Here is a 57,671-nt window from a genome sequence, read left to right as displayed (position 1 = left end):
GTGAACTTCTCTAGAATAATGTCCGAAATCGCTTTCACATCTTCGACCGAACCCTGGGTCTGGTAATTCATTCCGATAACAATAAACAAAATCAAGGTAATGGTAATTGACGGAACAGTCGTTTTTGCCATGTGGCGAATATGGGTAAATAGGTCGGTACCTGCCATAGCGGGTGCCAAATTAGTCGTATCCGAAAGTGGAGACATTTTATCCCCGAAATAAGCACCTGAAATAATTGCTCCTGCAATAATCCCTTCTTCAAAGCCCAAGGCTTTTCCGATACCCAAAAGGGCAATTCCCACGGTTGCTACAGTAGTCCAGGAACTTCCCGTAGCCACAGACACAATAGCACATACCAAACAGGCGGCCACCAGAAATATCGCTGGACTGAGGATCTGCAACCCGTAATAAATCATTGCCGGAACGATCCCACTGATCATCCAAGTCCCCGCAAGCGCTCCAATTAGAAACAAAATTAAAATACTTGACATGGCCGAACTGATACTTTTGACCATGCCTTCCTGAAGCGTTTCCCATCGGTAACCTAAGCGAAACACTGCCACCAACGCCGCCACCCCGGCCGATAAAATCAAGACGATTTGATTGGAACCAGAAAGTCCATCTGTGCCAAAAATTTGAATATTTAAAACCAGGAGGACGATCAAAAAAACTAAGGGAATTAAGGCTTCCCCAACACTGGGCACTCGGGTTTTTTCTTCCATGAATCAACTTTAATCAAATGAAGTTTTGAATCTAAACAAAAAAAATTAATTCCCCTTTCTGAGCACCTCGCTAAGTTCCTTTCCGACTTGCCAACCGATGGCCACACCCATCCCCCCCAAACGCGCACCCACCACCGATTTGGGACTTATTCGTTTAATAATTGGAAGCTTCTTACTCCCGAAGGCCATCACCCCGGTCCACTCCATTTCCCAACTTATCTTTTTCCCGGGAAAAATAACTTCTTCTGCCATTTGACTCAACTAGGCTTTGATTTTGGGATTTACTTGAGCTTCCAGTGTTTTCTCACCTTCAAAATCGCTATTCCTAGCTCCACCAAGAAGCAATCGATTCCCCACTTTCCTAAAATAAACATACCCTTTATCTAAGTGAAAGGTCCCCTTCCATGGAATTTTAAAGTCCAATTCCTTCGAAGTCATCACCAAACCACGCCCAGGTTCTAAGTCCAGATCAGGCAGGAGTTTTTTGGAAAACGCATTGGTGCAAATTGCCACTTGATTGGCTTGGAATTCAATGAGCGAATCAGAAAATGTATTTCTGGCAAAAACTGCTCCCGATTCCTGATCAATCCGCTCAACCGGAGTTCCAGTCAATATTTTGATTCCCCTTTTCCCCGCTTCCCTCCATAGTTCCTGGAGGTATTGAGCGGGATCAAGTTCCCCTTCATAGTCATTTTGAACAATTGCCTTGATTTGCTCGGAAAAACCAAAGCTTTTTTTCTTCTTCACTAAGGAAAATACCGGCTTTTTGAAAACTGGTTTTAAAAAGCGATTGATTTCATCCATCCGGTCTAAACAGGTCAGCTGTTCTTCGGCCAACAATTCAAATCCTTTGTTCGGTCGATAGGCAATGGGTTGATCCCCAAATTCCTTTCGGATCTTTTGTAATCCCTGGTATCGTTTGTTCACCAATTCCAGGACCTCTTCCGAGGTCATGTGCCAAAAATCGTCCAACAGCTCGGTGAGACTGCCAAAGCAGGCAAAGCCTGCATTCTTGGTACTGGCCCCACTGGGAAAAACCCCCTGCTCCAAAATTAGTATCTTGGATTTTGGATGCTTCCTGCTAAAATGAATGGCGGTAGAAAGTCCCACAAAACCTGCTCCAACGACGAGTACATCGTATTTTAAAAAATTTTTCTTCTCCCAATAGCTAAACATTTTAAACTCAGATTGAAATATTAAAATCAAGAATTAGTAATTTGATAGCAATCTAACCACTAATTCCCCAAAATACCATGAGAAAAATTGATGCATTGCTTTACGAATATGGGTTGAGTCATCAAAATCACACCAATAAACTCATCCATTGGTTCTGTGTTCCTGCCATATTTTTCAGTGTAGTGGGCTTGATTTACAGCATCCCTCCCGGCCCCCTCCCTGAACTCCTCCCATTTCTGGAGAACTTTGCCAATTGGGCCACCCTTGTCTTACTAGTGGTTCTGATTTATTACCTAACCCTTTCAGTTCCTTTGGCATTTGGAATGCTCCTGTTTTCAGCACTTTGTTTAGCGCTGGCCAATTTCCTCAACTTGATGCTTCCCAACAAACTATGGGCGGTCAGCCTGGGAATATTTTTTGTGGCCTGGATCGTTCAGTTTTACGGCCATAAGATCGAAGGTAAAAAACCCTCTTTCTTTAAAGATCTCCAGTTTCTGATGATCGGCCCGGCCTGGTTGATGCATTTTATTTACAAAAAGTTCGGCTTTGCCTATTAATTGTACCCCGGCATCTTGCTGCTTTTTCGCGCGTTGACATTAATTTGAAACTACTCCTCAAAAATTTCCCGTAGTTTGGCAAGAGCTTCTTGATTTTGTGGGGTGTAAATACTCATCAAAATGGACTTTTTTTCTCTTGCGGTAAGCCGCCAATTCAGGGAAGCCCGCTGCATGGTCTCCTGGGTGGAAGTCAGTTCTCCGGACTGTACTTTTTCAGGTGCATATTCAAACTCGATTTTCTCCAAAGGAAAAGGCATGGACTCCGCCATGTAATTGAACAGGACTTCATTTTGGATGGTTTGTACATTATCCCAATTGGAATAGATATGTTTCAAGGGGTTGAATACTTTCTCAAAAATTCGTGGAAAAGGATGAACTGGAATTTCCTCAACTTTTTCTGAATCACGAATCGTAATCAGGCAAACCCCAGAGGTATTTTCTTTTATCCAATCCTGAAAAACATAGGTGAAACGGAGCGCATCCTGGATTCCAAAATTATCCGAAAGACCCGTATCCATGGTTTCCATTACCGGTTCGGAGGGCAATTGAACATTTGGGGTAATAAATGGGAAAGTGGCACTCATACGCAAAGCAGTTAAAAAACGAAGGTTCTCGCTTTCCTGGCGGTGAAAAAAACGAAGAAAATCCACGCTCTGCTTTTTTTCCAAGGCACCTGTTTTTCCCACTAGTGAGGTACCCAAAAAAGACATCGAGTGAGGGGAAATAATCAACTTACGCCCATCATTGGTGATCAGACTGGTCACAGGAAGCAAGGGAATCTCTCCAAAAAACTCCGGTTCTTGGTAGGCTTTCAAAGGCTTGTCCAATATCCCTTTGGTATTGATGTTCAGCTGATTTTCAAAGGCAAAGCCTCGATCTTTTAAATGTCGATACCCGCGGTATTCGAAATATTGATTTCGAATAAGCAGATCATTGACCAACAGGGTAAAAATAATCGGATTGAGGTTGTCTGCTGAAAGTTGATCCCGGTAAATTGTGTCGGAGGGGTTAATCTGGGGATTTTCCAGGGATTGGAGATAAAGTTCACGAAACATGGCAGCCCCCAAAACTCCTCCTGATGCCCCTGTCATCAACTCGGTTTGTTTGAGGACTTTTCCATCCGCAATTCCATAAATCGTTTGGAGTACATGCAAGGTCCAAAGTGCTGCTCGCTGTCCTCCCCCACTGGAGGCGATCATCACCAATTTTGGAAGGGAATCCTGTTGGTTGGCTTTCCAATTAGTTAAAATTTGGATGATATTCTTACGGTCTTTCTTGACCGTATCCGGATGCAATAGCTCATCCAACTGTGCAATGGTATAGGATGCCGGCTCAGTTTGATAGTTGAGACCAAAAGCTTCATGGGGACGATTTAGAAAGTCAAAGTTGGAGAAATAATTAATGAGCAAAATCCCAAAAAACACGGTCACAGTAGACCAGCTTCGCAGCCAAAAACTTGTAGCCCCCACCAGCATCACCAAAATGGAGAGCAAAATCGTAGCACTCATCGCAGCAGGCAATTGCAAGATGGGCTCTTCCTTAAACACCCCCAAAAAAAGTACTAATCCGACCAAAAAGACTTGAATCAGCAGTAAATTCAAGTGATTTTGATCAAAAACCCGAAGCAACTTGGCCTGCTCAAATCTTGAAATATCAGGTCTTACCGGCTGAATTTTCAGCTTGAGATCAAGGTAGTGGTGCACTTGAGCTTTTCGGTTTTTAGCCTCCCGAAATCGACTTAAGGCATTGGCTTGTGTGAGTTTTACTTTTCGTAATCTCCGATCCAGATTTCCGGCAAAAAGCACAAAGAAATCCTTGTTGGCCAGCGCAAAATAACCAAAAATCACGCCATAGGAAAGTAAGCTCCCTAAGGTAAATCCACCAAAATATCCTGCTATTTGCCAGCCAGACTCCAAGTCATTCTGCCATTGAAAAGCCACAAAACGAAAACTGTAACAGAGGTAAAAAATCAGAGGAATAATCGAATTATTGATACAGAAATGGATGAAAGGTTTTTGGATTACGGCCAAGAATGAAAACTGACGCCCATCCATAATGTAGGTGGTCATGTGAAAAGCCATTGTGAAGGCCGCAAAACCAATGCCCATGAGCATAAAGCTGACCCAAGACACTTGGTGTAAATACTCCGGATCCAAGAAAAGAAACGGAATGCCCAAAACCACTCCAAATGATTCGAAAATAACGGCAAGCAGCAGGACCCAAATCAGTACAAGGGCCAGGTTTTTACGCAAATGCAGGAGCAAAAGCTGAATCGGGAAACTATACCAAATCTTACTTGCCATAATGGAGTATTCGCTAAAATATACTTCTTTTTTGAGCAGAAGAAAATTCAAATTCACAGATTTCTGATAGTCAAACCCTTAAAATATCAGCCCAAGATCTACCTAGATTTTTCAAGCCTTCTACGGTGAACAATCCCCTGAGAATTTTTACCTTCATCGCTTAAATAAAAAATAGTATGAGAATCTGGTTTTTGTGCAAAGTCAAATATGCCAAAGAGAATGAGCAAGGCTTGTTAAAGAGTATTTCGGAGCAATACCTGGTGGATGCCGTTTCGTTTACTGAAGCCGAGGCCATTCTTTATGATCGTTTAGGTTCGCAGATACGAGGTGATTTCCAAGTTACGGGTATCAGCAAAAGTAATATCGTAGACGTTTTCTTTTTTGAAGATGCAGACATTTGGCACAAGTGTAAGATCACCTACCTGGTCGCAGACGGAGACAGTGGCAAGGAAAAGAAAGTGACTCAATATATGATCGTGACTGCAGAAGATGTAAAGCAAGCCTATGACCGCATTCAGGAAAGCCTAAATAACATGTTGGTCAGTTTCCGTGTGCCCGATATTACAGAAAGTCCCATTGTAGAGGTATTTCCCTATGACAGCGAGCTCGAAAAACCCGATTTACCTCCCGGTAATTTCAAACCCCTTGAAAACGGAGAAGAAGAACAAGAATAAAAATCAGGCCGCCATTAGCGGCCTTTTCTTTTTTCATAGAAGTGCATTGGCCTGATGATCGATCACAAAACGAATCAAATCCTCCATCCCTATTCCGGCTCTTTGGGAGGCATCCACAAGATCTTCTCGACTTACTTGAGCAGCAAAGGTTTTATCCTTTAACCGTTTTTTCACTCCTTTTACTTCCATGCCTTCATAGCCATTGGGTCGCATTAAGGAATAGGCATGGACAAAACCACTCAGCTCATCAAAAGCATAAAGCATTTTATCCATCTGACTTACTGGCTCCACCCCAAAATATCGAGGGCTATGCGAGGCAATTGCCCGGATGATTTCCGGATCCAGGGAACGGTTTTCCAACTCCTCGATGATTTTTCGACAATGGGTTTCCGGCCATTTTTCCCAGTCTGCATCGTGAAGGAATCCGGCCAAAAACCAGCGATATTGGTCTTGTTCAGACAACCCTACCGAGGCGGCATACTGCCGCATCAGGTGACCTACCTGCCGCATATGAACGATTAACTTTTCATTTTTGACCCAATCCTCCACCAATTCAAAAGCCTCTCTTTCAGGAATAACATTCCCTGTATTGGCAGGCTGACCAAATTCGGTTCGATGTAATTTCATGGATTCACTATTCATTACACATTATTTTTTTTGTATTTTAAATAATTATTAATGCTTTTTAAATAAATTGAGGTTCTAATCTATTATTTTTACCCCATGGTAGATAAAAAGTCTCTAGAAGTTTTGGCACAGATGGCCATCAATTCAGAATACTTTATGCAAGTCACGCTGGATAGAGAAGGCAAAGTTTTGTCTTCCGATTCCGGAATTGGCCCGGTTCCTTCCCTATTTGATACCCATACTCAAGCGATCTATTTTTCGGATTGCTTTACCGCTTCGGATTGGGGAAAATATGAAAATAACCGATTAAAAGCATGGAACAATCACCAGCAGTCGTTTATGGTCCATCTCCGGAAAATTAATTATTCCAGCGGAACTTCGATCCCTACCAAGTGGGAATTTTATTTCATTTCAGAGGATTTTGGTACCTGCCTTGGGATAGGACATCCCCTTGAATCCAAAAAACCCTACGATATCGGACTTGGAGAAATATTGGAGCAAGGTGACAATTCCAATGAATTATTAGAAAGTCTTCTTGATCATAAACTCATTGGTTTTTGGGATTTTGACCCCTTTGGGAAAAAGAATTCCATGAGTCCAAGTTTGGCTCAAGCCTTGGGTTATTCGGAAAAAGAAGCGGATTCAACCGGCGAAATCTCCTGGCAAAAACACATTCATCCTGAGGATTATCACTTGTTGACCGTAGATATGGTCAGACATTTTAAAAACTCACCCAACCTGCCCTTCAAGCGGGAGTTTCGCATGATTACCAAACAACAGCAAACCATTTGGGTGATCGGCTTTGGAAAAACCATAACCGCTACATCTGAAGGAAAGCCGCTTCGTGTTCTGGGCTTGGTCATTGATATCTCAGAACGAAAAAAACAGGAACTTTGGTTGAAAGAACATCATTTTTTCCTCAAAGAATTAGCCTTCAAACAATCCCATACCCTCCGGGCACGCGTGGCCAATATTCTTGGCTTATTGGAGGTTTTGGATATAGAGGCCCAATCAGTCGAATCAAAACGAATCGTTACCATCATCAAAAACGAAACAAAGGAGCTGGATTTAGCCTTGAAAAAAAGCATCAAAGAATCCGTTCAGCACCATCAGTCCCTGGAAAAAGAATCAGATCTCGACCCGGGTTCGCATAGCCTTTCAGTCAACGATTCCTAATCTTCCACTTCGCTTTTAGATAGCCCCAAATCAGCTTGGGGCTCAAACTTTTTTTCCTCTACTCGCTTCAAGCATATCCCACATTTCTTGCGGAACCTGATCCAAATTATTGAATTCTCCGGCACCTTTTAGCCATTCTCCGCCATCGATGGTAATCACTTCGCCATTCACAAAAGAAGAGTAATCAGAAACTAAATAGGCTGCAATATTAGCCAACTCTTGATGCTCTCCTACACGACCCACGGGCACTTTCTTTGCCGGATCAAACTTTTTAACCAAATCTCCGGGAAGTAATCGACTCCAGGCCCCATCCGTAGGAAAGGGTCCCGGTGCAATGGCATTGGAGCGAATGCCGTACTTAGCCCACTCCACGGCCAAGCTCCGAGTCATCGCCAAAACTCCCGCTTTGGCAGCGGCAGAAGGGACCACATAGCCAGAACCTGTCCAAGCATAGGTGGTCACAATATTCAAAAAAGTCCCCTTTTGCTTTTGGGCAATCCAGTCTTTGCCCGCCGTCAAAGTCACTTGTGAAGTTCCTTTCAGGACAATATCCAAAATGGTATTGAAGGCATGGGTGGAAAGCCGCTCAGTTGGGCTGATGAAATTTCCGGCGGCATTATTGAGCACCACGTCAATGTGGCCAAACCTCCCCTTAGCATCTTCCCACATGCGCTCCACCTCTTCAATAGACCTGACATCGCAGGATAGCGGAAGAACCTGCCCCCCCATTTCATCCATCATTTCTTGGGCGGATTGCTCCAGCACATCCAGTTTCCTGGAGGTAATGACCAAATTTGCCCCCAATTCTAAAAAATATCGTCCCATTGATTTCCCCAAACCGGTCCCCCCTCCGGTGATGAGAATATTTTTTCCTGTTAATGAGCCTGCTTTGAGCATGCCTTCCGCTAAAATCATATTATTTTTGAGTTGACTTGTGACAAGATAAGGATACGGCCTGGTAATTGAAAGCCAATAAAGCCATCCATTTGCCGTTTCTAACTACCCTATGAAACCTTACTCGATTTACTATACCCTAATTCTACTGGTTTTTGCTTCTGCCTGCCAAGATGATACCGACAGAATCATTCAGACCAGCTTGCCAACCGAAGCCACCCAGCTTTTTACGATTTCCCGAACTTTAGCCGAGAGCTCCACTCTTTTCACCTACAGTTTCAGGGATTTTGGAGTACTGGATTCGACCAGCCTTCCGGGTTCCCCAAAAATTGAAATTGACTCAGCCTTACGACAGGTTACCTTGGATTATGATCAAGCCTACCAAACGCCCGAGGATCCCGTCAATGAACGAAGGGGTAGCATTACCATTTCCTTTGTAAACGTCTCCACGGTCCCGTATCGTATCGTGAAGTATGAAAACTATCGGCTTGGGGATATTCAACTTTCGGGAACTCGTAATTTCAAACAACGCTCGCTCTCTGAATTCACCGAAAGTTTTGATGATTTGATTTTAATTTCAAAGAATGATCTGACCTATCAAATTTCCGGGGAATTTTCACATGCGATTGAACGAAGTGCATTTCGAGTTCAATCTTTTTCTACTTTGGGAAGTCTTACCGGGAGAAATGCAGTGGGAAGAAGGCTAAATCTCACCCTATCCAGTCCCAAAATAGTTTCCATTGACTGTTTTAAAAGTGATCAAATTTTACCTCTGGCAGGCACGGAAACCTGGCAAGTGGGTCGAGGGGAGAATGAGCAGGTCGGGTATACGCTGACTTTCGAAAATGAATTGGACTGCAAGGTGATTGCTTTTGCCCAATTGCCAGATGGAAGAAGGCTGCAGTTGACCAATTAGCCAACCCTGAAAAACTAAAAAAAGCCCCGAAAACACTCCGGGGCTTTGGCTTTTTATTCCAAAACGGATTTTAGTATCGATAATACTCCGGCTTAAATGGTCCTTGGACTTCTACACCGATGTATTTTGCCTGATCCTGGGAAAGAGTCTCCAGCTCCACACCCAATTTGGCCAGGTGAAGTGCAGCTACTTTTTCGTCAAGATTTTTGGGGAGTACATAGACTCCTGGCTGGTATTCCTCATGCTTTTCCCAAAGTTCCAACTGAGCCAAAGTCTGATTGGTAAAGGAATTTGACATGACAAACGATGGGTGTCCAGTCGCACATCCCAAATTCACCAATCTGCCTTCTGCCAAAATAATTAACTCCTTCCCATCTAAGTCATACAAATCTACTTGGGGCTTGATCACGTTTTTGGTATGTCCGTAGTTTTTGTTCAACCAAGCCATATCGATTTCATTATCAAAGTGGCCAATATTACACACGATGGTTTTATCTTTCATCGCTAAGAAATGCTCACCGGTAATGATGTCTTTATTTCCAGTAGCTGTCACGACGATATCCGCTTCTTTGACAGCATCCACCATTTTTTTCACCGCAAACCCATCCATGGCAGCCTGAAGGGCACAGATCGGATCGATTTCAGTGACAATCACTCGGGCACCTGCACCTCGCAAAGAAGCCGCAGATCCTTTCCCCACATCCCCATATCCTGCTACGACAGCGACTTTTCCGGCCATCATCACATCGGTAGCTCTTCGAATGGCATCGACCAAAGATTCCTTGCACCCATACTTATTGTCAAATTTGGATTTGGTTACCGAATCATTCACATTGATAGCCGGCATCGGAAGAGTGCCATTTTTCATGCGCTCATACAGCCGATGCACACCGGTAGTCGTCTCCTCAGACAAACCTCGTATTCCGGCAACCAATTCCGGGTAATTATCCAAGACCATATTGGTTAAATCTCCCCCATCGTCCAAAATCATATTGAGGGGATGTCTTTCTTCGCCGAAAAACAAGGTCTGCTCAATGCACCAGTCAAACTCTTCGGCAGTCATCCCTTTCCAGGCATAAACTGAAATTCCTGCGGCCGCTATCGCCGCCGCTGCGTGATCCTGGGTGGAAAAAATATTACAGGAAGACCAAGTCACCTCCGCTCCCAAGGCTACCAACGTTTCAATCAAAACGGCAGTCTGAATGGTCATGTGCAAACAACCTGCAATCCGCGCTCCTTTCAAAGGTTGAGAAGCACCATACTCCTCTCTTAAAGCCATTAATCCGGGCATTTCTGCCTCGGCGAGTTTGATCTCTTTTCTTCCCCAGTCCGCCAGTGAGATATCTTTTACTTTAAACGGAATAAATTTTTCAGATTTAATTTCTGACATATGAATTGTGTTAATTGTTAAAATCTTTTTCAAAAACTCGTGCAAAGGTACCGCTTAAATCTTGGAATTTAAAATCAAATTCCAATGCTTGGAAAGCGAATCTCCTTAAAATCAAAGAATTGAATCTCACCATTTTCCAGTGTCAATTCAAGTTTTCCCAGGGGATTGATCCCTGAGATTTTCCCATTTACCGTCCCGTATTTTGTGTCAAAGGATTGCCATGAGTCCCAGAGAAACAGGTAGCGTAAGTACTCCTGTTTGATGGGCAGTAAGGCATGTTGCCTTAATCGGATATAATTCTGCTCGATCTGAATAATCAAAAGACGGAATATCTCCTCCAAATCAAATTCCGAGCCCGTTAACTTTTTAAGCGAGGTTGCCTGACCGGCTGAAAATACCTCCTGATTGATATTTAACCCAATACCTACTACAGCATACTCCCAGCCTTTGGTGCCCAGAATATTCTCGATTAATATGCCACCAATTTTCCCAAACCCAGGCACCACCAGATCATTGGGCCATTTCACTTGAATATCGGAAACATATTCTTCGAAAATCTTTCGTATGGCATTTGAAATAGCCATATTGAGGTAAAATTGTTCCGTCAGATCCAAAAAATCTGGCTTCAATACCAGGGAAAAGGTTAAATTTTTCCCGGCTTGGGTTTCCCATGCATTACCCCGCTGTCCCTTTCCCCGGATTTGATCAGCGCAAACGACAATGGTTCCTTCCATAGCCTGTTTTTCCCTGACTAATCGGAGCGCAATGTCATTGCTTGAGTGACAGACTGGCAGGAAATGTATATCTTTTCCTAAAAAAATGGTGTTGGCAAGAATTTTATACATAACTATTGAGTTTGCCTAATAGCGAATAGTTTATTTAGGCTTTGCAAAATTAAACGAATAATATGACAGCAGAAGAGCTGAGCAAAATCATTGTAAAAGGAATGGAGGAAAAAAAAGCCTCCGATATTGTAGTCATGGACTTAAGAAAGATCAAAAATTCAGTAGCTGATTTTTTTGTAATTTGTTCTGGAAACTCAGACACCCAAATGGAATCTATCTCAGATTCAATAGAAGAGCAAGTAGTAAAAGCCGGGGAATCCCTCCCCTATAGAAAAGAAGGAAAAAGCGGCAAACAATGGATACTCATGGACTATGTCGATGTGGTTGCCCATATTTTTCTTAAGGAGAAAAGACACTATTACGGTTTGGAAGAACTCTGGGGCGATGCAAAAATGGTCCAAGTCAATTAATTTCCACAAACTTTCAGGCCACCTGGCCGTTTGAACATAAGTTTATAGAATTATCAAAAATAGATGAGCGAGAACACGAATAATAAAGGCAAAAAATTTGTCCCAAAACCACCGCAAAAGCCAGGCTTCCAATTTTGGCTAATTATAGCGGCCATCTTGGTTTTGATTGGACTTACTTGGATTCAGCAGCGGGGATCCATGGTAGACATTACTCAGAGGCGATTTGAAGACATGTATCGCTCAGGCGATATCGCCAAAGTCATGATTGTAAAAAACATGGACCGGGTCGATGTCACCCTCAAGCCCTCAGCACTTTCTAAAGAAAAATATAGAGCCGAGTTGGAAGCAAATTCCAGTTTCTTCAATCCCAATGGGCCACATTATTCCCTACAGGTGGCTTCCTCGGATAAGTTTGCCACCGATTTTGATGCTTTGGAAGAACAGGTGGAAGCAGATCAACGGATAGGCTACTCAGTCACAACCGAAGAGAATTGGAGCAGTTGGTTTGGTAGCTTTGGCTTCTTGATCTTGCTTTTTGTATTCTTCTGGTTTATGATGCGAAGAATGGCAGGGCCTTCTGGACCCGGTGGTCAAATATTCAATGTAGGCAAATCCAAAGCGCAGCTTTTTGATGCTGAAAATAAGGTGAAAATCACCTTTGACAATGTGGCTGGATTAGATGAAGCCAAGGAGGAAATTCAAGAGATTGTTGAATTTTTAAAAAATCCTTCCAAATTCACAAAGCTTGGGGGTAAAATCCCTAAAGGTGCCTTATTGGTAGGACCTCCGGGAACCGGTAAAACCCTATTGGCAAAAGCAGTGGCTGGAGAGGCAGGCGTCCCTTTCTTTACGTTATCCGGTTCGGATTTCGTTGAAATGTTTGTCGGTGTGGGAGCAGCACGAGTTCGAGATTTGTTTAAGCAAGCCAAAGAAAAAGCACCCTGTATCATCTTTATTGACGAGATAGACGCCATTGGTAGATCTAGAGGAAAAGGCCAAATGCCCGGCTCGAACGACGAACGGGAAAATACGCTAAATTCGCTTTTGGTGGAGATGGATGGCTTCGGCACAGACACCGGGGTGATTGTTCTTGCCGCAACCAACCGACCCGATGTGTTGGACAGCGCCTTGTTGAGACCCGGTCGATTTGATCGTCAGATATCCATCGACAAGCCGGATATCGTGGGCAGAGAAGCCATTTTCAAAGTTCACCTCAAGCCGATTAAAATCAGTGAGGATGTTGATCCCAAAAAATTAGCAGCCCAGACTCCGGGATTTGCAGGTGCCGAGATTGCAAACGTCTGTAATGAGGCTGCATTAATTGCTGCGCGTAGAAACAAAACTGCAGTCGATATGCAGGATTTCCAGGATGCAGTCGATCGGGTGATCGGTGGATTGGAAAAGAAGAATAAAATCATCTCTCCTGAGGAGAAGAAAATTGTAGCGTATCATGAGGCAGGTCATGCGGTAGCCGGTTGGTTCCTGGAGCACGCAGATCCTTTGGTCAAAGTAAGTATTGTACCGCGTGGAGTGGCTGCTTTAGGCTATGCTCAATACCTTCCTAAGGAACAATTCCTCTATCAAACCGAACAGCTCATCGATGAAATGTGCATGACCTTAGGCGGTAGAGCGGCCGAAGAAATCATCTTTGGAAAAATTTCTACCGGAGCGCTTTCCGATTTGGAGCGCATTACCAAACTGGCCTATTCCATCGTATCGGTTTACGGGATGAATGAAAAGCTGGGGAACATCTCTTTTTACGAGAGTAAAAGCGATGGATACAAGATGACCAAACCTTACTCAGAGGCTACTGCCGAACTGATCGATCAAGAGGTTCATAAGTTAATTGAGTTTGCCTACAAGCGAACCCTTGACCTGCTGAAAGACAAAAGAGAGGAATTGGAGATCTTGGCCAAAGAGTTATTGGAAAAGGAAATCTTATTCCAGTCTGACTTGGAAAAGTTAATAGGGAAAAGACCTTTTGAAAAAGAGACCACCTACCAAGCCTTTACCAATAAGAAAGATAAAGTTAAGCCCAACTTGGAACCGGAAGCGACTCTTCCTGCTCCCGATTCCCGAGACAAAGAAAGCTCAAAGCCGGATGCGGAGGTTCAAGAGGAATCCATTTCGGCGATAGACCCTGAGCCCAAAACAGAAAAATAGCAATAAAAAGCCTCGAAGATTCGGGGCTTTTTTATTTTTGTAGCGTCCCTTATCTTTCAGCATGCCAACCGATCCCCATAATTTCTCATTGAACGGAAAAAAACTGTTTTTTGCCTCTGACTTTCACCTGGGAGCGCCTGATCGTTCGGAAAGCAAAATTAGAGAACAAAAAATCATCCGTTGGCTTGATGAAATTCAGCAGGAAGCCGCCGCCATTTTTCTAGTCGGAGATATTTTTGATTTTTGGTTTGAATACCGGGAAGTCATCCCCAAAGGTTTTATCCCCTTTATATCAAAAATTCACGAACTCAGAACCAAACAAATCCCTATTTTATTTTTCACGGGGAATCATGATCTCTGGATGAAAGACTATTTTACCCAAGAATTGGACATCCCCATTTACCACCATCCCATTGAGTTGATGGTTGAAAACAAACGAATTTTAGTCGGTCACGGCGATGGTTTGGGCCCTGGGGATTCGATGTATAAAGTATTGAAAAAAGTCTTTACCAATCCGCTCGCACAGTGGGTTTTTCGATGGGTTCATCCCGACTTGGGCATTCGCTTGGCTAAAGCCTGGTCCGGTAAAAGCCGCATTACCAATCTCAAAAAGGGCGAGGATCATTTTTTGGGAGAAGATGAATGGCTTTGGCAATATTGCAAAGAGCTAGAGGAAAAAAAACACCATGACTATTACATTTTTGGCCATCGGCATCTGCCTTTGCAAATCCCCATCCATCCCCATTCGGTCTATTTCAATTTGGGGGAATGGGTGAATCAATGTACTTTCCTGGAGTTTGACGGAAAGCAGGCTAAACTTAAACCCTTCCGAGGATGAGCTTGCTAAGAATTCTCCCGGTACTCCTTTTGGGCTATTGGGAATCTTCGGCCCAATCCACCTTGGAATCCTCCCCCATTGCCACCCTAAGCATTCCGGATTTTGACCTGCTTTCCTTTGACAATCGAGATCAATTATACCTCTCGACCCTGCAAGGAGATTTATATCTGTTTGATGAAAATGGAAATCAAACCAATTATTTTTCGCCTCCACAGCAAGGCAAATTACAACAACTCGAAGCAGCATGGACCGTCACTATTTTTAGCTTTTCAGAAGTTCGGCAGGAATTTCGAATCTTAGACCGGTTTTTAAACCCACTATCCGAAGGCCGATATCCTTTTCCTCAAATCAATCTAGCCAAAGCTTCTACTCTGGGAAATGGAACCATTATTTGGGTCTGGGATGAATCCGATTTTAGTCTAAAGCGGATGGATTACCGAAGAAAGGTTGTCCTGGATCAACAGCCTCTTAACTTGATTTTGACTACCGAAAACCTGGAAATCAAAGAGATCCGTGAAATCAAAAATCGGCTCTTTGTCAATACGGAAAGCAGCGGGGTTTTTGTCTTTGACAATCAAGCCAATTTTTTGGAAAAAATCCCTGTCCCCAGTTTTGACCGGATTTGTTACTATCAGGACCAATTGCTTTGGGTCGAAGACCAAACGATTCAATCCTATCATATTCCCAGCCGGCAAACCAGGACCTTGCTGAGTTTGGATCAAACCGAAGTTCGGCAAGTCCAATTTGGTCAAGAAAGAATGGCACTGATCTTCCAGGACCGAATCGAACTTTATGCCATTCCCCATGCCATACAAAATAGGTACTAAAAAACCCGATCTGAATTCAATCTCCAGAACGGGTTTCGAAGAATTTGATCAAAAATCTTAACCGATTTTGACCAGCTCAATGTCAAAAATCAGATCTTTCCCTGCCAACTGATGATTGGCATCCAAGGTAATTTTTTCCTCGTCCATATTGGTCACCGTCACAGGCATCGGTTGGCCGTTTCCACCTTGAAGGGTAAGTTGCATTCCGATTTCTGGGGTAATATTCTCAGGTACCTGAGTTAAAGGGACATCAATCATCATATCATCTCTTCGCTCACCATACGCTTCTGCAGCAGGAATGGTCACTGTTTTTTTATCGCCAACAGCCATACCGTGTACTGCTGTATCAAAGCCTTGAATCATTTGTCCCCCACCCAAGGTAAATCCGAGTGGTTCGCGCTGAATAGAGGAGTCAAATACGCTTCCGTCTTCCAATTTTCCCGTGTAGTGTACTTGTACGTTATCACCTTTTTTTGCTTGCATGATAATTATTCTTTTTTGATTAAAGAACAAAGATACAAATTATATACGGGGCAGGAAAATCAACAAAATGTCCGATATAATGTCCGATATTGATGTAATTACGTACAAAATCGGACAGTCAATTCCTCAAAATGCCCTAATTATCGTAAATTGGCGCTTGGCATCATTTTTCACATAACCAAGACTGAACAAGACCATCATGGAAAACCAAGATTTAGGAAAAATCCTCATCATTGACGACAACGAAGATTTGCTTTTTGCAGCAAAAATGCTTCTAAAAAAGCACGCCAAGGAAGTGATGATTGAAAAGGACCCCCGTAGAATCCCTTTTTTGATCAATAACAATAATTACGATGTGATCCTTTTGGACATGAATTTTCGGGAAGACACGACCTCGGGCAAAGAAGGTTTTTACTGGCTTAATCAAATCAAAGAAATCGATCCCAAAGCAGTCGTTATTTTGATCACTGCCTTTGGAGATGTGGAAATGGCCGTACAGGCACTCAAAGAAGGAGCAACAGATTTTATCCTCAAACCCTGGCAAAATGAAAAGCTTATCGCTACGCTTTCAGCTGCCATCAAGCTGAAGGAAAGCTACAATGAGGTGGACAAACTGCAAAAGAAACAAAAACAGCTTCAGTCCGACTTGAAAAAACCTTACACCGATATTATCGGGAATTCCGCTTCGATGAAGAATATTTTTTCCATTATTGATAAAGTTGCTCAGACCGATGCGAATATCCTGATCCTTGGAGAAAACGGGACGGGAAAAGAACTTATCGCCCGAGCGATACACGAGCGATCCCTTCGTAAAGATGAAATCTTTGTAGGGGTGGATATGGGATCAATTACAGAGACCTTATTTGAGTCGGAGCTATTCGGGCATAAGCGGGGTGCGTTTACCGATGCCAAAGATGACCGTGCCGGACGATTTGAAATTGCCGACAAGGGAACACTTTTTTTAGATGAAATTGGAAATCTTTCCATGCCGCTGCAATCCAAACTTCTGACGGTCCTCCAAAAACGGGAGGTTACCCGGATCGGTACCAATAAAGCTATTCCGGTTGATATCCGCTTAATCTGCGCAACCAACATGCACGTGCATGAGATGGTAATGGAAAACACCTTCCGACAGGATTTGCTTTATCGAATCAATACCGTAGAAATATTCCTTCCCCCACTCCGGGAGCGGCAAGATGACATCCCGACCTTGGCCAATCACTTTTTGAAGCAATACTCCCAAAAATATCGCAAAAATTTCATTGGGTTTCGCCCGGCGGCTATGGACCTTTTGCAACGCTACACTTGGCCTGGAAATATTCGAGAGCTGCAGCATGCCATTGAGCGGGCAATCATCATGGCAGATGGTGATGAATTAGATTCAAGAGATTTCTTTTTTCTTTCGGCCAAGCCAGCCTCTGAAAAAGCACCTGCATCCAATACCTTGAATCTCGATGATATGGAGCGAAGTACCATTCAGCGGGCCATTGACAAAAACGGGGGAAATATTTCCAAAGCTGCCAAAGAACTTGGATTGACAAGAGCTTCGCTTTATCGAAGATTGGAAAAATATGGACTATAAAGTTGGGCTATTGGGACGAATCGTCCTGCTTGCCGTCTCACTTTTCTTTTTATCCTACACTATGATTGATGATTGGGGAGTCTTTATGACTTCCCTTTTCATCATTTTGGTGATTTTTCAAGTGATTTTATTGGTTCGCTATTCGGAAAGTTCCTTCAAAAAAGTCCGAACTTTTCTTGATAACATCAAACAGGATAAATATTCCCAAGTCTATCCCGTCAAATTTGATGGGACAGAAACGGATGATCTCCATATCGAATTCAATGCTATACTGGCAAAACTAAAAGAAGATCAAGCTGAAAAAGAGGCCAACTACCAATATTTTCGATCGGTATTTAAGCATCTCAGCATTGGCTTGTTGACCTATGGAGAAAACGGGGATATCCAGATTTTTAATGTGGCAGCCAAGCGGATTCTCAATGTGGATGAGCTGAAGAATATTTCAGAAATCGAAAACATCAATAAAGAGCTGCACTTAGCCATCCAAAATTTGAGAACGGGCGGAAGTGAATTGATAAAAATCGCCCATCCCGATGGCATTATGCAGCTTTCGGTTTATGTCATCGAGCTGGTGATGCGGGGAGAAAAATTCAAACTGGTTTCCCTCCAAAATATTCAGTCCGAACTCGAGGAGAAAGAGATGGAGGCTTGGCAAAATTTGGTCAAAATCCTGACCCACGAAATCATGAATTCCATCGCTCCAATTTCTTCATTGGCCGGCACGCTCAAGGGTGAACTGGAGGACCGAATGGAAAACAACCAAGCGCTGAGTCCCTCTGACATGGAAGACTGCATGATGGGAATCAGCACGATCGAAAAGCGAAGTGAGGGCCTGATTAGCTTTGTTTCCGATTTCCGGAGTCTGGCACATATTCCGGCCCCCAAATTTAGTAGTATTCGGATCTCAGGACTCTTTGAGCAATTGGAAATCCTACTCCATAATCAAATTGATGCGGGCCATATCAAAGTGATCAAAGAGCTCGAACCAGAAGAGTTAATTCTGTTTGGGGATCAAACTCAAATAGAACAGGTTTTGATCAACCTAACCCAAAATGCCATTCAGGCCTTGGAAGATTCGGATCAAAAAATCATCCGTCTTCGAGCCTACATTGATGAGGCAGGAAAAATAATCATCGAAGTCTGTGATACAGGAAAAGGCATCGAAGAAGAAGCCCTCAGCAAGATTTTTATTCCGTTTTTTACCACCAAGAAAAAAGGCTCCGGAATCGGACTCAGCTTATCCAAGCAAATCATGCGTCGTCACAAAGGGAATATTCAAGTAAAATCAATTCAAGGAGAAGGAACGACTTTTAAACTAATCTTTAATGGATAAGAACCCCCGGTACAAGGAATAGCCTGAAATTTTGGACTTTCTATTTTTGCTCTACCAGGCTTTAGGTCCATTTTCTTTCCAGAAAGAATATTTCCTTTTCTTGGCACCCGGTCGGTGTTGGTTCAACTTGTTTTTTTTCGTACTCTAAAAAACGCCTTCCTGGCCGACTGATCCCGATTATTGGGTCTACCCAGCTTTCTGACCAGTTAGATTCCAAATGCATTCGATCTTATCCTGAGCGTTACCTACCCCCAGCAGTTCGCTATATTGGACTGGGGTTGGGCTCGGGCTACTGGAACAGGTTTTTAATTTTCTTCTATTGGAAACTCCGATCAGGGAAACTCATGCTTAACCTGAAGGGCATTCCTGGAAGGATTCCGATGGGTAGGCTAAAGAAATTTTAACAGGAAAACTGATTCCAAAGATCAAATAGCGCTAATTTAACCCATCCATCGCATCCATTCTTGCGTTAAAAACCTGAATATCCTATCTAACCTGATCCACCTATGAAGTTTCTATTTAGCGTTCTGGTGTTGACTTTTGGAGTAATCCTATTCGGTTTTTCTCAAGAACCGGAAAAACAAAAACTGAGTATCCAAGATTTGAAAAAATTCAAACCCCGACAAAAGGATAGTATCAGGGCTTTAGATTTGAGCAAAAAGGGCTCTTTTTTAATAGATTCGGCAGCTAACCTTAGCCCTAAACGTCTTTTTCTGGATCGAGAAATGGATGCTACACCCTGGCCAAGCCCAAAAGCTGAAATGCCCATTTACCGATTTCCGGATACTCAACCAACCCTGCCGATCAAGAGATTTGAGGATTCTATCCAGTATACTCTTCGAATAAAAGAATTCAACTAGCTGGATCTTGCTTGGTTTGCCTTGAGCTCATCCACTGAGATGGACAGGGAAATCTCTTTGCTATTCGCCTTATTAAGAAAAAAAACCTTTAATTCCGGAAAATCCAGAATCAAAGGTTTTACATCTTGTTCTCCTCCTGATTCGAGTGCCCCCTATTTGTCCTGAGGTTTATCCCTCATCATCTCTATCATATCTACCGGTGGTGGGGTATGGTCTCCCAAAAGATGACGAACGAAATAATCGCCCATTTTCCAGAAGAAATACTCGGCCATCGGACCATATCCATGGCGCTGTCCGGGCAATAGCACAAATTCAAATCGCTTTCCTGCTTGAATCAATGCTTCTGCCATTCGGATGGTACCCGCCGGATGCACATTATTGTCCACATCACCAGTGGAAAGCATCAGGTGCCCTTTCAGGTTTTTGGCCAAATCTGGATTTTTCTCGATTTGATAGACGAATGTGGTATCCCCCTTGGGAGTAATGCGCTCCTGAACCCCGTGATGCTTCTCAGACCACCAGCGGTTGTAGATGTTGTTTTCATGATTTCCGGCAGAGGAAACAGCAACTTTAAACACCTCAGGGTAAACCAGCAGGGCAGCTGTAGACATAAACCCTCCACCAGAATGTCCGTGAATCCCGACTTTATTTCGATCAATGAAATCGTAGCGATCGGCCAATTGATCCACCGCAGCTTTTTTATCCGCTAACCCGTAATCTCTCAAATCTCCATAACCATAGTTGTGGTACCATTTGGAACGGGCGGGATGCCCACCCCGGTTCCCCAAGGTCACCACCACAAATCCAAACTGAGCCAAGCGGTCTGTCCGGTCAAAGGATCGGCCAAAGGACTTGTTTACCGCTTCTGTTTGGGGACCAGGATAGACGTATTGGATCAGTGGATAGGTTCGTGTAGAGTCAAAATCAAAAGGCTTATACATGACCCCATACAAATCTGTAATTCCATCATCGGCCTTGAATTTGAACGGCTCAGGAAATTGATAGCCTGCGGCAAAAAGCTGACTCAAATCCGCCGTTTCCAAATCCATGACCTTGGTTCCATTTCTATCCCGAAGCACAGAAACCGGAGTCGTATTTACCCGGGAATACGTGTCCACAAAGTAGGAAGCCTTGTCATTGATATCGATGTCATGATTGAAATCACCGGCATTGAGCAAGCTCACTGCCCCCCCATCCAGACTGACGCTGTATAAATGTTCGTAGTAGGGATCTTCGTCTTTTTCTCGCCCATTGGCAACAAAATAGACCTTACGATTCCGCTCATCCACGCGTGCCACCCCACCCACATGAAAAGGTCCAGAGGTAAGCTGTCGCTTTATGGAGCCATCTTTTCCGTAGAGGTAAAGGTGTCCCCAGCCATCTCGTTCAGACCACCAGATCAATTCATCGTCGAGAAGTTCCAGTTTGGTAAATTCGATGTAAGTATTGGATCGCTCCTGGATTACCACCTCTTTTTCTTGGGTGGTAATATTCCATCGAACCACATCCACTCGCTTCAGGTCTCGGCTGGTAATGGCAAAATAAAATTCATCTAAATCGCCTAGCCAGGTAGCTGGACGAAAATCATCATCTCGGGTACTTGCCGCCGGAGTCGTGGACCAAAGGGAAACGGTTTGATCCTTAAATGTGGCGATCGGTAATTTAGTTAACTCCATCTGGTCAAAAGAAAAATGCAACAACTCGGTTTGTGGCTGCTCTTTTTCTCCAGGCATGGCGTATTTGTAAGTTTCCAAAGTGGGACGCGGATCACGCGTATGATGAATTACCCAAAGGTCTTTTACTGCGCGCTGATCCGTGCGCGTGAACACAAATTGTTTGGAATCTGAACTCCAAAGTACCCCCACTCGCTTTCGATCGTCTTTCTCCTTTTCTTCTTCAACATTGTCATTTCCTCTACCTCCCCATCCATATTCGTAATCTTTTTCACCATCCTGGGTCAATTGGTTTTCCACGATTGTAGAATCCTTTTCATCCGCTACTGCTTTCAAAAAGTTCTCTTTGTCCATCCAGTAGAGGTTGTAGTTTTTGGCATAGACTACTTTGGAGGAATCTGGGGAAATGTTTGCCCAAGAAAGCCGCTTGGGATCCTTCTCGGTTTCGATTTCGGTTAAGGTTTGAGTAGAAATATTCCATAGGAAGGTATGAACCTTTTTTTCTAAGGAATCCTTTGCGTTTTTATTCTTCTCCTTGATTTCTTCCCAGTCTGATTTTAGGACATCGGCCGTACTTTTTACCTTGAAGCGAATGGTGTTTTCATCATCCATCAGTTTCAAGTCATCCAGTTTCAAATGCTGTCCATCAAATGGATCTTTGACGGCCTTGGTAATTTCTGCGGCAAGTTTATCCCGATCAAAAAGCTCAGTTTTCGTCTTTCGAACCGGATCGACTACATACCAATTTTTCCCATTACTGGTTTCGTATTCATACCAAAAACGATCAGATTTTTTCATCCAATGCGGATTCACACTGGTCGAAAAGATCATTTTGCGCACTTTCTCAGGCGAAAATCTCGCCGCCAACTCATAATTTCCTTTGTACACCGGCTCTTGCGCTTGCACTTGGGCCAAGGTAAAAAAGAGGGCAATTACACCAATTATTCTCTGCATATTCTTAGGAGTTTATATTCAGGCTTCTAAACTAAAGCCCAGGCCAAAATGTAGCTTTACCGCTTGCGTAAAATTCCAACATCGGCAATTTTCGGATTATTTTTTTTTGATCGGTGGGATTTTTCATCCCCCCTTAACACCAGCTTCACAATCACCAAAGTTTATTTGGAAAACATAGCAAATAATTAACAAACTAAACATCACATATTTAAATAGCCCATCTAACTTTCGAGCAAAACAAAAATAGGTTGAAAACACATTTCAAAACTATCATCGTCTCTGACATCCATTTGGGAACTAAAGGGTCCAAGTCCAAAGAAATCGTTCGCTTTCTCAAACAATATCGTTGTGAAAACCTGATCTTAAACGGGGATATCATCGATGGCTGGCAACTGAAAAAATCCGGAACATGGAAGCGTAAGCATACCCGCTTTTTCAATCGGGTGATCAAAATGATCGATAATCAAAAGACTAAGGTCTATTACCTGAGAGGAAATCACGATGATTTTTTGGATCAAATTCTTCCGCTTCAAATCGGTAATCTTTCCATTCAAACCGATATGATTTATGAAAGTGCCGGAAAAAAATATTTTATTACACATGGTGATGTTTTTGACAGCATCACTACCAATCTGCGCTGGATTGCCTACTTAGGAGACGTAGGTTATACCTTTTTACTCTGGCTCAACCGGATAGTCAACCATTATCGGTTCAAGCAGGGGTTGCCTTATTTTTCACTTTCCCAATACGTCAAAAGCAAAGTCAAGTCGGCCGTATCCTATGTCGATCAATATGAAACTGAACTAGCAAAAATGGCAAAAGCCAAAGGTTGCGATGGGATTATCTGCGGCCATATTCATAAAGCTGAAAAACGAATCATCGATGGGGTAGAATACATGAATTCTGGGGACTGGGTTGAAACCATGTCTGCTTTGGCAGAAGATCATGAGGGAAATTGGCAATTGATTTATTACAGTGAAATTGATTTTAAATCGATCCGAGACCATCAGATAGGAAGCTTTTTTACAGGAGAAGACAATACCGTCATCCCCATCCGACAGGTTTCCTTTACGCCCCCCTCTGAGGACTTGAACCCTCCATCTTTTCGATAATCATGCGGTTTTTATTCATCGTACAAGGCGAAGGCCGAGGGCATATGACCCAGGCGATTTCCTTTGCTCAGCTGCTGAGCTCTCAGGGACATGATTTGGTAGCGGTAATGGTAGGTAAAAGTAAGCGGAGGGAAATCCCTGCTTTTTTTGAGCGCGAAATCAAGGCTCCCATCCGTTTAGTGGAAAGCCCTAACTTTGAATGTGATGGCTCTGAGAAAACCATTTTACTGGGAAAGACTCTCCGGAAAAATTTCCTCCGGGTAGGTACATTCCGAAAGAGCCTCCAAACCATCCATCAACTTGTTACTGAAACCCAGCCGGATGTCATTTTAAATTTCTATGATTTGCTGGGAGGCCTGTATAATTTTTTCTTTCGCCCCAAAGCACAATTCTGGGTCATTGGCCACCAATACATGATTTGGCATCCTGATTTTCGGTTTGCACCCCATCGAAGGTTGGAGAAAATTCTTTTTCAACTCAATACCAAACTGACCGGCTTGGGTGCCGATGAGGTTTTGGGACTTTCATTTTTACGCCCAGAAAAATACGCCTCCCGCGTTCGGGTTGTTCCTCCACTCTTGAGAGCCGAGGTAAAAAAGCTACCTGTCAGTGAAGGTGACTTTTACCTAGCCTACATGGTCAATCCAGGATATGGTAAGGAAATTATCGACTACGCCAAATCCCATCCCAACACTAAAATCAAGGCCTACTGGGACAAAAAGGATGCTGCAGATCGCGAAAGCCCCTTACCTAATTTGACGTTTTATCGGGTCAATGACAAAGGTTTTTTAGAAGACATGGCTGCTTGTCGGGGCTTAATTTGTACCGCGGGATTTGAATCGGTCTGCGAAGCCCTGTATCTGGGCAAGCGGATTCTAGTCATCCCTGTGGCCGGTCAATACGAACAGGCTTGCAATGCGCTGGAGGTTTTACATGCACACATCGGTAAAACAGCCCATCACTTTGATTTTTTCCAATTGGAATCTTCAGACCTTCAACAGAAAGATCTATCACTGGATTTTCGAAATTGGGCCAACGCATGGCATCCTATCCTGGAGAATTTACTTACCCCCACACTGAATCAAAAAGCTACGCCAACTTCTCAATGGAGTTTGACCTAAGGAGTTGATCCAGCCGCGCAAGAAAATCAACATTCGGCTAAGCCCTTAGCGGTTCGAGAGGGAATCGAAGGAGAAGACGGGGCTTTTACTCGCTTCTTCTGGGCAAAATCCAATGCCCAATAGGCATTTTGAACTCGGGTATATTCTTCCAAAAAAGAGGCTCTTTTCGGGGAGTTTTCGATCAAACTGTGCTGCAATTCATTTTTTTTGAACTCATAGCTGAGCAGCATCTTTTGATAAATATCCAAGAGTCCGGCGGTGGTTTGATCTTGAGCTTTTAAAGCCTTATGGGCGGGAGGAGCGGGAGGCAATTGCTTTTTTTCCTCCTCTGTCAGATCCTCTTTTCGCTTGAAATAATACGTCTCCCCCTTTTTCAATCGGATAAATGGCGCAAAAGGATGCTCAGGCCGGGTGGTAAGCTTTTTGTCCTCTGCCTGCAAACGGAAAAACTTCCCGCCCAAATCCAAAAACAGCTCCATCAGCTCCTCTTGCTCCGAACTTGTCTTATCGATGAAATGAACCCCTGCGCTTAATTTTTCTTGATACGCTTTGAGTTCCTTTTGATACAGGGAAACGGGATTTGTATTGACTGAGAAACTTTGATTTTCAGGTTTATCCACCGGGAGGGTTACCGTTCCGCGAAGAGGCTTGGTTTTCCAGTCTGAAAAATCGCCGAAAGCTTGTTCAAAACCTGCTAGGGTATACAAATGCACTTGATGATTTTGGGGAAAGCGCTCCGAACGGGCATTGTCATGGACAAAACTGGAAAAGTAATGCACAATTTTATCTCGAGAAATTTCATTCAGTTTTGAATTTTCGATCACCGCACCATCCAGCCAAAGAGCAAATTCACCCCCATCTTTCCAGCTTTCCAATAGGTCCGCCGTTGGGGCTTTCGGTTCGATTTTCCCGGGAGCCTCGGGTAATTTTTCTTGGAGCTTTTCAGGAAGCTCATCGTAACTCATTTCTTCCAATTCCCCATCAGGGTATTTGAGAATGAATTTGGTTTGGCTATAATAAATCGACTTGGTCATTTTTTGAAGATTCGGACCATAAACGAGCTGGGAACTTAGGGAGGAATTCTTTTCGCGCGTTTCTCTCTTTGAATCATCCATTAGTCGAATTCTTCGGATTTCATGATTTACGAAAATAGCCTGGGCTTTTGCCACATTCCCGGTGGAGTTGCCCTTCAAGACCACCATCTTTATCTTCACTTCCCGGTCAGGGAGCCGGTCCAGCCATTGATCTAATGCTGAAAGTTCCTGACCCTGCTGAGGTTCTTGCCCCGGTCGATAAATCTTTCCAGTTGGATCCAAATAAAACGTTAAATCATAGGCTTGCTCAGTCTCCTCATTGCCAGAGGAAAAAATGTGTACCTCACTCGTTCTTTTATCGGATTGGGCAATTACCTTTTCACTAAATCCATAATAAATCAAAGCCAAAATTGGAACTAAAGCGATAAGTTTCCAGGCCACCTGAAGGGGTTTACTTTTCTTAGTCATCATTTGAATGCGTTTTTTGGTAAGGGAATAATTTAGGGTACTGACCAAGGCGGAAGGAGTCCCAGACTGGGCCAAGCGGATTAATTCATAGGGATACTCGGTATTTTGGGTTCGTTGAATGGCGGAGCGATCGGCAATAAATTCATGATTGAGCCGAATGGCATGTCGGAGCCAATACAATCCGGGATGAAACCAAAATGGGATCAACAGCAGCTCGACAAAAATTAAATCCCAACTGTGTTTCTCCCTTACATGAACCCGTTCATGCTCAAAGACCGCATCTGATATCCCCTCACGTTCAAAGGCTTCTTTTGAAACAAAAATGTACTTCAAAAAGGAATAGGGAAGCGTGTTTTCCGGAAGTAAAATCAGGGTCTGTCCCCGGTAATTGACTTGAATGTGAGCATGGATTTTAGAAATAAGCAACCGAATATTTCGCAAGAATCGAATGCCAAAAATGATCGCGACAACTACATAAATTCCAAAAACCAGCTTGGCCCCTTCCCAGGGGGAAGAGACTTCGGCTTTACTGCTTCGACTAATTTCTGTGGGTGAATCGACTTTAGGAACCGGCAAATTTTCAGTTTGGAAAAACTCCTGCTCAGCAGGTTGGGCGGGCAAAGGGGAAGACACCTCGATTTGATTGAGTGGAACCAAAAAAGACAAGAGCACGGCAGCCAAAAGGTAAAACCGATTAAAGCGATGCAAAACTTCCTGCTGTAAAAAGAGGCGATGAACCCCTAAAAACAGCACCAGGCAAGCGATAGATTTGAGCAGGTATTCCATTATTTATTTTTTAATTGTTCATCAATTAGCGCCTTAAGTGCCTTTAGTTCCTGTGCTGACATTTCTGTTCTTTTGGTGAAAAAAGAAGCAAACTGCGCAGGGGAATCGTCAAAAAAGTTTTTGATCAAGCCTTTTAGATGCGTGGAGAAATACTGCTCTTTGCTGACCAAAGGAAAATATTCCCGCATATTTTTCACCAAGGTATACCCTACAAAATTTTTATCCTGCATCCGCTTCAGTAGCGTGGAAACGGTGGTCGGAGCCGGCTTGGGTTCTTGATATTGTTCGAGTAAATCTTTCATGAAAGCCCGCTTGAGATTCCAGAGATAATTCATCAATTCTTCTTCTGATTTGGATAGCATGGAGTAGATTTTAATTTGTTCTCTACAAATGTAGAATAGTTTTCCTATTCTACAAATGTAGAATTGAAAAAAACCTAATCGAATTCGTTAGAGTTAATAGCCAGAATATTCTAATTTCGCCTCTGCTCAAAAGCGAGAAAACCTATATGTTAGCTGAATACCTACGATTAAAAGAAGATAAGGAGCAAAAGAAGCATTGGAAAAAGTGGGGACCATACCTCACCGAGCGACAGTGGGGAACGGTCCGGGAAGACTACAGCCCTGATGGGGCCGCTTGGGAAAATGTGACCCATGACGATGCGCGCAGTAAAGCCTATCGTTGGGGTGAAGAAGGGATCGGAGGCATCTCGGACTACAAGCAAAAAATCTGTCTAGCCTGGGCATTTTGGAATGGTAAGGATCCCTTCATCAAAGAACGACTTTTTGGGCTTACGGGTAATCAAGGCAACCATGGCGAAGACGTCAAGGAAATCTATTATTACTTAGACTCCACGCCGAGCCATTCCTACATGAAGATGCTCTATAAGTATCCTCAGGCTGAATTCCCTTATGAAGAATTGCTGGAAGAGACCAAGCGCAGGGGGAAAACAGATCCAGAATATGAATTGATCGACACGGGTATTTTTGATCAGGATCGGTACTTTGACATTTTCATCGAATACGCCAAACATGATGCAGAGGATATCATTGGTATGGCTACTGTTCACAATCGAGGCCCAGAGGAGGCAACGATCTGGGTGATGCCCACCATTTGGTTTCGAAAAACTTGGTTTACCGGACATGAGCCTTTTATGCCCAAGCTAAGTTTAAAGCGTTCCAATCAAATCAAGATTTTCAGCCCCAAGTCAGGCAATTTTAATCTGACCTTCGATGGAAATCCAGACATTCGTTTTTGTGACAATGAGACTAACCGAGAAAAACTCTATACTATTCCCAATGAGCGCCCCTACACCAAGGACGGGATCAATGATTTTATCATTCACGGCAATGACAATCGCCTCAACCCTTCTTTTTATGGAACTAAAGCCGCTGCGATTTACGAATTAAAAATTCCTGCTGGGGAAAGTAGACAGGTAAAATTCAGACTTCAACGTCAAGACGAGCCCAACCCGTTGGAAATCTGCGAGGATTGCCTCAAGCAACGAAAAAAAGAGGCTGACCAATTTTATGAACAGTTGCAGGAACGAGTGAGCGATCCTGACTTAAAGAACATTCAGCGTCAAGCCTATGCGGGGATGATGTGGTCCAAACAGTTTTATTATTACGATGTGGAACGGTGGCTGGAAGGTGATCCTGGACGATACGTCCCCCCGGTAGAGCGAAAAAAAGGCAGAAATGGGAATTGGCGCCATCTCCAAAATTATGACATCATTTCCATGCCAGACAAATGGGAATATCCTTGGTATGCAGCTTGGGACTTGGCTTTTCATTGTATTCCCATCGCACGCATAGACCCGGAATTTGCCAAAGAGCAATTGCTTCTTTTGCTCAATGAATGGTACATGCACCCCAATGGCCAGATACCGGCTTACGAGTGGAATTTCTCCGATGTAAACCCTCCGGTCCATGCTTATGCCGTTCAACGGGTTTACCAGATTGACAAAAAAGCAAATAAAGGCAAAGGCGATCAGGAATTTCTGGAGCGGGCCATGCATAAATTGATGCTCAACTTTACCTGGTGGGTGAACCAAAAAGACTCTGATGGAAAAAATATTTTTGAAGGTGGGTTCCTAGGCCTAGACAATATTTCACTGTTTGATCGGAGTCACGCTCAGCATTATCAGGGAAAATTAGAACAGGCTGATGCGACATCTTGGATGGCGATGTTTTCACTCAATTTGCTGAGAATATCCCTTGACCTCTGTGAATTCAACAAAACTTACCAATTTACCGCAACGAAATTCCTGGAGCATTTCCTTTACATTGCCGGGGCAATGAGCAACATTTCCTCAGAACACATTTCCCTTTGGGATGATGAGGATGACTTCTTCTACGACGTTTTTCACGTCAAGGGTAAGGAACCCAAAAAAATGAAAGTTCGATCCATCGTGGGCTTGATCCCCATGTTTGCTGTCGAGCCAATCCGTGAAGACCTTTTTGATGAGTTGCCTGAATTCAAAAAGAGACTGGATTTTTTTATGCGTGAAAAGCCAAAATTGGCGGCTTTGGTTTCAAGTTGGGCACAACCCGGTCAGGACAAACGCCGGCTTTTCTCGTTGTTGCGCGGACATCGGATGAAAAGTGTGCTTTACAAAATGCTGGATTCAGAAGAGTTTTTGAGTGAATTTGGGATTCGCTCCCTATCAAAATTCCATCTGAATCATCCCTATACCATGAAAATCAATGGAGACACCTTTTCGGTCAAATATACCCCTGGGGAATCAGATACTCGCATGTTTGGAGGAAACAGCAACTGGCGGGGACCGATCTGGTTTCCCATCAATTATTTGATTATTGAATCTCTGAAGAAATTTGATTTCTATTATGGGGGAAATTTCTCCATTGAGTATCCCACAGGCTCCGGTAATTTCATGACCATGGATCTAATCGCCAAAGAATTGTCTCTGAGGTGCATGAAAATCTTCATGCGTGATGAGCAAGGGAATAGACCTGTTTTCGGAACTTATTCTAAGTTTCAAACAGATCCCCATTTCAAAGATTACATTTTATTTTATGAATATTTCCATGGGGACAGTGGCAAAGGGCTCGGTGCCTCTCATCAGACTGGATGGACAGGTTTGGTGTCGGAGATGATTCATAAATATTACAAGGAAAAAGAATTTTCGGATCATGCCCCTTCTCCCCTTTTTAGAAGCTAATCGCCTCGAAGCTGGATGTGATGAAGTAGGCCGTGGTTGTTTAGCCGGCCCTGTGGTAGGTGCTGCGGTAATTTTACCCGATACCTACCATAATCCCTGGATCAATGATTCGAAGAAGCTTAAAAAGCAGGAAAGAGAACAGTTGGTCGCCGAAATCAAAGCACATGCCCTCTCCTGGGCGATAGCGGAAGCCTCTGTTGAAGAAATTGACCGAATCAACATACTCAACGCCTCATTTCTGGCCATGGAACGAGCCGTAGAGCAGTTGAAAATCAAACCAGAACACCTCCTCATTGACGGAAACCGCTGGAGGTCAAAGCTGGAGATCGGCTATACCTGTGTGATCAAAGGAGATGGAAAAATGGCCAGCATCGCGGCAGCTTCAATTCTGGCCAAAGTATATCGAGATCAATTGATGGAGGGACTGGCCTTGGAATACCCCCATTATGGTTGGGAGCGAAATGTGGGATACCCCACTCCGGCCCATCGGGAGGGAATTCGAAAAAATGGACCTACCAAATGGCATCGAACAAGTTTTCAGCTCCTTCCCAACCCATTAAATTTAGATATTTAATCGAGCTTATTCCTCCGGCTTTACCCAAGGTTTAAACACAAGTTTCCCCAAAACTCCACTTTCTGTGATCGGTTCCAAAACCAATTGGTCCTCGGTCAGCTCTATAATTTTGGCTTTTCGAGTTTGATTCTCTTCGTAAATATGAAGCACCTGCTGCTCATCCACCTTAAATGTCACCCGCTTTTGCACCACTCCCTTTTGGCCATAATCAGTAAAAACTAGGGAATCCTTTTCCATGAATTCGTAGACGGTATTTTCCAGCCTATGGGCTATTCGGTATTCCATGTCCTCTTTCGCAGTCGCCGGAGCATTCAAATAGCGCGGGGACTGCCGGATTCGCTCAATGCCATCAAAATAAACCAACTGCCATTTCCCTAATAGCTCAGGATTATCAATGATCGGCGCTGTCCCAAGGAGATGAAAGCTCAGAAAAATAGAAACGATTAGATTCATGCAAATCAACGGGCAATTTTATTGCCAAACACCCTAGATACCCATAAAAATTCAAGGAGATATTTTCACTTGCAAAAAAGGAAGCCACTCTCCTGCATGACGCTCTGCATAATCTGCCAGAAAAAATGACAAGGATGGCCTAAATGGGTGAGTGCGAAGCAGCATGCCGGCCTGCTCAGGGGTTTTGTCTCCTTTGTTGACATTGCAACGATTACAGGCAGTGACCAGATTGGTCCAAGATGTTTTCCCTCCTTTGGATCGAGGCACGACATGGTCAATGGTCAAATGCCGCTTGCTTCCGCAATATTGGCACTCCCCATTGTCTCTTCGAAACAGGTTGTTTCGATTGAGCAAAACGCCTTTGTAGGGGATATTCTTGTATTCGTTCAGACAAATTACCGCAGGATATTCAAAACTTCTGCTGACTGTTCGGATTTCCAAAAGCTCATAGGTAGACAGCACATTTGCCTTATCAAGCAAAGTCAGCACGATGGCTTTCTGCGGAGAGACTACCCCAATCGGTGAATGATCCATGTTTAAGACAAGCACTCGTTTTTCCATAATTATCCATTAAAAAACCGTTCTGACTTCCAAAACCTCTTGTTTATTTCGATTGTTTGTCATTTTTCTCAGCCATTCATCCAGATCAAGGCGACGCATTCTGTCATCCATTTGCAGTACTTCCTCCATTCCCAGATAAATGGCCAGGCGATTTTTTTGTTCCCCGGATTGAGGGCAAATCAGGATATCTCCAGGCTGACAATCCGCAAATCGAATCAATCTTCCCGGAAGATGACCTGCATGCCAAGCATATCCTGCGATTTGAAAAATCAAGGCAAAACCCAACAAGTGATCAAGCCCAAAAATACTCCTTCCGCCGGATTGCCAGGGGGCATTGATAAATGTCATGGCAATCTGGATCAGCTCATCCCGCTTAGCCCGATGCGCATGACTGCGAGTCTGCCCCGTAAATCCGATGTGATCCTGCCAATTAAATAACTCCAAATCCGAAAAATGGAGCCGACTGCCTGGTAAAAGATACAACTGGGTACCATTGTACTCAATTGCCGAAATCGGGCTAATCACCACCTGAAAATCCTCATTGAGGTAATGTTGATAATCCTCCTGAGTGATTTCTTTCAGAGATTTAGCCGAAATCCATCCACCAATCCTGGAATCCTCCTGAAAAATCCTATACCATGACCGGTCTGAACATACCGCCAGCACCTGATAACACTCCCCAAAAAGCAATTGGGTCAACAGGGCGGACTCTACCGTTGGCTTTTTATAGACCGGTAAAATGGTTTGCCTACAGATTCCATATCCATCACTTAAGGGCCATTCGCTGAAGTTCTCTTTTGGCATCTTTTTCTTTCAAATCCTGTCTTTTGTCGTGTGTTTTCTTACCCCGACCTAAGGCAATTTCCATTTTTGCCTTACCTCGGTCATTGATAAATATACGAACTGGAATGATAGTAAGACCCTTTTCGGCAGACTTAGTTTCGAGTTTTTCGAGTTCTCTTTTGTTTAAAAGTAATTTTCGGTCACGAACCGCCTCATGATTGTAGCTTGCGGCCATGGAATAGGGAGCGATGTGCATTTGCCTCACGTACAACTCCCCATCCAAAAAAATACAAAAAGACTCGGTCAAGGAAACTTTCCCCTCACGGATGGATTTAATTTCGGTCCCTTTCAAGACCATTCCACACACGTAGGTATCAATAAATTCAAACTGAAAGCTTGCCTTTTTATTCTTGATATTGATGATTTTATCGAATTTGGTGGTCTTTGACATGTTAGAGTTTCATTTTGGCAAGTGGAGTTACTTCTAGCGAAGTAAAATCGCTTTGAAGATACTTGAAATGTGCTGCCATCGCAATCATGGCAGCATTATCGGTACAGTACTCAAATTTGGGAATGTAGAGATTCCATCCGTTTTGTTCGGCAAGTTCGGTGAGTGTTTTTCGTAATCCTGAATTTGCAGACACTCCCCCAGCAATGGCTACTTCCTTGATCCGGTAGTGCTTCAAGGCTGCTTTGAGCTTGATGAGCAGCATTTCAATCAGGCTGTATTGAATACTCGCACAAAGGTCAGCGCTATTTTCTGAGATGAAATTCGGATTTTCTTTCAATTGATCACGTAGAAAATACAAGACCGCTGTTTTGATTCCGCTAAAGGAATAATCCAGATCCGGCATTCGAGTAATCGGAAAGTCAAAAGCCTTCGGATTTCCAGCTTTGGCGTATCGATCGATCAATGGACCTCCCGGATAAGGCAAACCCAGCAGTTTGGCCGTCTTGTCAAAGGCCTCCCCCACCGCATCATCCCGCGTCTGTCCGATAACCTCCATCTGCAGTGGGCTTTTGACGAGCACCAATTGGGTATGCCCCCCACTCACTGTCAGACAAATAAATGGAAAATTGGGTTTGGGATCCTCAATAAAATGAGCCAAAACATGGGCTTGCATGTGGTTCACTTCAATCAATGGGATTTTCCTGGCATAGGCAAAAGCTTTGGCAAAACTCACCCCTACCAGCAAAGCCCCCATCAAGCCCGGTCCCCGGGTGAAAGCAACTGCAGAGAGCTGGTCTTTCCTGATTCCCGATGTCCTCAGTGCCTGCTCTACCACAGGAATAATATTTTCTTGATGTGCTCTGGAGGCTAATTCGGGAACCACACCCCCATATTTTTCGTGGACTGATTGTGTGGCCACAATATTATTAAGTACTTTGCCATTTATGATAATAGAGGCAGAGGTTTCGTCACACGAGGACTCAATTGCTAAAATAGAAATATCGTTGGTATCCATTGGAAAATAGCTCGAAAGTTAGGGATTTTTTATACAAAGCATTTCGATTTTTGCTTTGGGGCATAGCCACTTTATTTTTTGGGATTCTACTCATCGCGGGTCTTTTGCAAACCGAAACGGTACAGAATTGGGCCATCGATCAAATTACAGGGTACCTCAATAAGAACTCTGATTTTAGAACCCAAATCAACCGAGTTACCATCAACTGGTGGGATGCCCTCTCTGTATCTGGTCTGGAAATCAAAGACCACCAGGACAGCACCATGATTTTGGCCGAAAGTGCCTTCATTGATTTCGAGGTGAATTCCCTGCTTTTCGGGTCAGGCCCCACCCTTGATGAAATCCGAATAGAGCAAGCGACCATTCAGCTGCTCACACACGCTGGAGACTCGACTATGAATATTAATCGCTGGACCAAAGAATTAAGTTCCCTTTTTGGCTCAAGCAGTGCTTCGAAAGGAAGTAAATTCAGCATTGGCCGACTTGAGTTGAGGCAATCAGCTTTTACCTTGGCCAATTACAATTCGGATACCATTTCTGAAGGGCTGGATTATAATCACATGCGCTTTCAAAAAATTCAAGCTCAGGCATCAGATTTCTATGTGGACGGAGACGAAATCGGCATCGATCTGGCATTTTTGAGTGGGATAGAATCCAACTCAGGCCTTGAAATCAACGAATTCCGAACTGATCTCACTTACAATGCGGAACTTTTGGAATTTGACCGGCTCAATCTTAGCACCAATAAAAGTTCAATTAAACATTTTCTCAGACTGGAATATGCGAGTGCTGATGCGTTTTCTGATTTTCTCAATAAAGTGGTGGTCATTGCTGATTTTGACGAAGCCTCAATTGGACTTCAGGATTTACGCTTTTTTGTCCCCAATCTTCCCGACATCGAGGATACCCTCGTGCTGAGCGGAAAAGTTTCCGGCCCACTTTCGGACATTCGTTCCGAAGAGTTATTAATTCGGTTAGGAAGACGAACAGAGATTTTCGGGGCCTTCCGAGTCGATGGACTTCCCGACCTGGAAAATACCTACTTGAATTTATCCTTAAAAAATTCAACTATCCAAGCTCGAGACCTAGCCCCTTACCTCAGCAGAGGACTTCAGCATGAACTTCAAAAGCTCAATATCATCCGTCTCAATGCGGATTTTGCAGGCTTACCTACCCGATTCACTACCAATGGAGAATTCCAAACCAGTATTGGAAATTTGGTTGGTCGGGTAAATTATGACCTTAAAAATGGAGTTAATCAGGTGGTTTCCAATGTAGTCATCCAAGAACTTGATTTGGGTGTGCTCTTGGAAGATCCTGACTTACTTCAGCGGCTTAGCCTGGAGGGAAACGTCAATATCAGAGGCTCTAACCGAGACAATCTACGCTTGGATTTAGATGCCAAAATTGCTCAACTCGGTGTTTTAGGTTACGACTATACAAATATTGAAACCACAGCTACTTATGGCTTGGATCTTTTCAAGGGCAATCTCCAAATCCAGGATCCCAATCTTCAACTGTTGGCAAATGGGTCCATTGATTTGCGCGAAGGCTCTGAGGCCATCGAACTTAAACTCAGCCTGGATAGCGCGAATCTAGATGAACTCAAACTTGCTCAGGAAAAGACTTTTATTAAAGGAAAAGTCGAAATGGATATCGAAGGGATCAATATCGATGAGTTAAACGGAATTGCCCGATTCAGCGACCTGAGCATCGGCTTCCAAGACCGATATTTAGAATTAGGGGATTTTTACTTCCAATCCCTTTTTGCAGGAGGTACCAGAACCATGTCTCTGAATTCGGACTATGTGGTAGCTGGCGCCTCGGGAAAATTTCAGTTGGAGCAAATGGCCAAAGATCTCCCATTTTTGTTCCAGCAATATTTATCGATCATCACCAAAGAAGAACCTCCAGTAGCCGATTTGGAAGAATATTTCTCAGTCCCCTACAATTTGGACCTGAATGTCCGGCTAATTGACATCAATCCCCTTTTGGATTTATTTCAGCCAGATTACCGGATTTCTAAAAATACGGTGATTGAAGGGGCATTTTATCAAACGGAGGAAAATACCATCTTCAATTTTTTCACCAGCTTGGACACTTTACAGTTTCGGGATAACATTGCCCGAAACGTCAACATTGATTTCAACACCTCCAAAATCATCAACAGCGAAGAGATTTTGGCCTCTTTTTACATTTACTCCAAAGAGCAGCACATCGGTCAAGATCTGGATTTCTCCAATTTTGGATTTGAAGCGATCTGGAATGACAATGCATTGAATCTTGAATTTGCCCTGGATCAAGATTCGACCAGAAGTAGTGCCCGAATAGATGCAGTTGCAGAGTTTACGCCCAATGATACCAAAATCTCCTTTCAACCTTCTGAGTTGATCGTGTTGGAACGAAACTGGAATTTTGATTCGCTCAATCAAATCACCTTGAGGCAAGGGGAAATCGGCTTTAGAAACGTTCGAATTGTTTCTGGGGAGCAGGAAATTGATTTGGAAGGGAAAATAGGCGAAGGAGTTGAAGACAGCCTGAATCTGAGTATTCAAAATGTGAATGTGGACCTGTTCAACACCTTTACTGCCCAAGAATACGAGGGAACCTCAGATGGAAATATTTATTTGCGGAGCTCAGAAACTGGAGAAAGCTTACTTGATTTAACATTTGGAATTACTGATTTTCAAATTAATCAATTGCCTGTAGGCGATCTTCAAACCACCGCTCAACTGTATGATAACCAGCTAGAGGTAAATGTTGAAAACTTCCTCAATGGAAAGCGAACCATCCAAATGGCTGGAGATATTGGCTTGGAGGAATTTGATTTTAATCTGGACGGTGAACTCAGAGATGCAGATTTGGTGAGTTTTGAGCCTTTTCTTTCCAACTACCTCTCCGATATGGGCGGCACAGTCACAGGTGATCTTCAGCTGAGAGGAAATGCCCGTCAACCCGAATTGACCGGTCGGGGAAAGGTCAACCAGGGAAAGTTCCGCATTAAATTCCTCAACACCCCCTATCAACTTGACGGAAGCATACTTTTTGATCCCGGACAAATCAATTTTTCCCAACTGACTTTGAAAGACATCAATGGAAATACAGCCAGTTTAAATGGAGGACTGACCTACCAGGGCTTAAATGATATTATTCTGGATATTGATTCAAGAATGAATAATTTTCAAGTACTTAACACCACTGCCCGTGACAACGAGACTTTTTATGGAAATGCCTTTGTCAGCGGGACTCTGGACATCGAAGGGTCTACGTCCAATCTGGACATCACCGCCAGAGCGACCAGTCAACCCAACACCCGGATATTTATTCCCCTAACCAGTAGTGATGAGCAGACCAGCGAGGATTTTATTCATTTTATTAACATTCAAGACACCGCACGCATTCAACAAATTTCCGAAGATGTAAATCGCCTTGATATTGATAATGTGCGAATGAATTTTATACTCGACATCACCCCAGATGCCTATACAGAGATCATCATAGACCCGAGAACCGAAGAGAAAATCTCGGGTCGAGGGCGTGGAATTTTAACAATGAATATTGATACTCAGGGACTTTTTACTTTGAGTGGGACTTACGAAATCACTGAGGCGATGTACAATTTTTCCCTGTACAATGTACTTCGCAAAGAGTTCACTGTAGAACCAGGGGGGCGAATTACTTGGTATGGAAATCCTTACGAAGGAGTCATGAATTTGACCGCAAAATATACCGAACAAGTGTCCATCCAACCACTGGTTGCCCGAACCTCGGTCAGCGAGCAGGAAAGCAGTCTTACCCGAAGACGTTTTCCGGTGAATGTCATCATGAACCTTCGAGGGGAATTACTTTCCCCCGAATTTGATTTTGGTTTTGACTTCTCCCAATTTCCGAGTAGTGGAGAAATCCAAACAGCGATTTCTGCCTTCCAATCCCGAATCGCCAATAATGAGCAGGAGATGAACCGGCAAGTTTTCTCTGTGATCATGACCCGATCTTTTTCTCCGGAAGGTCAATTTGCAGGAGTGAACTCCTTCTCAAACTCTTTAGGACAATTGCTATCTTCCCAATTGAACAGCTTTCTGGGTCAAGTGGACAAAAACCTAGAAGTCAATATTGATTTGGCCTCTTTGGATCAAAACGCACTGGAAACCTTCCAGTTAAGCGTGGCTTATACCTTTTTAGACGGTAGGCTACGCGTATCTCGGGACGGTGGGTTTACCGGTAATAACGGCCAGGCTGATGCAGCATCCATTATTGGTGACTGGCAGGCCGAGTACATGATTACTGAAGACGGAGTCTATCGGCTTCGGGTATTCAATAGAAATAATTTCAATACATTTACTTCGCTCTCCCTGTCCCGGAACGTAGCCACTTATGGGGTTTCGCTTTCTCAGAATATCTCATTCAATTCCTTTTCTGAATTATTTAAAAAAATCACCCAGAAGCAGGACCAACCCGATGACCTTCGAGAAGACTCGGACAATTACCTAAGGTATAAACAAGAGGATTGGAAGCCGATAAAGCTCGATAATATTGAGGATCGCTTGGAAAAACTTCATCCGAAAAATGAGGTTAAGTTTCCCATAAAAATGAAAGGGAAGTAAACAATTCTAGGCGGAATGCTCTTTTTTATCAAAAAACTCCTTGAAGTCCCCATGTCGAGTAATCGACACGCAGGAACATGATTATCCGGGGTATTCCATGTGACCGCTAAAAAACAATGATAGAGGCATGAAATCGAGCATGACGTACCCGTCACACACCGGGATGATTAGAATTGCGAGATCCCATGTAACCTTTGAAAATCAACGATAGACACCGTAAATCGAGCACGACTGAAAATTCTCACAGGGGCATGACTATCAACTTTGCACGATTCCACATGATCATTAAAATTCAATTCTAAACACGTGAAAAAACTAACGCTTTTTTGGTTTCGAAGAGATCTTCGATTAGAAGATAATACAGGTTTGTACTATGCGCTCCAGCAGGAAGAAAATGTCTTACCGCTCTTTATTTTTGATCAAAATATCCTTGAAAAACTAGAGGATAAAGATGATGCCCGAGTGGGATTTATCCACGATCAGATCAGTCGACTCAAGTCTGAACTGGAAGAAAAAGGGAGTTCCCTATTGATCAAAATTGGAAAGCCGATGGAAGTTTACCAAAAATTGATCCGCGACTATGATCTTCAGGCCGTGTACACCAACCGCGACTACGAGCCCTACGCCAAAAAAAGAGATCAGGCCGTTGAACAACTTCTCAAGGACCACAAAATTGACTTTTACACCTTTAAGGACCAGATGATTTTCGAGCCGGGCGAAGTACTTAACGGATCGGGGGATTTTTATAAAGTGTTTACCCCCTACAGCAAAGTTTGGCGGGAGAACTTCAACAAACAAAACATAGAGGCATTAAGCTATTTCCATTGGAAAAATCTTAACCAAACCGGCCCATTGAATTTACCTAGCTTACAGGAGGTGGGATTTACTCGATCAAAAATCGAAATCCCTCCAAAGCAACCCGATAAGCAAATCATCGCCGACTACGATAAAAATCGAAATTTCCCGGCAAAATCCGGAACCAGTAGAATGGGGATTCACCTCCGTTTTGGAACGGTTTCTATCCGGAATCTTGCACTCCAAGCCGCAAAACTCAATGACACCTACCTCAATGAATTGATTTGGAGGGAATTTTATATGACTATCCTTGCCTTTAATCCCCAAGTGATAGAAAAGGCCTTCAAGCCCGCTTACGATCAGATCCCCTGGCGAAATAATGAGGAGGAATTTAACGCTTGGTGTGAAGGCAAAACCGGGTACCCTATTGTAGATGCAGGAATGCGGGAACTCAACGCAACCGGCTACATGCACAATCGGGTGCGAATGATTGTCGCCTCATTTTTAACCAAGCACCTGCTGATTGACTGGCGTTGGGGAGAGGCCTATTTTGCGCGGAAACTCTTGGATTTTGAGTTAGCCTCCAATAACGGGGGCTGGCAATGGGCAGCTGGTACGGGTACCGATGCACAGCCTTACTTTAGGGTATTTAATCCTGAATCCCAAACAGAGAAATTTGACAAGGATTTGAAGTACATTAAAAAATGGATTCCAGAATTAACTAGCAAAGAGTACCCAAAACCCATCGTAGATCATAAATTTGCAAGACAAAGAGCATTGGATACTTACAAAGAAGCATTGAATTCATGAATATCGGCGATCGAGTACGATTATTACACGGAAAAGAAGAAGGAATAGTCCGCAAAATATCCTCGGGTGGGAGAATCGAAGTAGAAATCGAAGACGGATTTATTATCCCAGCCATGAAGTCGGAAGCGGTCGTTATCTCTGAAGTGGAGCGTGCCTATTTCGGGGATAATGAATCCAATGAGGTCAAAGCCGAAACCCCTGCTCCGCTATCGGCACCAAAAGATCAAGGATTATATTTGGCCTTTGTCCCAATCAACGATCAAAACCTAAGCCTCTACCTCATCAATGACAGCAAGCAGGAATACTTAGCTCATGCCTCAGAGGTTTTTGGTCCCAATCATCGAACGCTTTTGGCAGAACGAATTAAACCCGGAATCGCCAAAAAGTTTGACGATCGCCTACTCAAAGAAATGGATCAGTGGCCAGCCTTTTTACTTCGCTTTATCCCCATTCAAAACCAATTGGAAAAAGCCATTCCTCCTTTTGAGCGACAACTTAAAATCAAACCCACCCAATTTTTCAAGCATCTCAGCAAAGCTCCATTTCTGGGCAAATCCGCTTATCTTTTTCACCTGGAACAAACCACAAAGGAGCTCGATATTCAAGCGCTGAATTATGAACTGGATGCACTCCGTCCCAAACCCGAGGAGCAGCGAATCCAGCGACCGAATCGGAGCATAGACTTGCACATCGAGGAACTGGTAGAAAATCACCAGTCGCTTAGTAACTCGGAAAAACTCAGGATCCAATTGGAGGTTTTTGAACGAAAACTTGACCAAGCCATACAGACAGGCATGGACGAAATCACCTTTATCCACGGAATCGGAAATGGAGTCCTTCGAAAAGAAATTCACAAGCGCCTTAGTCAATTGGGAAATATTAATTACTTTCAGGACACGCAGAAAGATAAGTGGGGCTTTGGAGCCACCTTAGTTAGAATTTCCTAATTCATGCAGCGCAAAACTTCTCCGATTTTCCAGGCTTTTGAGCAACAGCATCGCCAGGCAAAGGAATTATTTCTAGCCTTGGGAAAACAAATCAAATCCAAAAAATCACTTGAACTTTATACCAAACTAAGCTTTTTAGAGCTTTACTCGGACCTCATGGCCAAAATCCATTTTGAAAAAGAGGGGCTTCAATTTGATTTTTTTTCACCTTTTAAACCTCTTCAAAAGAATCTTCGGAAAATCCATCACCTCAAACTCGTCGAGCAGGGAATCCGAGCGCGCATCCAAACCACCGGCGAATCTTACAATTCCTACGCCAGCTACCTGGAAAAAGAAAAAAAAGGACTTTATACCGAAACCTTTGATCTAATTATCGGGAGTTCACTCAAAGATTGGGATGAACTCTTACACAAATCACTGCTAGGAAGCAAAAACATCAAACCCTTGACGGTCAATACTGCGATCAATCAACTGATTCAGGAAGAGCTGGAATTCTTTCAACTGGACAAAAGCAATGGACTGGATTCCAAAGCATTAAAGGATATCTTTGAAGGACTTCGAAAAATCATCATGCTGGAAAATCTGCTCATCCACTTAGGCTTTAATTCCATCTTTGTGGATCAGATTCATGGGGAGATTTCAGAATTGAAAGAAAAACTCAAGCCTTGGTATTCCAATCATTTGGAGCTTCAATCGCTGACTTATTTTCTCAGTGACAAAGAGCAAGTATCTAAAAAATATGTGGATTGGGTTAAAGACCTTAAGCAAAAAAAGAAAAGCCTGTCCTCCCAAGTGGAAAAACAGGCATTGGCTTTATTTCAGAAAATTCTCGATTAATTAGATTTTCGACAGTGCCTCGGCAAGGTCATTTTTCAGGTCTTCGGCATCCTCCACGCCGACACTCAGCCGGATAAGAGAATCCACTAAACCTACTTTCTCCCGTTCCTCCCGGGGAATGCTGGCATGGGTCATGCTGGCCGGATGCCCGCAAAGGGATTCAACTCCACCTAAGGATTCGGCAAGGGAGAAAAGTTTGAAATTCTCCATTACCGTTTTGGCATCCTCGATCCGATTATTAACCAAGGTGAATGAAATCATTCCACCAAAATCCCGCATTTGCTTTTTGGCAATGGAATGATTGGGGTGATCTTCAAAGCCCGGCCAATAAACCTTGGCAACTTTTGGATGATTCTTCAGGTAAGCCGCGATCGTTTTACCATTTTGGCTGTGTCGCTCCATTCTTAAATGGAGCGTTTTGATTCCCCTGAGTACTAAAAAACAATCCTGAGGACCTGGAGTGGCTCCGCATGCATTTTGAATAAAAACTAATTTTTCAGCCAATTCATCCTCATTGACAACCAAGGCCCCCATCACCACATCCGAATGGCCGCCTAGGTACTTGGTCACAGAATGCATGACAATATCTGCCCCCCAATCAAGCGGGTTTTGGATGAAAGGAGAAGCAAAGGTATTGTCCACGGCTAATAACACTCCATGCGATTTAGCAAGCTGAGCCATCGCTTCCAAATCAATGATGTTCATCATGGGATTGGTGGGGGTTTCCACCCAAATCATCTTGGTTTTTGCATTGATTTTTTCAGCCACCACTTGGGCATCAGCCATGGGCACAAAGTGAAATTTAATCCCGTATCGCTCAAAAACTTTGGTAAACAATCGATAAGTTCCGCCATAAAGGTCATTGGTACTAATGATTTCATCACCTGGATTAAACAGCTTAATCACTGCGTCAATGGCACCCAAACCCGAGGAAAAACAAATTCCATGTTTTCCGTTTTCTAAGGCAGCCAAATTATCCTGAAGGGCAGTTCGGGTAGGATTATGGGTCCGAGAATACTCGTATCCGTTATGGTCACCTGGAGAGCGCTGCACATAAGTAGAGGTTTGGTAGATGGGAGTCATTATCGCACCGGTAGTTGGGTCTGGCTCGACTCCGGCGTGAATGGCTTTTGTACCGAATTTCATATGGTTTCTAATTTTTAAGGTTTGTCTTCTGCTAGGGAATAGCTGAATTTATTCTTTACTCGTATACTTGTAACCCGATTTGGGGGAAAATCCTTCCCAAATCCCGCCAAAGATGACAAAAAAGGGCAGTATTTTCAACTTCTTTTGGGGCTATGCGAAAAGCCAACCCTGGGCTGTGATGACCTGGGTTTGGATCCTGGTTTTTCCGACCATGGGCTCCCTGATTGCTTTGCTCAATTATCAAACGCTTCTTTCTCTTTCGCCTCAGAGCTTTTTGGGCTACCTGATTTTTACACTGTTGGCCGCCATCTGCATGGGATTGGCTTTGTTACCGACCACATTTACCGCAGTTCTCAGCGGGTTTACCCTAGGCTGGATCGGACTGCCGTTAATTGTGATTGGGTATGGAGTGGCCACAGTCCTTGGATTTCTAGTTGGAAAATGGTCCAATTCGAAGTTATGGGAAATGTTGGGAAAGCGTTATCCAGAAATCCGTCTTGCGGTGGATAAAAGAAAAAAACATCCCGGCGCCTTGATATTTTTCATTCGAATTAGCCCGGTAATCCCTTTTGCATTAGCGAATCTTATTTTCGCCTCCCTTCAGGTTTCACTCAAACAAATCCTATTTTTTGGGATTCCAGGAATGCTTCCGCGAACCATCCTCTCTTTTTTGGCCGGCATCCTGGCCAGTGATTTTTTGGCCGCCAAATCCGCTCTCCGCGACCCCTATCAGATCGGATTTATTCTTTTCTTCCTGCTGTTCAGTAGCTGGGGAATATGGTCAAATTGGAAAAAATCTAGCGCTTAGCGAAGGAGATACATTTTGCCGTAGCCCTTGTTAAAGCCCCGATCTCCGGCTGTGGCTCTATGTTCCATGAATTGCCCATTTTTCCTGACCAAAACCCGATAAATATACACTCCATTGGCCAACTGATCTCCGTACTCATCTTTTCCATCCCAAGCGTATTCGGTCAGATTATTACCAATGCGAATGGGACCCAGTTCATTTTGCAGAATTTCCCTAACCACCCGGCCGGTAACCGTCATAATTTGGATTTTAATTTCATCGGGAACCTCCGATCCGGTGACCGTAAACACAAACCTAACCCGGGTACTAAACGGATTTGGATAGGGATAGAAATTGGTGATTTGAGATTCATTTATTACCTCAAAATTAACCTCATAGGGATCCGGTGAATCCTCATTAATTACTCGTAAGGTATACATCCCATCGGGAAGCGGGCCGGGCTGCAATGACACTCTAAAATCATTTTCCTGGCTCGCCGGAGACCAGACTACTTTGGGATCCGAGAAATTTACCCGCTCAAAGCGACACGCTTCGCAGTCCTGTTTGAGATAAATCTCCAACCCGAGCGTATCGGTTTTGTAGCGTAAGGTTTGATCATCCTTTAGAATTGCATTAATCATCACATTAGGCGAAACGATGTCCCCATCCATGATGTAAATTCCGTCAAAATTAACGTCCAAAAGCGAAGTCGAATTTGAACCCTGCACGATAAAATAAACCCCCAAATCAAGCTGATTATTTCTGTAGGTCTGTTCTTTCAAAATCCTGGGATTGGCCATGAGTTCAATTTCGTTTTCCCCCACTTTACCCATGGAATTAAATTCGATGTCAAAGTCAAGCGTTTCTCCGGCTTTGACAGCAGGAATTTTCTTGGTGAAATTTTCAAGCTCCCGAGAGGTCAGGTTTCGGATCGTCCAATCGACCTGAATCGAATCGGTAAAGTCATGGGTTGAGATATTCTTAAACTGCATCTGCAAAATCCCAGTTTCCCCTTCCACTACCTGAACTGATTCTTGCGTAGATTTAACCAAAAGGACCCCTTCAGGCACTCCGGTATAATTTACTTGCCAAAAGTCCAGATCCGCCGGATCGGTAGCTACCGGATCATTCATGGCGTAACGAAGTCTCAGGTAAGGATATTGCTCCGAATTGATAAATGAAAGATCAATCGTGCCACCGAGTTCCTCCCCTAAAAGAAGTTCCTCCTCTCCATTTTCTTTGATGCCAAAAATATCAAATTGGGTATTTCCCTCTTCCTGAATCCATGGTTTATCGTTGACTTTTTGGAAAAAATTCCGCCAAGAAGATGCGGGGCCTATCCGCGGGGTAAGAATTACTCCGTCAGTAATGTACCCCTTTAAATCCGTCTCAAATGAAAGGGTTTGCTGATTGGGATCGACTTCAATAGCTGGATTTCCAACGATTTCCAAGGCTTCTCCCGGTCGCATGCCTTTTTGTCCATAAAGGATATAGGGTTCCCCATTTTTTAAGGCCCGTAGGGTAACCTCACTGGCCCCAAACTGCTTGAGCGATTCAAATGCCCGATCAGGCCATGCATCAAATGTCACATTGCCCACCGAGAAAATTACTACAAAATCCCCATCAGGGACATTATTGGTGTAATCCTGCAGCATGGTTTGACCCGGACCGGTAATCCAGGCATTCCGGATACTCTGGATCAATTGGGGAGTTCTCCCACAAGATCTACCGTCCAAAATATCAAATCCCGGTACTGGAATAGGCAGGTACGGCTGCAAAGTGGCCTGTTGGAAGGTTACCAAACCCAAAGATCCGTCCGGACAGAGACGACTGTTGGCATTGTTGACATTATCGATGATCTGAGGGATCTCATTGAGGTAAAATTGTGTGTTTCTAAAGGATAGGGTATCTACCGCTGCCCCCACCGTAAACACCTCTACCTGCAACTGCTGATCTACAAATTTGAGCTGTTTTCTGGACTCATCAACAACTAAATTACTGAGTTGATTTTCGCTCACTTGCCGAAAAGTCCGCTGCGTCCATCCTTCCGAAGATTGGTCAATGAATGAAAAACTGGAGCTGGTCCAACCCTCCGATTCTCCAGGCCGTGGATCCTGATATTTTGACCGCCAATAATAGGTAATCGAATCGGTCCCCGAAATCAATTCCACCGGCCAATCCACCAATCCACGGGTGGCAATCCTAAGTTCTTTTTTATATGCTGAGCTGTAATCTGCCGCCGTGTCAAGCTCAAGAATAATCATCCGTTCCTGTTCATTTTTTCCCGGAACCTGTACGATTAGATCGAGGTCTTTTTGAGTGATAATCCCATATTCCTGTGGAAAAAGATTAAGGGTCCCGCTGAGTGATATAAACTGATTAACCGTGACTTGATTATTCGAAAAATTCATTTCATCCACGATCTGATTATCATTAACTGTGATGGTAAAGGAGTTCTCTCCAGCAGATATCAGATTCATATTGGGCACTGAAAACTGCACGGTATCCAATCGTGCAACATAGGGAATCAGGATCGGATCATAGGAAATCAGCGACCCATCGGGGAGTATCCGGTCGATTTTAAATCGGATCGAATCGGTGTCAACCCTTCCGATATTGCGAAGAGCAAAAGTGAGTTTCAAACTATCCGAAAGCGAAGTCAGCGGCTCGTCATCAAACGTTTCGATGGAAACTTCTTGCGCATCCAGACTATAATCTGCTTTATCCGCTGGGAAAATTCTTACACCAGGATCTCCCATCAAGATCATTTGCTCCATATGGGTAAAATTAAGCGGACTAGTTCCATATCGCTTGATAAAAAACTGCTCCGATTTCATCTTAATTTCTCCTAACGACCGGTAAATCATCGATGAGTCTGAAAAGGCGGTACGATAAAAAGCGTCCGAGTATCGCCTTAGATAGACATCCACACCAATGGCTGAGTTTGCCAGAATTGCAGCAGCTCCTTTATCCGGAGTCATGACCCAGTCTTCCCCTTGAGTATACCCCGTCCCAAAAGCACTACCATAATCACAGCCATTGAAAAGCATTACTGGATATTTGCCTTTATTCTGATAATTGATCGTGGGATCCGAGGCAAAGCCGATATCAATATCCAGGATTGTGGGAGAACCATGTCCAAAGAAAGTTACCAAAGATCGTCCTTCTTTTAAGTCCCCGGTGATGTCAATGACTTCGACAACACTGTTGGATCGCTTCCGGTAAGTAGTGACATTCCCACCCAAATAAAGTCCTTCTGCAATGTCTTTAAATCCATTGAGAAAATTGAAATACCGGTCGAGCTCAAATTCAGAAACACCACCTCCCAAATGAATCAATTCCTTTTGCCAGGAACCCGCTAAGCCCACCTGATCTTTTTCAATCGCTTTATGGAGGTAATTGGTGAGCTCTTGTGCATTTTTAGCCACAATTCTCCCGACGGCCATCCCCGGAGAGTTCGGAAAAGCAGGATCAAGCCCCTCGACAAAACTATTGTCAGAAAAAGGAAACCCTCCGACAGGAACCAATCGCTGAAAAGAAAAGACCGCTGGGTTTTTCCGGTAAAAGTAATTTACCCCATTGGACCGAGCAGTGGAATAAATCGCCAAATCCCTTCCCATCAAAAGTAAATGAGTGGGTTTGTGAATCGGGTAATAGGTTCTCAAAAACTGAAACAGAGCTACCGAGGAAGGTTCCCCGTATCCAAAATGATCGTATAAATCTTCCATCCGGATGCTCAGGGTATCATAGCCCCCACCAATGGCAGAGGCCCGATGCTCAGCATAGGCTTTCATTGGATTTGGAAAGTCCTCTGTAGGCTGCTCCAACGCACGATGACCGATCATAATATAATTGGCCTGTTGGGCCAACAGATTTCGAAATCGGAGTTTCTTTAAGGCAGTGACCGAAGTAACCTGAGCTTGATTTTGGATAAAAATTCGGCTAGAACCGGCTGATACTCCCGATTGGAACTCAAGTAATCCAGCTCCTTGATTGAGTGTAATCCGCTGTGGGTTTTGCTCGGAGCTGATATCCAAAGCCTCGTAATTACCGGCGATTCCTCCAACTTGAACTTTTTGGTTACCCGAAGGGAAAATCAATAATTGCTGATCAAAATCGCCCGAACTGATATTTTTTCTGTAGGTAATTTTGAGGTAAGCAATCGATATATTATCGGAAGTACCTGGCCCATTCGGATTAATCCCGATGGAAACAGTCCCACTAGGATCAAAGTCGGACATGGCCATGGGAAAACTAAATACCTGTGAGTTGAAATGCGTAAAATTAGCTACTCCTACTTCACGGAGAGCGCTCACAGATTTCCCCGCCAGGATCCTGACCGAATGTTCATCAGCCGAGCGTCCAACAAGTCCGATCTCCACCATTCCCTCCCCTGAACCAGGCAGGGAACCTAAATCGGCAAACCTCACTTCACTAGTGGCTCCCTTACTTACCACCCCACTCATCCATCCTTGTCCATAATCGTAACGGGAAAGTCGAAACCCCAGGGTATAGGAAATCCCTAAGGAATATTGATCCGAAAAGACCTGAATCCGCTCTGAGGTGGCAGTTGTAGTCGGAGTAAGGTCAGCCGATGGGCTTGATCGAACAGCCATTCTCTTCCCAGTTACCCCGGGTGATACGGTCAGGAAAAAAGCCGTGGTATCGGTAAAGGTATTGTATTGAGGATTGGGAAGTTGCCCGATCTGACGATACAAGACCGAGTCCATGGTTGCGTCATTGCGAAGTCCATAAAAAAGAATGTAATCTTGAGCGTCGAACCTGCCGTCTTCCTGTCCTTGGACATGTATGGCAACTTCTTGGCCTCGATGAAAAAGTTGCAGATGAGCAGGGTTCACCTCATCTAAATTTAATCCGGAATTTGCCAAAACCTCCCCATCTATCCGATAAATCCCATCGAATGCGGTTTCAATTTTATAGTAGTCTTGGTTATATGAATACCAAATCGGCTGCTGCGCTACAAGAAGTATCGGAACCCATACTCCGAGAATTGTACCAATCCAATTTTTCATCAATCCCAGCCTTTAAATTTTCGAAAATCTTCCTCCAACTTTTCTAAACTTACCCGTAAACTAAATACGTGGGAATATGGAGTATCGGACACATTCCCGATGTCAGAAAGTGCATAATCGAGTTGGAAACGATCATTGAGCCGAACTCCAAGTCCCGCACTCGGCATAAAATTTAACGATTGATCCCCTTCAAAATCCTTAATATATTGAAAGGTACTGGCTCCTGCTCGTAGAAATGCAACCTTTTTGAAACCCAATTCTATCCCTATCCTCGGGTCTACACTGATCAAATCCGAAGCGATAACTGTATTTCGGCGACCATCAAATGTCAGGTCTAAATCCAATGCTGTCAACAAGGAAAAGTTTTTTCCCAGGCTCCAATCATACCCCAAACTTGCAATTGCTCGCGGAAGAGTCAGTTCCACTGAATTGACCGGTACCTCATTATTGGTATCTGCGTAAATTTCCCGTACCAATTCTGCATTGTGCGACCAGGCGTTGAAGGTGGTCGTAATATCCCGAAGCATCAAACCGGCCGTTAACCGTTTTTGCACATATAACCCTCCCACATCCAATCCAAAGCCCCAAGCTTGAGCAAATTTCCCCACGTTTCGGTGAATAATTTTTGCATTGACCCCAACTTTCCATTGATCTGAAATATCCCGGGCATAACTAAGTAAGAGGGCATAATCGGCGGCATTAAAAAACTGAATATTATCATAATTAAGCGCACCATTGGCATTGTAAAGAAAGCGGGTATCGGGAATATCATCCACCCCAAAGCGAATGAGCGAAACGGCCACCTGACTTTCATTTTTGATCGGTGTGGTAAAGCCTAAGTAATCGTATTGGGCAATTCCCGCAAAATATTCTGCATGCATGAGGGTCGCCTCATACTGATGAGTCACGGCCATCAAACCGGCAGGATTCCAATAGGCAGCGGTCACATCGCGACTGGCAGCGGTCTGTGCCCCTCCCATGGCCAAAGCTCTTGCTCCCACCCCGATGTTGAGAAATTCGTTGGAATATTTCGGTGTCAAATCTTGAGAAAATCCCCTTTGGTATCCCCCAACTAAGAGGAAAGAACTCAGAAAGATTAAAAGAAAAGGTTTCTGGCAGGGATTCATAGTTCCAAAATAAAGCAATTTCGGTTTCCAAGGTTGAACTTACTACAATAATCTTTGAGAAAAAGTATTACTGTACGCCTTCGGACATTTCTCTGTTCACATTTTTAACAGTCTTCATGAAAGGATGGATAGAAAAATCTGCTGTCGAAAAAAAATGCACCAAAACCGAAATTCGTAAAAAACGGACCTCATTCGATCCAGAGGCCATTTTATACGGTAAAAATGGATGCTGAACTCAAACTCATTACAAGGAATTAGGTATTACAAGGTACTTTTGTAAAGATTGGTATCATTTTTCATCCTTAGATCACAGAGATGAAAACTATCTCTGCTAATCTAATCACCTGAACATGAATGTCGCCAACACACAAATTCAAATGCGAAAGGGGATTCTGGAGTATTGTGTACTCCATATCATTTCCCGGGGCGAGGTCTATACCTCCGATTTGATCGAAGAATTGACCCAAGCTGAGCTCATCGTGGTTGAGGGAACCCTCTATCCCCTACTCAATCGTTTAAAATCCGCTTCTTTGGTGGAATACAGATGGGTAGAATCCGAATCCGGTCCTCCACGCAAATACTACTCCATCACGGCTCAAGGAAGCGTATTTCTTCATACCCTAGAAGAAACTTGGAAATCACTGGTCAACTCTGCCCAACTGATTACCCAACCCAAACTTGAGAAAAAAACCACCGACTCTTCTTCGCAGGAAAAAAACACCACCGGCGAAAAAGAATAAAAGACACACCTATGAAAAAGACCATAAGCATCAATATCAGTGGAATTTTATTCCATATCGAGGAAGACGGGTACGATACACTTCGCAAGTATCTGGATGCAATTAACAGGCACTTTTCTTCCTATAAAGACAATCATGAAATCATCTCAGATATCGAAACACGAATCGCAGAGATTTTTCTGAGCAACCTTAAAAATAACAAGCAGGTCATTACGGCAGAAAATGTGGACAAACTCATCGAAAAGATGGGAACCATCGCTGACTTTGCCTCTATCAATGACCTCGACGCTGAGGAAACTACTGAACAAAAAGAAAGTAAGGACGACTTCTACAAGTACGTGACCCCTCCGGATCCAGAAAACCGAGGATACAAAAAGCTCATGCGAATTGAGCCAAAAAAGATCTTAGGTGGAGTCTGTGCAGGAATCGCCCATTACTTCTCTATCGATCCCCTGTGGCCTCGATTGATCGCCTTGCTATTACTGTTTAGCGGACAGTTTAACAAAACCTTTATCTCCAACGACTTCTGGTTCTTCGATGAGTTAAGATTCAATTTATCATTTGGTTTATTTACAATCATCGCTTACGTGGTGATGTGGATTATTCTGCCGGTATCTTATGATATCGAAGAGGATAAAAACATCAAAAAACTGTACCGAAACCCCGACGATAAAGCACTTGGTGGAGTGGCCAGCGGATTGGCGGCCTACTTTGGAGTCGAAGTGATTTGGACCCGATTGGCTTTTGTGATCCTAACCTTAGCGGGGGGATCCGGTATTCTGATTTATTTGATCCTATGGATAATTACTCCGATGGCCACTTCTATTACCGAGCGAATCCGAATGAAAGGGGGAGAAATCACCTTGGACAACATTGACTCTACGCTAAAGGAAAATCAAAACCCCCTTCCTCGTAAGCAGGAATCCACCGGAAGAAAAATCCTGATGGCGCCTTTCCGAATTTTGGGACAGGTGATCGAGGCCATAGGAAGTGCCTTGGGGCCTTTGGGTAAATTTTTCCTTACCGTTCTGCGTGTCATCTTTGGCTTGTTTGTCTTGTTCTTGGGCTTGATTTTGACGATTGCTCCTTTGATTACCATTTCAGTTTATTTCGGAATATTCAACAGTGAAGATTACCAGATTTTAATGGATAATTTCCCATTGGATCTATTCTCGAATTTGATCCCAATTTGGCTGATTATCGGCGCTTCATTTATCATCATTATTCCAGGAATCATTCTCTTGCTGTTAGGACTGAGTGTGCTTGCCCAGAAAAATTTGGTCGGTGGCAGATTTGGTTTAGTAGCATTGGGTTTATGGTTGCTTTGCATTGGTATTTCAGCCTTTCAAATACCTAGGATCGTCGCTCAGTTTAAGGAAGAAAATCGATATGAAGTTCAGCAAACCCTACCGGTTTCTCAGGGCGTCATGATCTTAAAACTCAACCCTGTATCTGAGGAAGCTACTTTCAATCATGTTGATCTTCAATTAGTAGGCACGGCGGATTCCTTAGTCACTTTGGAAAAAACCTTTTTGTCAAGAGGAAGAACCAAAGCCGAAGCTATGGAAAATGCCCAAAAACTAGATTATCGAGTGGAAGTGCTCGATTCTTTAATCCTTTTTGACGAAGGTTTTGACTTGCAAAAAAGCGATATGTTTAGAGCTCAGGAGCTTGACCTGAAGCTGAACCTGCCCTACGATAGGCCCTTTATCATGGAGCGATCGCTTTTGGGAATTATCCGAAATACGATCTACGTCAATGGCTACCGAACTTCAGATGTCTCCCAGCGAAGTGTTTGGGTCTTTAATGAAAATGGATTGCTCTGCTTGACTTGCCCTGAAAAAACCTACGATGAAAGAGAAAAGGAAAATGAAGACGATGAAAATCCTGAAGTTGAGGTTCTTAGTGAAAAAGAGCGCATCGATAGCCTTACACGGGCTAAATTTCAAGATGCGTATTTTCTAAAAGATTAATCCTGATTTTAAAAGAGGCAACCGGTGGGATGCCTCTTTTTTTGTATATTCTGCCTTCAAACGCAAAAATCATGGATGTAACCGTAAAGTTTTTAGGAGGTGCGGGCAGTGTTACTGGGTCTAAGTATCTCATAGACACCGGAAACTTTGAATTTTTGGTGGATTGTGGCCTCTTTCAGGGAAGAAGAGAACTCCGCGAACGAAATTGGGACAAATTCCCCATGCCGGTGGATGAGATGGAAGCCATTGTCCTTACCCATGCACACTTAGACCATATCGGGTATTTGCCGCGATTGGTCAAGCAGGGATTTAAGGGTCCGATATACTGCACTCAAGCCACTGCCGAGCTCACCAAAATATTGCTTTTGGACTCGGGCAAACTCCAGGAGGAAGAAGCCGAATATGCCCGAAAAAAAGGCTTTTCCAGACACGAGGACCCACAGCCTCTCTATGGAATTGAAGATGCTGAGGCCGTTTTTCCATTGTTGGTTCCCCAGTCTTTCGAAAAACCAGTAGAAATTCATCCCACTATCACCTTAACTTATTACCATGCCGGTCATATTCTTGGGGCGGCCATCACCAAAATCAAGATTAAAGGAGAGCACCAAGAGAAAAAACTGGTTTTCTCTGGTGATCTGGGTAGGTACCATGACCCCTTGCTTTATCCCCCAACACGGATCCCAAAAGCAGATATTCTTTGGATAGAATCGACCTATGGAGATCGAAAATCTGCCGAAACCAATCCCGAAGCTGAGTTGGGACTAGCCATTCGGGAAACTTTTGATCGAGGGGGATTGGTCATCATCCCCTCTTTTGCCGTAGGTCGGACCCAACTCGTCCTATACTACCTTTTTCAACTGATACAAAAGGGACGAATCCCCAAGGCACCCATCTTTTTGGATTCTCCTATGGCCATAGACGCGACCAAACTTTACAGCGACTTTCATCAAGATCACCAGCTTGGTGCAATTTTGGATGAAAAGGAAAACCATCCATTTCATCATAGTCAGCTACATTATTTTCAAAAGCAAGAACAATCCAGATCACTCAATGAGTATAGAGGAAATGCCATCATTGTGTCAGCCAGCGGCATGGCTACCGGGGGTCGAGTTCTCCACCACCTCTACCACCACTTACCTCATGAACGAAATGGGGTGATCTTCGTGGGCTTTCAAGCCGAAGGTACTCGCGGACGAAGATTGGTGGAGGGAGAAAAATACCTAAGTATTTATGGTAATCAGGTACCAGTCAAGGCTAAAATCTATCAAATCGATGGATTATCAGCACATGCAGATCAGACCGAATTGTTGGAGTGGGCCGAGGGGTTCTGTGAAAAGCCCAAAATCACCTTCATCGTCCATGGAGAAGACAAAAATTCAGAGGCCTTGGCTGAAAAATTGCAGCATGAATTAGGCTGGCAAACCCTAATTCCAAATTATTTGGAATCGGTCGTTTTATTTGAAGGTATTTGAACGTAAAATCATCATGAAACAATTTTTGACTATTCTGACATTCAGTTTAGCGCTGGGATTATTTTCACAATGCAAAACCATGAAACAGACAGGACAGGGAATAAAAGGTCAAATCACTTGGGTGGAAGGCAATCAGATGCCCCTGATCAGCCAAAGCGGAGAAACCACTAGGTCCGAGCGGAAAATTGGAGAACCCATTCAGCGTAAAGTCATCATCTATCCCCTAACCAAAATATCGGATGCCAAAATGGAAAATAGTCTTTTTACTGTGGCTAATGGAAAGCCCATTGCGCAAGTAGAATCCGATGAGGAAGGGAATTTCGAGGTGGAATTGGCGCCGGGACAGTACTCGGTATTTACTCAAGAAGAAGGTGGGCTATTTGCCAATAGTTTTGATCTAAACGGAAATATTCAACCCATTGAGGTGGAAAAAGGAATTTGGTCCAAATTGAACATTTTGGTCAATTACAAAGCCGCATACTAGCCAACAGAATACCGCTGCATTAATTCGCTTTAGGAATTAAGATTTTATTTTACTGATTTTCATTGCTTTAATTTTTTTTTAGATTTTTTAGTATCCCATGCAACGTTTTTTAACAGAAGTACATCTACCTAATTGAAAGCATAAAACGGAATGTTTACCAGACTCGACTTTTCTACCGAACCCGGATTAATCAAAGGATGTCTTCAAGGCGATCGAAACGCTCAGCGACACCTTTATGATGCCTACTCGGGGAAATTTCTGGCCATCTGCATCCGCTACCTCAAAGACCGCGAGCATGCCGAGGATGTCATGATTGAGAGTTTTATGAAAATCTTTGAAAAACTACCTCAGTTTGAGCAAAAGGGGAGTTTCGAAGGCTGGATGAAGCGAATAGTCGTCACTCAGGCACTCATGAAACTCAGAAGCAACCGGCATTTGATGATGGAGGTCAATTTAGAAAATGAGAGTCAATACGTGGATCAGCACTATGAACTCAACCATCTGGAAGCCGCAGACCTGATGGCGCTGATTCAAGATCTTCCTGTGGGGTATCGAACCGTTTTTAACCTCTACATCCTAGAGGGCTATTCACATCAGGAAATCGGAGAAATGCTGGGCATCTCCGAAAGCACTTCCAAATCCCAGCTCAATCGCGCAAGAAATACCCTTAAGGAAAAAATCATTGCCCAAAACCTTAACGAAAGGAGAATCAATGGCTAATCAATTAAAAAAAATGGATAAGACTTTCCAACAGAAATTGGAAAATCACCAAGAGAAGCCCAGTGCACTCGCCTGGGAGCGACTCGAAAATCAACTGCCCTCCCGTTCACGAAAAAAGCGTGGCTTTATCTGGGCCGCCGCCGCCGTACTAGTGGTTTTATGGAGTATTGGAGCACTATATTGGAGCAATGATTCAACGATTAGTAAAGAGAATCTCCTGGCCGTAGAAGAGCAGAAACCAGCTTCGGAGCCTGTTTCCTCCCCTGATTTGGTTCCATCTGAAATCCAACCCGAGGAGACTAATTCAACCCAGGGCGAATCAAATGCCGCATCTCAAACCCAACAGGCCGGGAAACTCGATCCAGCTACTCCACATCAGACGCCGGCTAACTTGAACACTTCCACAGCCAAAAAACTCCTCGCTGAGGCAGCTGATCCTGTAGAAATCAAACCCCCTCAAAAAACAGAAATCACCCGAGAAGAAAGCCAGCCTATTGGGGTGGAAAAAAGCTTACCCGAGCTTCAACCTGTCCATGGCAACCCAACTATTGCCGAGCTAAACCCCTACCATCCGGAGGTACCCACTTATACGGTTACCATCCGATCAGATGGACTGAAGGAAAATAAAGGGTTGGTGGCCAACTTGGAAAAAACAGTTGGTCAGCTTGAGGGATTGACCGAAAAGGTGGACCTCTTTGCCAATCTCCAAGATGCAAAAAACGGCCTCTACGCCAAACTAACATCCAAAAAAGAACGAGTCAGCGAAAACCCCTAAAAATCACCAACCTACCTAAATGAATGAAACCATGAAAAAATACCTCTTATTAATTTGTATGATGGCTTTGGTGCACCTAGCCTTTGCCTCTGACCTGCGCTCCTTCTCTACTCATCAGATCAACAAAGACTCCGTCATCGTAGAATTTGGTAGATCAGGAAAAGTAGTGATCATCGTGGAGAACAAAGAAGATTTCGAAAAGCTCAAAATGATGAATATCAATGAAATCATTGCTTCACTCGACCTACAAGAAAATGAGGATACGGGAGAATTGACCATCGTAGAGCTCAAAAAGAAAGATGGCAGCTCTAAAGAAATCGTACGGGTCCGAGAAAATGGCGGAGAGACTGAAGTCAACATAGGTAAGATGCGTGTCTATGTTGATGAAAACGGAGAGAATACGCGGGTAAAAATAGAAAGTGGGGATAAGAAAGATAAAGACCCTGTTTTTAGAACCTATTTCAATACCGACATAGGAATTTCCAACTACCTTACCCCTAGTGGAAGTTTTCCTACCTCGGAAAATCCCTATGCGGTTAAAGGTTGGGGCAGCTGGAACATCGGATTAAACTGGATGGCTGCCCAGCGAATCTCCAAAGGCTTCTATTGGAACTTTGGGCTGGGGTTTCAGTGGTACAATTTCAAATTTGAAAACCGCGATTATCAAGCTACCCGTGGATTGGGGGGAATCTCCTTTGATCAGCGTAACGATGTAGATGGTTTCAAAAGCAAAATATCCGCTTCCTACATCACTGCCATGACTTTGCTAGAATTGGATTTTGGCAAGATGAATGACAAAGGCCGAAAAGGTCTTCGATTGGCAGCAGGCCCCTATGTGGGTTATCGTCTGGGCGGTCAATCCAAATTTGTTTATCGCGAACTCGACGGCTCGGGTAGGAAAAAAGATAAGCAAAACACCGGCCTTTACCTCACTAATTTCCGATATGGCCTCAGAGGTGAAGTAGGTGTTGGGCGAGTAACCTTCTTTACTACCTACGACATGAATGAGCTCTTTCAAGATGGAAAAGGTCCCGCCTTAAACCCCATTACCTTTGGAATAATATTTTAAAAACCGGGAGGACTAGCTCCTCCCACCTCCTTAAACTAAACCAACTTAGTTATCTATTATGAAGAATTTTTCATCACTTCTACTCCTTCTGGCATTGACTAGCCAACTCGCCTTAGCCCAAGAAAAAAAAGTCGTTTCGACTAAGGAATCCCGGTTTTTGGGTCTCAATTGGTACATGGAGAAATACGAAGACGGAACCAAATCTTATGCCTTTTCTTCCCCTGATCAGCCGATGCCAGAATTGAATCGAAAACCCAGCAAATTCCGTAGTGGATTACAAACCGATCTGGGCATCAATAGCTGGGCGCCGACCGAAAACATCCCCCAAGTGAAAGCCTGGGGTAGTTGGAATGTAGGGCTTAACTACGCGGGTACTTATCTGGCCAGTAAAAATTTCCACCTAAAAAGTG

The 57,671-nt window shown here is 43.6% G+C and carries 48 protein-coding genes (2 of these 48 only partly in view); 28 read left to right on the top strand and 20 right to left on the bottom strand.

Annotated elements, in window-relative coordinates; all coding sequences use genetic code 11:
- The 3 genes in view from nhaC to Q0L00_RS01675 are tightly spaced (at most 45 nt apart) and all read right to left on the bottom strand, a layout consistent with a single transcriptional unit that may run on beyond the window.
- A protein-coding gene (nhaC, locus tag Q0L00_RS01685) for a Na+/H+ antiporter NhaC (RefSeq protein WP_297335124.1) crosses the window boundary here: on the bottom strand, positions 1-722 show its start. 763 nt of this gene lie to the left of the window's left edge; the window shows 722 of its 1,485 coding nt (coding positions 1-722); the start codon lies at positions 720-722; the stop codon falls past the left edge of the window.
- A gap of 45 nt (positions 723-767) precedes the next feature.
- Positions 768-974, bottom strand: coding sequence for a hypothetical protein (locus Q0L00_RS01680; RefSeq protein ID WP_297335123.1), 207 nt, complete (start codon positions 972-974; stop codon positions 768-770).
- Between the two features lie 9 nt (positions 975-983).
- Positions 984-1,898 (bottom strand): FAD-dependent oxidoreductase, encoded by a 915-nt coding sequence (locus Q0L00_RS01675; protein ID WP_297335122.1) that lies wholly within the window; start codon positions 1,896-1,898, stop codon positions 984-986.
- Positions 1,899-1,975: 77 nt separating this feature from the next.
- Here Q0L00_RS01675 and Q0L00_RS01670 point away from each other — a divergent pair, with 77 nt between their 5' ends.
- Positions 1,976-2,455, top strand: coding sequence for an Mpo1-like protein (locus Q0L00_RS01670; RefSeq protein WP_297335121.1), 480 nt, complete (start codon positions 1,976-1,978; stop codon positions 2,453-2,455).
- Positions 2,456-2,505: 50 nt separating this feature from the next.
- On the opposite strand, the gene Q0L00_RS01665 is transcribed toward Q0L00_RS01670, so the two are convergent.
- Complete coding sequence (locus tag Q0L00_RS01665; RefSeq protein WP_363318487.1) at positions 2,506-4,815, bottom strand: patatin-like phospholipase family protein; 2,310 nt, start codon at positions 4,813-4,815, stop codon at positions 2,506-2,508.
- 119 nt (positions 4,816-4,934) lie between these two features.
- Between Q0L00_RS01665 and Q0L00_RS01660 the strand changes: the two genes are divergently transcribed.
- Positions 4,935-5,432 carry a DUF4494 domain-containing protein gene (locus tag Q0L00_RS01660; protein WP_297335120.1) on the top strand — a complete coding sequence of 166 codons (498 nt, stop codon included), beginning with the start codon at positions 4,935-4,937 and terminating at the stop codon, positions 5,430-5,432.
- 33 nt (positions 5,433-5,465) lie between these two features.
- Here Q0L00_RS01660 and Q0L00_RS01655 read toward each other — a convergent pair whose 3' ends face one another.
- Positions 5,466-6,059, bottom strand: a complete 594-nt coding sequence (locus tag Q0L00_RS01655) for an HD domain-containing protein (protein ID WP_297335119.1) — start codon at positions 6,057-6,059, stop codon at positions 5,466-5,468.
- Between the two features lie 96 nt (positions 6,060-6,155).
- Here Q0L00_RS01655 and Q0L00_RS01650 point away from each other — a divergent pair, with 96 nt between their 5' ends.
- Positions 6,156-7,235, top strand: coding sequence for a PAS domain-containing protein (locus Q0L00_RS01650; RefSeq protein ID WP_297335118.1), 1,080 nt, complete (start codon positions 6,156-6,158; stop codon positions 7,233-7,235).
- A gap of 42 nt (positions 7,236-7,277) precedes the next feature.
- On the opposite strand, the gene Q0L00_RS01645 is transcribed toward Q0L00_RS01650, so the two are convergent.
- Positions 7,278-8,150 carry an SDR family oxidoreductase gene (locus Q0L00_RS01645; RefSeq protein ID WP_297335117.1) on the bottom strand — a complete coding sequence of 291 codons (873 nt, stop codon included), beginning with the start codon at positions 8,148-8,150 and terminating at the stop codon, positions 7,278-7,280.
- 91 nt (positions 8,151-8,241) lie between these two features.
- On the opposite strand from Q0L00_RS01645, the gene Q0L00_RS01640 reads away from it, so the two are divergent.
- Positions 8,242-9,045, top strand: a complete 804-nt coding sequence (locus tag Q0L00_RS01640; protein ID WP_297335116.1) for a hypothetical protein — start codon at positions 8,242-8,244, stop codon at positions 9,043-9,045.
- Positions 9,046-9,115: 70 nt separating this feature from the next.
- On the opposite strand, the gene ahcY is transcribed toward Q0L00_RS01640, so the two are convergent.
- Both ahcY and Q0L00_RS01630 read right to left on the bottom strand, forming a co-directional pair.
- Entirely contained in the window at positions 9,116-10,435 is a 1,320-nt protein-coding gene (ahcY, locus tag Q0L00_RS01635; protein WP_297335115.1) for an adenosylhomocysteinase, read from the bottom strand.
- Between the two features lie 74 nt (positions 10,436-10,509).
- On the bottom strand, positions 10,510-11,280 hold the full coding sequence (locus tag Q0L00_RS01630) for a biotin--[acetyl-CoA-carboxylase] ligase (RefSeq protein WP_297335114.1): 771 nt from the start codon (positions 11,278-11,280) through the stop codon (positions 10,510-10,512).
- Positions 11,281-11,342: 62 nt separating this feature from the next.
- On the opposite strand from Q0L00_RS01630, the gene rsfS reads away from it, so the two are divergent.
- The 4 genes from rsfS (at position 11,343) to Q0L00_RS01610 (ending at position 15,518) form a co-directional block, all read left to right on the top strand.
- On the top strand, positions 11,343-11,690 hold the full coding sequence (gene rsfS / locus Q0L00_RS01625) for a ribosome silencing factor (RefSeq protein ID WP_297335113.1): 348 nt from the start codon (positions 11,343-11,345) through the stop codon (positions 11,688-11,690).
- 63 nt (positions 11,691-11,753) lie between these two features.
- A complete protein-coding gene (gene ftsH, locus Q0L00_RS01620; protein ID WP_297335112.1) occupies positions 11,754-13,853 on the top strand; it encodes an ATP-dependent zinc metalloprotease FtsH in 2,100 nt (699 codons plus the stop codon).
- 61 nt (positions 13,854-13,914) lie between these two features.
- A complete protein-coding gene (locus tag Q0L00_RS01615; RefSeq protein WP_297335111.1) occupies positions 13,915-14,691 on the top strand; it encodes a UDP-2,3-diacylglucosamine diphosphatase in 777 nt (258 codons plus the stop codon).
- A complete protein-coding gene (locus Q0L00_RS01610) occupies positions 14,688-15,518 on the top strand; it encodes a hypothetical protein (protein WP_297335110.1) in 831 nt (276 codons plus the stop codon). The genes Q0L00_RS01615 and Q0L00_RS01610 overlap by 4 nt, the downstream gene beginning before the upstream one ends.
- A 57-nt stretch (positions 15,519-15,575) precedes the next feature.
- Here Q0L00_RS01610 and Q0L00_RS01605 read toward each other — a convergent pair whose 3' ends face one another.
- On the bottom strand, positions 15,576-16,004 hold the full coding sequence (locus Q0L00_RS01605) for a peptidylprolyl isomerase (protein ID WP_297335170.1): 429 nt from the start codon (positions 16,002-16,004) through the stop codon (positions 15,576-15,578).
- Between the two features lie 196 nt (positions 16,005-16,200).
- Between Q0L00_RS01605 and Q0L00_RS01600 the strand changes: the two genes are divergently transcribed.
- The 3 genes from Q0L00_RS01600 (at position 16,201) to Q0L00_RS01590 (ending at position 19,776) form a co-directional block, all read left to right on the top strand.
- The gene (locus Q0L00_RS01600) at positions 16,201-17,583 is read left to right on the top strand and encodes a sigma-54 dependent transcriptional regulator (protein ID WP_297335109.1); all 1,383 of its coding nucleotides are present in this window, start codon (positions 16,201-16,203) and stop codon (positions 17,581-17,583) included.
- Positions 17,573-18,916: an ATP-binding protein gene (locus Q0L00_RS01595; protein ID WP_297335108.1), complete on the top strand. Its 1,344-nt coding sequence runs from the start codon at positions 17,573-17,575 to the stop codon at positions 18,914-18,916. The genes Q0L00_RS01600 and Q0L00_RS01595 overlap by 11 nt, the downstream gene beginning before the upstream one ends.
- Positions 18,917-19,422: 506 nt before the next feature.
- Positions 19,423-19,776, top strand: a complete 354-nt coding sequence (locus Q0L00_RS01590) for a hypothetical protein (protein WP_297335107.1) — start codon at positions 19,423-19,425, stop codon at positions 19,774-19,776.
- A 152-nt stretch (positions 19,777-19,928) separates the two neighbouring features.
- On the opposite strand, the gene Q0L00_RS01585 is transcribed toward Q0L00_RS01590, so the two are convergent.
- Positions 19,929-22,403, bottom strand: a complete 2,475-nt coding sequence (locus tag Q0L00_RS01585; RefSeq protein ID WP_297335106.1) for a DPP IV N-terminal domain-containing protein — start codon at positions 22,401-22,403, stop codon at positions 19,929-19,931.
- A 248-nt stretch (positions 22,404-22,651) separates the two neighbouring features.
- On the opposite strand from Q0L00_RS01585, the gene Q0L00_RS01580 reads away from it, so the two are divergent.
- Positions 22,652-23,515, top strand: a complete 864-nt coding sequence (locus Q0L00_RS01580) for a UDP-2,3-diacylglucosamine diphosphatase (RefSeq protein ID WP_297335105.1) — start codon at positions 22,652-22,654, stop codon at positions 23,513-23,515.
- A gap of 2 nt (positions 23,516-23,517) precedes the next feature.
- The gene (locus tag Q0L00_RS01575; protein ID WP_297335104.1) at positions 23,518-24,636 is read left to right on the top strand and encodes a glycosyltransferase family protein; all 1,119 of its coding nucleotides are present in this window, start codon (positions 23,518-23,520) and stop codon (positions 24,634-24,636) included.
- Positions 24,637-24,662: 26 nt separating this feature from the next.
- Here Q0L00_RS01575 and Q0L00_RS01570 read toward each other — a convergent pair whose 3' ends face one another.
- Entirely contained in the window at positions 24,663-26,924 is a 2,262-nt protein-coding gene (locus Q0L00_RS01570; protein ID WP_297335103.1) for a M56 family metallopeptidase, read from the bottom strand.
- Entirely contained in the window at positions 26,924-27,286 is a 363-nt protein-coding gene (locus Q0L00_RS01565; RefSeq protein ID WP_297335102.1) for a BlaI/MecI/CopY family transcriptional regulator, read from the bottom strand. Before Q0L00_RS01565 ends, Q0L00_RS01570 begins: the two co-directional genes overlap by 1 nt.
- A gap of 146 nt (positions 27,287-27,432) precedes the next feature.
- On the opposite strand from Q0L00_RS01565, the gene Q0L00_RS01560 reads away from it, so the two are divergent.
- Together Q0L00_RS01560 and Q0L00_RS01555 are read left to right on the top strand one after the other, a co-directional pair.
- Positions 27,433-30,105, top strand: coding sequence for a glucosidase (locus Q0L00_RS01560; RefSeq protein ID WP_297335101.1), 2,673 nt, complete (start codon positions 27,433-27,435; stop codon positions 30,103-30,105).
- Positions 30,077-30,679 carry a ribonuclease HII gene (locus Q0L00_RS01555; RefSeq protein ID WP_297335100.1) on the top strand — a complete coding sequence of 201 codons (603 nt, stop codon included), beginning with the start codon at positions 30,077-30,079 and terminating at the stop codon, positions 30,677-30,679. Before Q0L00_RS01560 ends, Q0L00_RS01555 begins: the two co-directional genes overlap by 29 nt.
- A gap of 6 nt (positions 30,680-30,685) precedes the next feature.
- On the opposite strand, the gene Q0L00_RS01550 is transcribed toward Q0L00_RS01555, so the two are convergent.
- From Q0L00_RS01550 to tsaD, 5 genes are read right to left on the bottom strand one after another with little or no spacing between them, the layout of a single operon-like run.
- Positions 30,686-31,132, bottom strand: a complete 447-nt coding sequence (locus Q0L00_RS01550) for a lipocalin family protein (RefSeq protein ID WP_297335099.1) — start codon at positions 31,130-31,132, stop codon at positions 30,686-30,688.
- A gap of 51 nt (positions 31,133-31,183) precedes the next feature.
- Complete coding sequence (locus Q0L00_RS01545; protein WP_297335098.1) at positions 31,184-31,693, bottom strand: HNH endonuclease; 510 nt, start codon at positions 31,691-31,693, stop codon at positions 31,184-31,186.
- Between the two features lie 9 nt (positions 31,694-31,702).
- On the bottom strand, positions 31,703-32,497 hold the full coding sequence (locus Q0L00_RS01540; protein WP_297335097.1) for an SH3 domain-containing protein: 795 nt from the start codon (positions 32,495-32,497) through the stop codon (positions 31,703-31,705).
- Positions 32,460-32,927, bottom strand: coding sequence for an SsrA-binding protein (gene smpB / locus Q0L00_RS01535; RefSeq protein ID WP_297335096.1), 468 nt, complete (start codon positions 32,925-32,927; stop codon positions 32,460-32,462). The genes Q0L00_RS01540 and smpB overlap by 38 nt, the downstream gene beginning before the upstream one ends.
- 1 nt (position 32,928) lies before the next feature.
- On the bottom strand, positions 32,929-33,942 hold the full coding sequence (gene tsaD, locus Q0L00_RS01530) for a tRNA (adenosine(37)-N6)-threonylcarbamoyltransferase complex transferase subunit TsaD (RefSeq protein ID WP_297335095.1): 1,014 nt from the start codon (positions 33,940-33,942) through the stop codon (positions 32,929-32,931).
- Positions 33,943-33,992: 50 nt separating this feature from the next.
- On the opposite strand from tsaD, the gene Q0L00_RS01525 reads away from it, so the two are divergent.
- From Q0L00_RS01525 to Q0L00_RS01510, 4 genes are all read left to right on the top strand, one after another.
- Positions 33,993-38,546, top strand: coding sequence for a translocation/assembly module TamB domain-containing protein (locus tag Q0L00_RS01525; protein ID WP_297335094.1), 4,554 nt, complete (start codon positions 33,993-33,995; stop codon positions 38,544-38,546).
- A gap of 306 nt (positions 38,547-38,852) precedes the next feature.
- Positions 38,853-40,151, top strand: a complete 1,299-nt coding sequence (locus tag Q0L00_RS01520) for a deoxyribodipyrimidine photo-lyase (protein ID WP_297335093.1) — start codon at positions 38,853-38,855, stop codon at positions 40,149-40,151.
- Positions 40,148-41,098, top strand: a complete 951-nt coding sequence (locus Q0L00_RS01515; protein ID WP_297335092.1) for a DUF2027 domain-containing protein — start codon at positions 40,148-40,150, stop codon at positions 41,096-41,098. Before Q0L00_RS01520 ends, Q0L00_RS01515 begins: the two co-directional genes overlap by 4 nt.
- 3 nt (positions 41,099-41,101) lie before the next feature.
- Positions 41,102-41,935 (top strand): hypothetical protein, encoded by an 834-nt coding sequence (locus tag Q0L00_RS01510; RefSeq protein ID WP_297335091.1) that lies wholly within the window; start codon positions 41,102-41,104, stop codon positions 41,933-41,935.
- On the opposite strand, the gene Q0L00_RS01505 is transcribed toward Q0L00_RS01510, so the two are convergent.
- On the bottom strand, positions 41,936-43,081 hold the full coding sequence (locus Q0L00_RS01505) for a cystathionine gamma-synthase (protein ID WP_297335090.1): 1,146 nt from the start codon (positions 43,079-43,081) through the stop codon (positions 41,936-41,938).
- Between the two features lie 112 nt (positions 43,082-43,193).
- Here Q0L00_RS01505 and Q0L00_RS01500 point away from each other — a divergent pair, with 112 nt between their 5' ends.
- The gene (locus tag Q0L00_RS01500; RefSeq protein ID WP_297335089.1) at positions 43,194-43,889 is read left to right on the top strand and encodes a VTT domain-containing protein; all 696 of its coding nucleotides are present in this window, start codon (positions 43,194-43,196) and stop codon (positions 43,887-43,889) included.
- On the opposite strand, the gene Q0L00_RS01495 is transcribed toward Q0L00_RS01500, so the two are convergent.
- Together Q0L00_RS01495 and Q0L00_RS01490 are read right to left on the bottom strand one after the other, a co-directional pair.
- Positions 43,886-48,901 (bottom strand): C25 family cysteine peptidase, encoded by a 5,016-nt coding sequence (locus Q0L00_RS01495; RefSeq protein WP_297335088.1) that lies wholly within the window; start codon positions 48,899-48,901, stop codon positions 43,886-43,888. The two genes, Q0L00_RS01500 and Q0L00_RS01495, sit on opposite strands and share 4 nt — an antisense overlap.
- Complete coding sequence (locus Q0L00_RS01490) at positions 48,901-49,941, bottom strand: PorV/PorQ family protein (RefSeq protein WP_363318485.1); 1,041 nt, start codon at positions 49,939-49,941, stop codon at positions 48,901-48,903. Before Q0L00_RS01490 ends, Q0L00_RS01495 begins: the two co-directional genes overlap by 1 nt.
- Positions 49,942-50,378: 437 nt before the next feature.
- Between Q0L00_RS01490 and Q0L00_RS01485 the strand changes: the two genes are divergently transcribed.
- The 8 genes from Q0L00_RS01485 to Q0L00_RS01450 form a co-directional block, all read left to right on the top strand.
- Positions 50,379-50,768: a PadR family transcriptional regulator gene (locus tag Q0L00_RS01485; protein ID WP_297335086.1), complete on the top strand. Its 390-nt coding sequence runs from the start codon at positions 50,379-50,381 to the stop codon at positions 50,766-50,768.
- Positions 50,769-50,779: 11 nt separating this feature from the next.
- The gene (locus Q0L00_RS01480; RefSeq protein WP_297335085.1) at positions 50,780-52,741 is read left to right on the top strand and encodes a PspC domain-containing protein; all 1,962 of its coding nucleotides are present in this window, start codon (positions 50,780-50,782) and stop codon (positions 52,739-52,741) included.
- Positions 52,742-52,812: 71 nt separating this feature from the next.
- Positions 52,813-54,213 carry an MBL fold metallo-hydrolase gene (locus Q0L00_RS01475; protein ID WP_297335084.1) on the top strand — a complete coding sequence of 467 codons (1,401 nt, stop codon included), beginning with the start codon at positions 52,813-52,815 and terminating at the stop codon, positions 54,211-54,213.
- 79 nt (positions 54,214-54,292) lie between these two features.
- On the top strand, positions 54,293-54,697 hold the full coding sequence (locus Q0L00_RS01470; protein ID WP_297335083.1) for a carboxypeptidase regulatory-like domain-containing protein: 405 nt from the start codon (positions 54,293-54,295) through the stop codon (positions 54,695-54,697).
- Positions 54,698-54,847: 150 nt separating this feature from the next.
- Positions 54,848-55,417 carry an RNA polymerase sigma factor gene (locus Q0L00_RS01465; RefSeq protein WP_297335082.1) on the top strand — a complete coding sequence of 190 codons (570 nt, stop codon included), beginning with the start codon at positions 54,848-54,850 and terminating at the stop codon, positions 55,415-55,417.
- A 13-nt stretch (positions 55,418-55,430) separates the two neighbouring features.
- Entirely contained in the window at positions 55,431-56,192 is a 762-nt protein-coding gene (locus Q0L00_RS01460) for a hypothetical protein (protein WP_297335081.1), read from the top strand.
- Positions 56,193-56,223: 31 nt separating this feature from the next.
- Positions 56,224-57,261 carry an outer membrane beta-barrel protein gene (locus Q0L00_RS01455; RefSeq protein ID WP_297335080.1) on the top strand — a complete coding sequence of 346 codons (1,038 nt, stop codon included), beginning with the start codon at positions 56,224-56,226 and terminating at the stop codon, positions 57,259-57,261.
- A gap of 58 nt (positions 57,262-57,319) precedes the next feature.
- Positions 57,320-57,671: the 5' end (the start) of a hypothetical protein gene (locus Q0L00_RS01450; protein ID WP_297335079.1), read on the top strand. 434 nt of this gene lie beyond the right edge of the window; only the first 352 of its 786 coding nucleotides appear in the window; its start codon is at positions 57,320-57,322; its stop codon lies off the right edge, out of view.

This window comes from Algoriphagus sp. (assembly GCF_024305035.1).
Taxonomy (GTDB): Bacteria; Bacteroidota; Bacteroidia; order Cytophagales; family Cyclobacteriaceae; genus Algoriphagus.
This window is presented reverse-complemented; position numbering and strand designations above follow the sequence as displayed.

Coding starts and splice junctions, on each gene's coding strand:
- Q0L00_RS01680 (WP_297335123.1), bottom strand. CDS start 974: ATGGCAGAAGAAGTTATTTTTCCCGGGAAAAAGATAAGTTGGGAAATG.
- Q0L00_RS01675 (WP_297335122.1), bottom strand. CDS start 1,898: ATGTTTAGCTATTGGGAGAAGAAAAATTTTTTAAAATACGATGTACTC.
- Q0L00_RS01670 (WP_297335121.1), top strand. CDS start 1,976: ATGAGAAAAATTGATGCATTGCTTTACGAATATGGGTTGAGTCATCAA.
- Q0L00_RS01660 (WP_297335120.1), top strand. CDS start 4,935: ATGAGAATCTGGTTTTTGTGCAAAGTCAAATATGCCAAAGAGAATGAG.
- Q0L00_RS01655 (WP_297335119.1), bottom strand. CDS start 6,059: ATGAAATTACATCGAACCGAATTTGGTCAGCCTGCCAATACAGGGAAT.
- Q0L00_RS01650 (WP_297335118.1), top strand. CDS start 6,156: ATGGTAGATAAAAAGTCTCTAGAAGTTTTGGCACAGATGGCCATCAAT.
- Q0L00_RS01645 (WP_297335117.1), bottom strand. CDS start 8,150: ATGATTTTAGCGGAAGGCATGCTCAAAGCAGGCTCATTAACAGGAAAA.
- Q0L00_RS01640 (WP_297335116.1), top strand. CDS start 8,242: ATGAAACCTTACTCGATTTACTATACCCTAATTCTACTGGTTTTTGCT.
- ahcY (WP_297335115.1), bottom strand. CDS start 10,435: ATGTCAGAAATTAAATCTGAAAAATTTATTCCGTTTAAAGTAAAAGAT.
- Q0L00_RS01630 (WP_297335114.1), bottom strand. CDS start 11,280: ATGTATAAAATTCTTGCCAACACCATTTTTTTAGGAAAAGATATACAT.
- rsfS (WP_297335113.1), top strand. CDS start 11,343: ATGACAGCAGAAGAGCTGAGCAAAATCATTGTAAAAGGAATGGAGGAA.
- ftsH (WP_297335112.1), top strand. CDS start 11,754: ATGAGCGAGAACACGAATAATAAAGGCAAAAAATTTGTCCCAAAACCA.
- Q0L00_RS01615 (WP_297335111.1), top strand. CDS start 13,915: ATGCCAACCGATCCCCATAATTTCTCATTGAACGGAAAAAAACTGTTT.
- Q0L00_RS01610 (WP_297335110.1), top strand. CDS start 14,688: ATGAGCTTGCTAAGAATTCTCCCGGTACTCCTTTTGGGCTATTGGGAA.
- Q0L00_RS01600 (WP_297335109.1), top strand. CDS start 16,201: ATGGAAAACCAAGATTTAGGAAAAATCCTCATCATTGACGACAACGAA.
- Q0L00_RS01595 (WP_297335108.1), top strand. CDS start 17,573: ATGGACTATAAAGTTGGGCTATTGGGACGAATCGTCCTGCTTGCCGTC.
- Q0L00_RS01590 (WP_297335107.1), top strand. CDS start 19,423: ATGAAGTTTCTATTTAGCGTTCTGGTGTTGACTTTTGGAGTAATCCTA.
- Q0L00_RS01585 (WP_297335106.1), bottom strand. CDS start 22,403: ATGCAGAGAATAATTGGTGTAATTGCCCTCTTTTTTACCTTGGCCCAA.
- Q0L00_RS01575 (WP_297335104.1), top strand. CDS start 23,518: ATGCGGTTTTTATTCATCGTACAAGGCGAAGGCCGAGGGCATATGACC.
- Q0L00_RS01570 (WP_297335103.1), bottom strand. CDS start 26,924: ATGGAATACCTGCTCAAATCTATCGCTTGCCTGGTGCTGTTTTTAGGG.
- Q0L00_RS01565 (WP_297335102.1), bottom strand. CDS start 27,286: ATGCTATCCAAATCAGAAGAAGAATTGATGAATTATCTCTGGAATCTC.
- Q0L00_RS01560 (WP_297335101.1), top strand. CDS start 27,433: ATGTTAGCTGAATACCTACGATTAAAAGAAGATAAGGAGCAAAAGAAG.
- Q0L00_RS01555 (WP_297335100.1), top strand. CDS start 30,077: ATGCCCCTTCTCCCCTTTTTAGAAGCTAATCGCCTCGAAGCTGGATGT.
- Q0L00_RS01550 (WP_297335099.1), bottom strand. CDS start 31,132: ATGAATCTAATCGTTTCTATTTTTCTGAGCTTTCATCTCCTTGGGACA.
- Q0L00_RS01545 (WP_297335098.1), bottom strand. CDS start 31,693: ATGGAAAAACGAGTGCTTGTCTTAAACATGGATCATTCACCGATTGGG.
- Q0L00_RS01540 (WP_297335097.1), bottom strand. CDS start 32,497: ATGCCAAAAGAGAACTTCAGCGAATGGCCCTTAAGTGATGGATATGGA.
- smpB (WP_297335096.1), bottom strand. CDS start 32,927: ATGTCAAAGACCACCAAATTCGATAAAATCATCAATATCAAGAATAAA.
- tsaD (WP_297335095.1), bottom strand. CDS start 33,942: ATGGATACCAACGATATTTCTATTTTAGCAATTGAGTCCTCGTGTGAC.
- Q0L00_RS01515 (WP_297335092.1), top strand. CDS start 40,148: ATGAATATCGGCGATCGAGTACGATTATTACACGGAAAAGAAGAAGGA.
- Q0L00_RS01510 (WP_297335091.1), top strand. CDS start 41,102: ATGCAGCGCAAAACTTCTCCGATTTTCCAGGCTTTTGAGCAACAGCAT.
- Q0L00_RS01505 (WP_297335090.1), bottom strand. CDS start 43,081: ATGAAATTCGGTACAAAAGCCATTCACGCCGGAGTCGAGCCAGACCCA.
- Q0L00_RS01500 (WP_297335089.1), top strand. CDS start 43,194: ATGACAAAAAAGGGCAGTATTTTCAACTTCTTTTGGGGCTATGCGAAA.
- Q0L00_RS01495 (WP_297335088.1), bottom strand. CDS start 48,901: ATGAAAAATTGGATTGGTACAATTCTCGGAGTATGGGTTCCGATACTT.
- Q0L00_RS01485 (WP_297335086.1), top strand. CDS start 50,379: ATGAATGTCGCCAACACACAAATTCAAATGCGAAAGGGGATTCTGGAG.
- Q0L00_RS01480 (WP_297335085.1), top strand. CDS start 50,780: ATGAAAAAGACCATAAGCATCAATATCAGTGGAATTTTATTCCATATC.
- Q0L00_RS01475 (WP_297335084.1), top strand. CDS start 52,813: ATGGATGTAACCGTAAAGTTTTTAGGAGGTGCGGGCAGTGTTACTGGG.
- Q0L00_RS01470 (WP_297335083.1), top strand. CDS start 54,293: ATGAAACAGACAGGACAGGGAATAAAAGGTCAAATCACTTGGGTGGAA.
- Q0L00_RS01465 (WP_297335082.1), top strand. CDS start 54,848: ATGTTTACCAGACTCGACTTTTCTACCGAACCCGGATTAATCAAAGGA.
- Q0L00_RS01460 (WP_297335081.1), top strand. CDS start 55,431: ATGGATAAGACTTTCCAACAGAAATTGGAAAATCACCAAGAGAAGCCC.
- Q0L00_RS01455 (WP_297335080.1), top strand. CDS start 56,224: ATGAAAAAATACCTCTTATTAATTTGTATGATGGCTTTGGTGCACCTA.